At 69.4% G+C, this 44,862-nt stretch carries 45 protein-coding genes, 7 pseudogenes and 1 riboswitch (1 of these 53 cut by a window edge); of the genes and pseudogenes, 25 read left to right on the top strand and 27 right to left on the bottom strand.

Annotation, left to right across the window (positions count from 1 at the left end):
* Positions 1-59: 59 nt before the first annotated feature.
* Positions 60-518 (top strand): annotated as a pseudogene (locus ACH4UM_RS35000) (serine hydroxymethyltransferase); the annotation flags it as partial.
* 397 nt (positions 519-915) lie between these two features.
* Here ACH4UM_RS35000 and ACH4UM_RS34995 read toward each other — a convergent pair.
* The 3 genes from ACH4UM_RS34995 to ACH4UM_RS34985 all read right to left on the bottom strand — a co-directional run bounded on the left by ACH4UM_RS34995 (position 916) and on the right by ACH4UM_RS34985 (position 5,230).
* On the bottom strand, positions 916-2,121 hold the full coding sequence (locus ACH4UM_RS34995; RefSeq protein WP_398188470.1) for a VWA-like domain-containing protein: 1,206 nt from the start codon (positions 2,119-2,121) through the stop codon (positions 916-918).
* A 143-nt stretch (positions 2,122-2,264) separates the two neighbouring features.
* Complete coding sequence (locus tag ACH4UM_RS34990) at positions 2,265-3,572, bottom strand: AAA family ATPase (protein ID WP_398188455.1); 1,308 nt, start codon at positions 3,570-3,572, stop codon at positions 2,265-2,267.
* Between the two features lie 110 nt (positions 3,573-3,682).
* Positions 3,683-5,230, bottom strand: coding sequence for a hypothetical protein (locus ACH4UM_RS34985; RefSeq protein ID WP_398188452.1), 1,548 nt, complete (start codon positions 5,228-5,230; stop codon positions 3,683-3,685).
* A gap of 683 nt (positions 5,231-5,913) precedes the next feature.
* Here ACH4UM_RS34985 and ACH4UM_RS34980 point away from each other — a divergent pair.
* Complete coding sequence (locus tag ACH4UM_RS34980; protein WP_398188449.1) at positions 5,914-6,288, top strand: peptidase inhibitor family I36 protein; 375 nt, start codon at positions 5,914-5,916, stop codon at positions 6,286-6,288.
* Positions 6,289-6,597: 309 nt separating this feature from the next.
* Here ACH4UM_RS34980 and ACH4UM_RS34975 read toward each other — a convergent pair whose 3' ends face one another.
* Entirely contained in the window at positions 6,598-7,278 is a 681-nt protein-coding gene (locus tag ACH4UM_RS34975) for a sigma-70 family RNA polymerase sigma factor (RefSeq protein ID WP_398188448.1), read from the bottom strand.
* On the opposite strand from ACH4UM_RS34975, the gene ACH4UM_RS34970 reads away from it, so the two are divergent.
* The 4 genes and pseudogenes from ACH4UM_RS34970 to ACH4UM_RS34955 all read left to right on the top strand — a co-directional run bounded on the left by ACH4UM_RS34970 (position 7,277) and on the right by ACH4UM_RS34955 (position 9,956).
* Positions 7,277-8,104: an alpha/beta fold hydrolase gene (locus ACH4UM_RS34970; protein ID WP_398188445.1), complete on the top strand. Its 828-nt coding sequence runs from the start codon at positions 7,277-7,279 to the stop codon at positions 8,102-8,104. The genes ACH4UM_RS34975 and ACH4UM_RS34970 overlap by 2 nt on opposite strands.
* Positions 8,105-8,263: 159 nt before the next feature.
* Positions 8,264-8,512 (top strand): annotated as a pseudogene (locus tag ACH4UM_RS34965) (ABC transporter permease); the annotation flags it as partial.
* Between the two features lie 507 nt (positions 8,513-9,019).
* Positions 9,020-9,565, top strand: coding sequence for a S1 RNA-binding domain-containing protein (locus ACH4UM_RS34960; protein WP_398188442.1), 546 nt, complete (start codon positions 9,020-9,022; stop codon positions 9,563-9,565).
* Positions 9,566-9,578: 13 nt separating this feature from the next.
* A complete protein-coding gene (locus ACH4UM_RS34955) occupies positions 9,579-9,956 on the top strand; it encodes a hypothetical protein (protein ID WP_398188439.1) in 378 nt (125 codons plus the stop codon).
* 675 nt (positions 9,957-10,631) lie between these two features.
* Here ACH4UM_RS34955 and ACH4UM_RS34950 read toward each other — a convergent pair.
* Positions 10,632-11,567 carry a LysR family transcriptional regulator gene (locus ACH4UM_RS34950; protein WP_398188436.1) on the bottom strand — a complete coding sequence of 312 codons (936 nt, stop codon included), beginning with the start codon at positions 11,565-11,567 and terminating at the stop codon, positions 10,632-10,634.
* A 134-nt stretch (positions 11,568-11,701) separates the two neighbouring features.
* Between ACH4UM_RS34950 and ACH4UM_RS34945 the strand changes: the two genes are divergently transcribed.
* The 5 genes from ACH4UM_RS34945 (at position 11,702) to ACH4UM_RS34925 (ending at position 18,552) form a co-directional block, all read left to right on the top strand.
* Positions 11,702-12,982: an MFS transporter gene (locus tag ACH4UM_RS34945; protein ID WP_398188433.1), complete on the top strand. Its 1,281-nt coding sequence runs from the start codon at positions 11,702-11,704 to the stop codon at positions 12,980-12,982.
* 1,050 nt (positions 12,983-14,032) lie between these two features.
* Positions 14,033-15,127, top strand: a complete 1,095-nt coding sequence (locus ACH4UM_RS34940) for a sugar ABC transporter substrate-binding protein (RefSeq protein ID WP_398188430.1) — start codon at positions 14,033-14,035, stop codon at positions 15,125-15,127.
* 98 nt (positions 15,128-15,225) lie between these two features.
* On the top strand, positions 15,226-16,002 hold the full coding sequence (locus ACH4UM_RS34935) for an ATP-binding cassette domain-containing protein (protein ID WP_398188428.1): 777 nt from the start codon (positions 15,226-15,228) through the stop codon (positions 16,000-16,002).
* Positions 15,999-17,279 (top strand): sugar ABC transporter permease, encoded by a 1,281-nt coding sequence (locus ACH4UM_RS34930; RefSeq protein ID WP_398188425.1) that lies wholly within the window; start codon positions 15,999-16,001, stop codon positions 17,277-17,279. Before ACH4UM_RS34935 ends, ACH4UM_RS34930 begins: the two co-directional genes overlap by 4 nt.
* A 145-nt stretch (positions 17,280-17,424) precedes the next feature.
* Positions 17,425-18,552 carry an ROK family protein gene (locus ACH4UM_RS34925; RefSeq protein WP_398188423.1) on the top strand — a complete coding sequence of 376 codons (1,128 nt, stop codon included), beginning with the start codon at positions 17,425-17,427 and terminating at the stop codon, positions 18,550-18,552.
* A 388-nt stretch (positions 18,553-18,940) separates the two neighbouring features.
* On the opposite strand, the gene ACH4UM_RS34920 is transcribed toward ACH4UM_RS34925, so the two are convergent.
* Positions 18,941-19,192: a hypothetical protein gene (locus ACH4UM_RS34920; protein WP_398188420.1), complete on the bottom strand. Its 252-nt coding sequence runs from the start codon at positions 19,190-19,192 to the stop codon at positions 18,941-18,943.
* Positions 19,193-19,417: 225 nt separating this feature from the next.
* Between ACH4UM_RS34920 and ACH4UM_RS34915 the strand changes: the two genes are divergently transcribed.
* Positions 19,418-19,720 carry a DUF5959 family protein gene (locus ACH4UM_RS34915; protein ID WP_398188417.1) on the top strand — a complete coding sequence of 101 codons (303 nt, stop codon included), beginning with the start codon at positions 19,418-19,420 and terminating at the stop codon, positions 19,718-19,720.
* 88 nt (positions 19,721-19,808) lie between these two features.
* Positions 19,809-20,561: a hypothetical protein gene (locus ACH4UM_RS34910; RefSeq protein WP_398188414.1), complete on the top strand. Its 753-nt coding sequence runs from the start codon at positions 19,809-19,811 to the stop codon at positions 20,559-20,561.
* A gap of 254 nt (positions 20,562-20,815) precedes the next feature.
* Here ACH4UM_RS34910 and ACH4UM_RS34905 read toward each other — a convergent pair whose 3' ends face one another.
* Both ACH4UM_RS34905 and ACH4UM_RS34900 read right to left on the bottom strand, forming a co-directional pair.
* Positions 20,816-20,947 (bottom strand): hypothetical protein, encoded by a 132-nt coding sequence (locus ACH4UM_RS34905; protein WP_398188412.1) that lies wholly within the window; start codon positions 20,945-20,947, stop codon positions 20,816-20,818.
* A 308-nt stretch (positions 20,948-21,255) separates the two neighbouring features.
* Positions 21,256-21,594, bottom strand: coding sequence for a hypothetical protein (locus ACH4UM_RS34900; RefSeq protein WP_398188409.1), 339 nt, complete (start codon positions 21,592-21,594; stop codon positions 21,256-21,258).
* Positions 21,595-21,682: 88 nt separating this feature from the next.
* A riboswitch (cyclic di-AMP (ydaO/yuaA leader) is annotated at positions 21,683-21,853 on the top strand.
* Between the two features lie 8 nt (positions 21,854-21,861).
* Between ACH4UM_RS34900 and ACH4UM_RS34895 the strand changes: the two genes are divergently transcribed.
* A complete protein-coding gene (locus ACH4UM_RS34895; RefSeq protein WP_398188406.1) occupies positions 21,862-23,064 on the top strand; it encodes an NlpC/P60 family protein in 1,203 nt (400 codons plus the stop codon).
* Here the strand turns inward: ACH4UM_RS34895 and ACH4UM_RS34890 are convergent.
* Positions 23,019-23,399, bottom strand: coding sequence for a hypothetical protein (locus ACH4UM_RS34890; protein WP_398188404.1), 381 nt, complete (start codon positions 23,397-23,399; stop codon positions 23,019-23,021). The genes ACH4UM_RS34895 and ACH4UM_RS34890 overlap by 46 nt on opposite strands.
* Before the next feature lie 382 nt (positions 23,400-23,781).
* Between ACH4UM_RS34890 and ACH4UM_RS34885 the strand changes: the two genes are divergently transcribed.
* A complete protein-coding gene (locus ACH4UM_RS34885; RefSeq protein WP_398188401.1) occupies positions 23,782-24,303 on the top strand; it encodes a DinB family protein in 522 nt (173 codons plus the stop codon).
* Positions 24,304-24,411: 108 nt separating this feature from the next.
* Here ACH4UM_RS34885 and ACH4UM_RS34880 read toward each other — a convergent pair whose 3' ends face one another.
* The gene (locus ACH4UM_RS34880; RefSeq protein ID WP_398188398.1) at positions 24,412-24,882 is read right to left on the bottom strand and encodes a DUF5990 family protein; all 471 of its coding nucleotides are present in this window, start codon (positions 24,880-24,882) and stop codon (positions 24,412-24,414) included.
* Positions 24,883-25,058: 176 nt separating this feature from the next.
* Entirely contained in the window at positions 25,059-25,379 is a 321-nt protein-coding gene (locus tag ACH4UM_RS34875) for a hypothetical protein (RefSeq protein ID WP_398188395.1), read from the bottom strand.
* Positions 25,380-25,533: 154 nt separating this feature from the next.
* On the opposite strand from ACH4UM_RS34875, the pseudogene ACH4UM_RS34870 reads away from it, so the two are divergent.
* Positions 25,534-25,698: pseudogene (locus ACH4UM_RS34870) on the top strand (MerR family DNA-binding protein); the annotation flags it as partial.
* Positions 25,699-25,926: 228 nt separating this feature from the next.
* Here the strand turns inward: ACH4UM_RS34870 and ACH4UM_RS34865 are convergent.
* Together ACH4UM_RS34865 and ACH4UM_RS34860 are read right to left on the bottom strand one after the other, a co-directional pair.
* Positions 25,927-26,157 (bottom strand): hypothetical protein, encoded by a 231-nt coding sequence (locus tag ACH4UM_RS34865; protein WP_398188392.1) that lies wholly within the window; start codon positions 26,155-26,157, stop codon positions 25,927-25,929.
* Positions 26,158-26,409: 252 nt separating this feature from the next.
* Positions 26,410-27,345, bottom strand: coding sequence for an RNA polymerase sigma-70 factor (locus ACH4UM_RS34860; RefSeq protein WP_398188389.1), 936 nt, complete (start codon positions 27,343-27,345; stop codon positions 26,410-26,412).
* 197 nt (positions 27,346-27,542) lie between these two features.
* Here ACH4UM_RS34860 and ACH4UM_RS34855 point away from each other — a divergent pair, with 197 nt between their 5' ends.
* Positions 27,543-28,022, top strand: coding sequence for a carboxymuconolactone decarboxylase family protein (locus ACH4UM_RS34855; protein ID WP_398188387.1), 480 nt, complete (start codon positions 27,543-27,545; stop codon positions 28,020-28,022).
* 180 nt (positions 28,023-28,202) lie between these two features.
* On the opposite strand, the gene ACH4UM_RS34850 is transcribed toward ACH4UM_RS34855, so the two are convergent.
* The 5 genes from ACH4UM_RS34850 to ACH4UM_RS34830 all read right to left on the bottom strand — a co-directional run bounded on the left by ACH4UM_RS34850 (position 28,203) and on the right by ACH4UM_RS34830 (position 32,038).
* Complete coding sequence (locus ACH4UM_RS34850) at positions 28,203-28,694, bottom strand: hypothetical protein (protein ID WP_398188384.1); 492 nt, start codon at positions 28,692-28,694, stop codon at positions 28,203-28,205.
* A 63-nt stretch (positions 28,695-28,757) separates the two neighbouring features.
* Complete coding sequence (locus tag ACH4UM_RS34845) at positions 28,758-29,270, bottom strand: hypothetical protein (RefSeq protein WP_398188382.1); 513 nt, start codon at positions 29,268-29,270, stop codon at positions 28,758-28,760.
* A gap of 35 nt (positions 29,271-29,305) precedes the next feature.
* Positions 29,306-30,382, bottom strand: coding sequence for a hypothetical protein (locus tag ACH4UM_RS34840; protein WP_398188379.1), 1,077 nt, complete (start codon positions 30,380-30,382; stop codon positions 29,306-29,308).
* On the bottom strand, positions 30,379-31,584 hold the full coding sequence (locus ACH4UM_RS34835; RefSeq protein ID WP_398188376.1) for a hypothetical protein: 1,206 nt from the start codon (positions 31,582-31,584) through the stop codon (positions 30,379-30,381). Before ACH4UM_RS34835 ends, ACH4UM_RS34840 begins: the two co-directional genes overlap by 4 nt.
* 310 nt (positions 31,585-31,894) lie before the next feature.
* Positions 31,895-32,038: a hypothetical protein gene (locus ACH4UM_RS34830; RefSeq protein ID WP_398188373.1), complete on the bottom strand. Its 144-nt coding sequence runs from the start codon at positions 32,036-32,038 to the stop codon at positions 31,895-31,897.
* A gap of 445 nt (positions 32,039-32,483) precedes the next feature.
* Here ACH4UM_RS34830 and ACH4UM_RS34825 point away from each other — a divergent pair.
* Positions 32,484-33,102 (top strand): annotated as a pseudogene (locus tag ACH4UM_RS34825) (IS5 family transposase).
* A 65-nt stretch (positions 33,103-33,167) separates the two neighbouring features.
* On the opposite strand, the gene ACH4UM_RS34820 reads toward ACH4UM_RS34825, so the two are convergent.
* Positions 33,168-33,380, bottom strand: a complete 213-nt coding sequence (locus ACH4UM_RS34820; RefSeq protein ID WP_398188467.1) for a winged helix-turn-helix transcriptional regulator — start codon at positions 33,378-33,380, stop codon at positions 33,168-33,170.
* Between ACH4UM_RS34820 and ACH4UM_RS34815 the strand changes: the two genes are divergently transcribed.
* Positions 33,348-33,881, top strand: a complete 534-nt coding sequence (locus ACH4UM_RS34815) for an NADPH-dependent F420 reductase (RefSeq protein WP_398188464.1) — start codon at positions 33,348-33,350, stop codon at positions 33,879-33,881. The two genes, ACH4UM_RS34820 and ACH4UM_RS34815, sit on opposite strands and share 33 nt — an antisense overlap.
* Before the next feature lie 27 nt (positions 33,882-33,908).
* Here the strand turns inward: ACH4UM_RS34815 and ACH4UM_RS34810 are convergent, their stop codons facing one another.
* Positions 33,909-34,472: an SgcJ/EcaC family oxidoreductase gene (locus ACH4UM_RS34810; RefSeq protein WP_398188370.1), complete on the bottom strand. Its 564-nt coding sequence runs from the start codon at positions 34,470-34,472 to the stop codon at positions 33,909-33,911.
* On the opposite strand from ACH4UM_RS34810, the gene ACH4UM_RS34805 reads away from it, so the two are divergent.
* Together ACH4UM_RS34805 and ACH4UM_RS34800 are read left to right on the top strand one after the other, a co-directional pair.
* Positions 34,471-34,902, top strand: coding sequence for an alpha/beta hydrolase family esterase (locus ACH4UM_RS34805; RefSeq protein ID WP_398188367.1), 432 nt, complete (start codon positions 34,471-34,473; stop codon positions 34,900-34,902). The genes ACH4UM_RS34810 and ACH4UM_RS34805 overlap by 2 nt on opposite strands.
* Before the next feature lie 66 nt (positions 34,903-34,968).
* A pseudogene (locus ACH4UM_RS34800) lies at positions 34,969-35,423 on the top strand (transposase); the annotation flags it as partial.
* Positions 35,424-35,538: 115 nt separating this feature from the next.
* Here the strand turns inward: ACH4UM_RS34800 and ACH4UM_RS34795 are convergent.
* The 3 genes from ACH4UM_RS34795 to ACH4UM_RS34785 all read right to left on the bottom strand — a co-directional run bounded on the left by ACH4UM_RS34795 (position 35,539) and on the right by ACH4UM_RS34785 (position 37,679).
* Positions 35,539-35,916, bottom strand: coding sequence for a toxin Doc (locus ACH4UM_RS34795; protein WP_398188364.1), 378 nt, complete (start codon positions 35,914-35,916; stop codon positions 35,539-35,541).
* Entirely contained in the window at positions 35,916-36,155 is a 240-nt protein-coding gene (locus tag ACH4UM_RS34790; RefSeq protein WP_398188361.1) for a hypothetical protein, read from the bottom strand. Before ACH4UM_RS34790 ends, ACH4UM_RS34795 begins: the two co-directional genes overlap by 1 nt.
* Positions 36,156-36,437: 282 nt before the next feature.
* The gene (locus tag ACH4UM_RS34785; protein WP_398188358.1) at positions 36,438-37,679 is read right to left on the bottom strand and encodes an ROK family protein; all 1,242 of its coding nucleotides are present in this window, start codon (positions 37,677-37,679) and stop codon (positions 36,438-36,440) included.
* Positions 37,680-37,912: 233 nt separating this feature from the next.
* On the opposite strand from ACH4UM_RS34785, the gene mmsA reads away from it, so the two are divergent.
* The 3 genes from mmsA (at position 37,913) to ACH4UM_RS34770 (ending at position 41,948) form a co-directional block, all read left to right on the top strand.
* Positions 37,913-39,433 carry a multiple monosaccharide ABC transporter ATP-binding protein gene (gene mmsA, locus ACH4UM_RS34780; protein WP_398188461.1) on the top strand — a complete coding sequence of 507 codons (1,521 nt, stop codon included), beginning with the start codon at positions 37,913-37,915 and terminating at the stop codon, positions 39,431-39,433.
* Positions 39,430-40,725: a multiple monosaccharide ABC transporter permease gene (gene mmsB, locus ACH4UM_RS34775; protein ID WP_398188355.1), complete on the top strand. Its 1,296-nt coding sequence runs from the start codon at positions 39,430-39,432 to the stop codon at positions 40,723-40,725. The genes mmsA and mmsB overlap by 4 nt, the downstream gene beginning before the upstream one ends.
* A 110-nt stretch (positions 40,726-40,835) precedes the next feature.
* On the top strand, positions 40,836-41,948 hold the full coding sequence (locus ACH4UM_RS34770; protein ID WP_398188352.1) for a substrate-binding domain-containing protein: 1,113 nt from the start codon (positions 40,836-40,838) through the stop codon (positions 41,946-41,948).
* A 470-nt stretch (positions 41,949-42,418) separates the two neighbouring features.
* Here ACH4UM_RS34770 and tnpA read toward each other — a convergent pair.
* Positions 42,419-42,612 (bottom strand): annotated as a pseudogene (tnpA, locus tag ACH4UM_RS34765) (IS200/IS605 family transposase); the annotation flags it as partial.
* 26 nt (positions 42,613-42,638) lie between these two features.
* On the opposite strand from tnpA, the pseudogene ACH4UM_RS34760 reads away from it, so the two are divergent.
* A pseudogene (locus tag ACH4UM_RS34760) lies at positions 42,639-42,815 on the top strand (helix-turn-helix domain-containing protein); the annotation flags it as partial.
* Here the strand turns inward: ACH4UM_RS34760 and ACH4UM_RS34755 are convergent.
* The 3 genes in view from ACH4UM_RS34755 to ACH4UM_RS34745 are tightly spaced (at most 29 nt apart) and all read right to left on the bottom strand, a layout consistent with a single transcriptional unit that may run on beyond the window.
* Positions 42,811-43,278 (bottom strand): ATP-binding protein, encoded by a 468-nt coding sequence (locus tag ACH4UM_RS34755; protein ID WP_398188349.1) that lies wholly within the window; start codon positions 43,276-43,278, stop codon positions 42,811-42,813. The pseudogene ACH4UM_RS34760 and the gene ACH4UM_RS34755 sit on opposite strands and share 5 nt — an antisense overlap.
* A 29-nt stretch (positions 43,279-43,307) precedes the next feature.
* Positions 43,308-43,952, bottom strand: a complete 645-nt coding sequence (locus ACH4UM_RS34750; RefSeq protein WP_398188346.1) for a lactate utilization protein C — start codon at positions 43,950-43,952, stop codon at positions 43,308-43,310.
* Positions 43,949-44,862, bottom strand: partial view of a LutB/LldF family L-lactate oxidation iron-sulfur protein gene (locus ACH4UM_RS34745; protein WP_398188343.1) — the 3' portion only. The gene runs 532 nt beyond the window's last position; the window shows 914 of its 1,446 coding nt (coding positions 533-1,446); its start codon lies off the right edge, out of view — the gene reads right to left on this strand; it ends in the stop codon at positions 43,949-43,951. The genes ACH4UM_RS34750 and ACH4UM_RS34745 overlap by 4 nt, the downstream gene beginning before the upstream one ends.

Raw genomic sequence — 44,862 nt, 5'->3', positions numbered from 1 at the left:
GGCTCACCCTCGGCGTCGGCGCCCCGCTGCCCTGCACCCCGCGCGGCATCGTCGAACTCCTGCGCCGCCACGACGTACCGCTCGCCGGAGCGTGCACCCCGCTGGCGGAGTTGGACCCCCAGGTCCACGCCGCCCTCCGCGCCGAACTGCACCGCCAGCAGTCCACCCTGGAGATGATCGCCTCCGAGAACTTCGCGCCCTTGGCCGTGATGGAGGCCCAGGGATCGGTCCTGACCAACAAGTACGCGGAGGGCTACCCCGGCCGTCGCTACTACGGCGGCTGCGAACACGTCGACGTCACCGAGCGCCTGGCCATCCAGCGCGTCAAGGACCTGTTCGGCGCGGGATACGCCAACGTCCAGTCGCACTCCGGAGCCCAGGCGAACACCGCCGTCTTCTTCGCCCTCCTCAAGCCCGGCGACACCGTCCTCGGCCACGACCTCGCCCACGGCGGACACCTCACCCACGGCATGCGCACCAACTACAGCGGCAGGATGCTCAGCGTCGTGCCGTACCACCGTGGCCGAGGCGGACAGCCTGTACACCGGTCGTCGCCGCGAGCCGGAGCGCGGTGGCGTGGAGCGCGGCGCGGTGGCCGCGACCGTGGTCGGGCCGGACACCACCGCGACGCCTCCAGTCATCGGCTGCGAGGGGTTCCTCGCCGTGGACGGTGTCGACGGAGAAGGCCGAGCGTCGCAGGAGGAACCCGAGCGGATCCCATGTCGTGCGGGGTGCCGGCCGCCGGTTCTCCGAGCCGGTGGTCGGCCGGGACCTGGGCGGGAAGGTTCCGGTGCACAGGCCGGGAAGCCGGCCTTCGCACACGGGTTGTTGAACCCCCTGCGAACCCGGGTGGGCGTGAGCTTGATCGGCTCCGTGCGCTCGAGCACCGTGGCGATGCCGTGCCACTGCGCCCTCTCAGCTGATGGCGACGACACGCGCCCAGGGCGGCGGGGTGTCCGGGACGTAGTCGGGGTCCTCCTCGTTCACGGCGCGGGCGGGACGGGGGAAGAGGCCGACGACGGTGCGGCAGGGCGGCTGCGCGGAGGGCCATGGCGTCTGACCGTCCGTCAGGGCGACGATCACGTCCGGGCGGGGCCGGGAGCGGAGCGCCCGGGCGAAACCCGAGCGCAGATCCGTTCCCCCGCCGCCGACCAGTGCGATGTCCTCGGCGCGGCAGAGCGGGACGGCGACCCCGGCCGCCGCGTCGCAGGAGATCACCGAGACCAGGTCGCGCCGGCCGCCCACCGCCCGTGAGATCGCCGCCACTTCCAGCAGCGCGCTGCCCAGCTCGGCGTCGCTCACCGACCCGGAGGTGTCGATCACGACGCAGACCCGGGGCGGCGTACGGCGCAGGCTCGGCAGCAGCACCCCGGGGACGCCGGCCGAGCGCCGGGACGGACGCCGGTAGCTGTGGTCCTCGCCCACCCCCGGCGCACCCGCCGCCGAGCGGACCGCCGCCCCCAGCAGCTGCCGCCACGGCTGCGGCGGATGGAACGCCTCGTCCGCCCACCGGCGCCACCCCTCCGGCGCGTCGCCCGGGCGGCCCTTGATCCCCTCCGCGACCCGGAAGCGGACCGCGTCCCGCTGCTGCCTGCTCAGAGAGTGTGCCCCGTCGGGCCCCAGCTCCCACGGCCGGTCCTCCCCGTCGGCACCGCTGCCGCAGTCCAGCCAGGCCAGGTCGGTGGCGAGCCCGGACATCGACGCCGTCCGCAGGTACTCCTCCATCAGCAGCCCGTCGGGCAGCCGCAGCAGCGACGGCAGCACCGCCCCGACGGGCAGGGGCAGCCCGTCACCGTAGATGTCGTCGTTGATCTCGAAGTCGGCGGCGATGTTCCGCCGCAGCCGCTCGCCCGGCCCCTGTTCCTCGTGCTCCCGGGCATACCGCTCGCCCCGCCCGTGGTGGTCCCGGAGCAGATGGGAGACCTCGTGCACCCAGACGCCCGCCAGGTCCTCCACCGGGGTGCGCGCCACGAAGCCGGGGGAGACGTAGCAGCGCCAGTGCGCGTCCACCGCCATCGTCGGCACCGACCCGTCCTCCACCACGTGCAGCGCGAAGAGCGCGCCGGCCAGGTAGGGACGGACCTTCACCGCATGCAGCCGGGCGGCCAGCAACTTCTCCATGTCCAGCGGGAGTCCGGGCCGGCCGACCGGCCCGCCGGAGCCGGCCGGCGGCCTCGGCACGGTGGCCCGCACCGGGCGTGGCGGCGCGGGCGGGGACATCGGGCGCGGCAGCGGGCGCGGCCCCGGGCGCTTCGCGGCGCTCGTCATCGGTGCGCCCCCGTCGCACGCCCGGCGTCGGCCGACGCCGCGACCCGCCCCACCGACCGATCCGCCCGCCGGGCGAGACCGACCACCCCGGCCAGCCGCTCCACCGCCTCCGGCACCTCCCAGTCCTCGCGCCGCAGCGCGGCGAGCGCCGTCGCCGGGGCGACCAGCAGGTCCGGGGCGCCGGTCTCCAGCGCCCGCACCAGCACCGCCCAGCCCGCGTCCCACCGCTCCCGCTCCGGCCGCGCCCCGATGGCGGCCACCACCGCCTCCAGCGCCGCCTGCCGCAGATCGCCCCGCACCGGCAGCTCGGCGGAGCCCGGATCGGCCAGCAGCGACTCCGGGTCCGGCAGATCCATCCGGTCCAGATGAGCAAGGAGTTCGAGCCCCGGCCCGTCCCCCACCGCGCCCCGCACCAGCAGCGCCAGCACCTGCCGGGAGACGGAGGCCGCCGTGCCGAAGGCGAGCAGGGTCAACGCGGTCTCCCAGCTCCGGGGTGAGGGCCAGGCACCGCCGCGCCGCGTCTCGGTGCTCGGCAGCCGGTGGATCATCGTCGGCCGGACTTCCAGGAAGCCGCAGACCGCGCGCCGGGCGAAGGCCACCGCCTCCGGCAGCCGCTCCGGCACCAGCCGGGGCAACTCCGCCCGGGGCCAGACCCCGCCCAGCCCGCGCACCACCACCTCCCGGTCGTGTACCCAGTACAGATGCACGAACCGGTTGGCCAGCGGCGGGCTCAGCTCCCACCCGTCCGCCGCCGACGCGCGCGGATTGGCGGCGGCCACGATCCGCACTCCCGGCGGCAGTTGCAGCGCACCGACCCTCCGCTCCAGGACGACCCGGAGCAGTGCGGCCTGGACGGCCGGGGTGGCGGTGGAGAGTTCGTCCAGGAAGAGCAGCCCCCGCCCGGCCCGCACGAGCTCCACGGCCCACTGCGGCGGCGCCATGGGCACTCCCTGCACCGCCGGGTCGTCGCCCACGATGGGCAGCCCGGAGAAGTCGGACGGCTCATGGACGCTGGCGATCACGGTCGTCAGCGGCAGGTCGAGGGTGGTGGCGAGCTGCGTCAGGGCCGCGGTCTTGCCGATGCCCGGCTCGCCCCAGAGCAGCACGGGCAGGTCGGCCGCGACGGCCAGGGTGAGCGCTTCGAGCTGCTCGTCGGGGCGCGGTTCGGTGGTGGTCGTCCGCAGGAGGGTCAGGAGGCTGTCGGCAACGGTGAGCTGGGTGCCGGTTCCGGATGTGTCGGCGGGGGTGGGTGCGGTCGTGCCGGCAGCCGGGGCGGTGGCGGGCAGGAGGGTGCTGGAGGTCATGGGCATCACCTGGGGTGGGGTGAGGGAACGGGAGGGCCCGTCCCGGATGTCGTGGAAGCGTGCGGCGCGGGATGCGCAGTGTGGGAAGGGGACTTCGGTGGGGCAGCCGGTCAGCGGCTCAGCCCGGTGCGGGGCCGGGCCCGGCTGCTCCGCTTGCGGCGCATTTCGTGAGGCGTACGACGGTCGAGCCGGGGACGGTGGGCCGCCTGCGCATGCCGCGCGCCCGAGGCGCTCCCGTCCCCGACCGCACCGGCAGCGGGGTGCTCGGCGACCAGCCCCGCGCGGAAGAGCCCGTGGTCGATGCGGCGAGCCGCGGCCGCCTCCAGTTCCTCCCGGAGCGGCCCGTCGCGCAGGACCGCAGCGGGACCGAGCAGCCCCTCGACCACGGCCAGCGCCCCGGCGACGTCACCGTGACCGAGCCGCTCCCGGACCGCGGGCAGTGCCTCCGGGTTGCGGTGGGCCGCGTCGATTGCCCGCAGACAGGGCAGCGGCGGCCCGCCGAGCGCCACCAGCAGCTCCTCCCGGCGCAGCTGGGCCGGGTCGTGATCGATCGCCGTCAGCACCCCGTCCCGCAGCGCGATCCGGTGGACCTCGCCCCGGCACTCCACCCGGTGCGGATCGCCGGGCTCGGGGGCGGGGCCGGCCGCCGGTGCCGAGCCGGACGCTGCCACCGAGCCGGAAGCGGTCAGCGCCGCGGCGACGAGCGGATGCAGCCGCTCGGCCGCGACCAGCCCTGCCCGCAGCAGTTCCAGATCCGGAAGGACCCGGGCCGCCGCCTCCGGCAGCACCGGAAGCGCCGCGACCTCCTGTGGCGGCAGCGCCTCGCGCAGCGGCCGGAGCGTCGGGGCATGGCTGTCGTCGGGGGCGACGAGCTCGAGCACGATGCGGCTCCCCGTACCGAGCCGCACGGCGAAGGCTCCGCAAGGACGCCCCTCGGCCCGCAACAGCAACTCCGCCTCGGCGGCCCAACTTGCCACCGCCCACGGGGAATCGTGGGCGACGGGCCGGTCGAGCCGATCTGGCAGGACTGGGCGATCCGGCAGGACTGGGCGATCCGGCAGGACTGGCCGGCCGGGTGCGTGGGTCCGGTCGGGCGGCGCCATGGACGGTGCCCCGCCCGCACCGCACCGCCGCCCCAGTTCACCGCTCCGCCCGGAGTCCCAGAGATGCCGGTGCAGGTCGAGCCGGAAACGCCGGTCGGGATGCGGGTGCGGATGGTGCCCGGGGACGCCGTTCCCGGACCCCTCCCACAGGGCCAGGGACATCCGCTGCCCCGCGTCCGCCCAGGCCGGCGGTGTCCGCACCACCAGCTGCAGCGGCGCGGCGCCGGAACTCCGGTAGTGGGCCAGGGCGATGGTGAGGCTGGGCCGGAGCCGCCCGTCGGGGGCGATCCGGGGCATGTGCCAGCGGAGCAGATCCGGCGCCAGCCGGCGCAGATCTGCACGGAGGTGGGTGACGAGATCGGTGCCGTGGCGGTCGCGCACGGCGCGCAGATCGAGATCGACGTTGATCCGGGCGGCGGCGCAGGCCCCCGCCCAGTCACCGACCGCACGCCGTGCGGTCGCTGTCTCGATCATGGACGGTGGCACAGCGTATTCACGCACACGCTGCCACATCAACAGGCGGGCCGGAACCTGGTTCGCGACGTGATGTGCCATCAGCACTCACCTTGCGCGAACGATTCCCCCAACCCATACGAGGAGAAGTTTTTCATCTCCAGCATCATATGCATCCCGATGACGTTCTGTCAGTCTCCTTTGAACCGCCCATCGATCTTCCTGGAGCGATACGGCATGGTGTCCCGGCTCCAGCTCTCCAGCGCTGACTACTACAAGTTGCACAAGAGTGGCCAGAACCATACGAATTGACCACCTGCTTCTGGCAAGTGTCCGCGCAAGGGGCGCCGCTTCGGAGCGCCCGCCGACTGGCCATGGCCTGGCGCGAAGGTCAACGTCGCTGTGGACAAGGGGGGCACTCATCGGACCCGGACTGGTTGCCGGGCCCACTGCCGTCATTGTCGGGCGCGACTACCACGTCGGCGGTCAGGGGGGCGGACGATGCCGAATACGCCGTCTGTCCGCGGTGCGCGACGTGCTGTCACAAGGAGCTGCGCGCTAGGTGCTCCCTCCTTGCGGGAGATCTCCGGCCGGTTGCCGGGGTTGCCGTCCCGCCCTCCCGTCACACGGGACTGCGTCTCAGCAGGTCAGCGCGTGGGACGTCCCGGAAGTGCGTCATTTCTGCGGCAACTGTGGCGGCCGTTGCTCCCCGCCCCGCAGTCTCGTTGGCGAGCCGGCCGGTGAGGTCGGCCCATTCACGTCTCACAGGGGGTAACAGCATGCGCATGACCAGGAAGTTCGCAGCCGTGGCCGGCGGCATCGTGCTGACCGGGGGTCTGCTGGCCGGAAGCGCGGGCGCTGCCAGTGCGGCACAGTTCACTCCGCAGGCGGCGTCGGACTGCCCGTCGGGCTATTTCTGCGTCTGGTCCGGGCAGAACTACACCGGCCACAGGCAGCAGGTCGCGGGGAGCAATGCGGACCTGACCAAGTACTCGGTCTTCCAGTCCTTCAAGTCGTGGTACAACCACGGCGCTTCCTGTGACTTCAAGTGGTATTCGGCGAAGAACTACGGCGGATCCAGCGGAATCATCCCGAGGGGATTCAAGACGTCCGACAGCGCGTCCCACTACATCAAGTCCAACACCTGGGTCAACTGCTGACCAGCGGCCTGCCAAACGCAAGAGGGCGGCGCCCCGTCAGGGGCGCCGCCCTCGCGCCGTCAGGTCGCCGGTGGGGCACGAAGCAACGGGGGGCAGAGCGCCGACGGCGAGTACGGGCCACATGTTCCCGCCGTGGTCGTGGCGCAGGTCCACGACCCGGCCACAAGCCCCCGGGCGGTCAGTCTTCACCATCGCCTCGCGACCTTGCCGCACACACCGTTCATACGCCGCGTCAGATCCCTGCACTGCGGAAGGTGACACGTACCCGACGTGATCTCCCAGCCACGAGGATCATTTCGTCAGGAGTTCTCACGCGTCGTCTCTGAGCTGATTGCGCTGGATCTCATAGGCAAGGGCGCGACGCACGGAGGCTGATCCGATGCCGGTGACCTTCGCCGGGATGTCGAGACAGCGGCTGATCTCGTCGTACGTGTCCCGGTAGCTGCCAGGCAGCTGTGCTTGATGCTGTCTCAGGTCCTCTTCGAGCAGACGCCGCAGCTCGTCAACGTTCTGGGGCGTGAAGCGCTTCTTTCCCCGGACGAGGGCGTTGACGTAGCGGGTGCAGTGGGCAGTGTCGTCCAGGGTCCCGGAGACCTCCTCGGCAAGGCCCCACAGACGTCCTTCGAGCCATGGGACGTCTCGCTGGTCGAGGTGGAGCTCCATCGGCGGCAGCCGCTCGCCCGTCCTGTACTTCGTCACCTGCTTGGACACGGCGGGCTGACTCATGTCCGCGAGCTCGGCAATCTTGTCCTGCGTCCAGCCGAAGCCGGCGAATACCTTGATCATTTCCGCGCGCAGCTTCCGCATCTCCTCGCCCGCACGGATGACCTCGTTCATGCCGGCGAGTATCCGCTCGGCCTGTCCCTCGGTCAGCGTCCCAGAGTTCTGATGAGTGTCCTCTTCACCTGCCACAGCTCGGTTATACACCAAACGACCCATCGTCATAACCGAGTTGTACAACTGGGTTATGGCTGTCAGGATCCACGCCATGCCTACCTACTCGGCGTCTGACGGAACCCAACTCGCCTACCACGTGTACGGAGACGGCGACCCAGTCGTGTGCATCCCTGGCGGTCCCACGGACTCCCGCTACCTCGGCGACCTCGGTGGCCTGTCCGCGCACCGTCAGCTGATCGTCCTGGACATTCGCGGCACCGGCCAGTCCGCGATTCCCGACGACCCCGCCTCCTACCGGTGCGACCGCCTCGTCGACGACGTCGAGGCCCTGCGCGACCACCTCGGACTCCACCGGACGGACCTGCTCGGCCACTCCGCCGGTGCGAACATCGCGACGCAATACGCGGCCCGTTACCCACAGAACGTCGGCAAGCTCGCCCTGATCGGCCCCAGTACCCGAGCTGTCGGTATAGCGATCACTGGTGAGATGCGACGTGAGCTCGCGCAACTCCGGAAGACCGAGCCGTGGTTCCCGCCGGCGTTCGCCGCCCTGGAGGCGATAACCGAGGGCACCGGTACGGGCTGGGAGGCCATCAGCCCCTTCCTCTACGGCCGGTGGGACACTGCTGCACAGCACCACTGTGCAGCCAGTCAGCCGAGCAACAGGGAAGCTGTCGCTGGCTTCGCGGCGGAGGGCGCCTTCGACGCGGAGACCACTCGTGCGGGGCTCGCCCGCTGTGAGACACCCGTCCTGCTGCTCACCGGAGAGTTCGACCTGAACAGCCCCCCTCGGTCGGTGGCCGAGTTCGCCGCGCTGTTCCGCGATGCGACTTTCGTGGTGCAGTCGGCAGCGGGTCACTACCCGTGGCTGGACGGCGCCGAACAGTTCGTGGCGACCACTGCGGCATTCCTTGGATAGCGGCCTCCTTCCGTCGGCCGGCATCGGGCTCTCCGTGGCGTGCCGGCCGTCAGCCGGCTTCGGCTCGCTCAGCCTGTGCTTCGGTGCGGGCGCGGAAGGTTTCCAGGACGGCGTGGTGCGGCAGCACCGTGTCTTCGAGGATGCAGGGACAGCAGTGGGGGAGCTTGCAGCCCGAACGCCGAGGCGGCCGGCAACGGCGCAATGCCGCTGATCGTCCTGCTGCTCATCTCGAGCGACTTCGTCCCGGCCGACGCGATGCCGGGCTGCGTCCAGCCGATCGCCGAGTACCAGCCGTTCGTGCTCGCCATCGAGACCCTGCGCGGGCTGCTGCCGGGGAGCGAGATCGGCAGCAACGGGTGGCTCGCGGTCACCTGGAGCCTGGTTCTTTCCATGCTCGGCTACTTCTGGCCGAATCCTGGTCGAAGCGGATTTCAACCGCGATCCGAAGTAGCCGAGACGACCCGCGCGGGCGCCTCCCGCAACGCGTCCCGCCCGAGAGCGGCGTACTCCGACACCGCGTCCGATTACGCCGCCCCGTCCGCGTACTCGGCCGCCCTCCGGGCCCAGGGGCGCGGACATCGTCGGCTGGAACTCGCGCCGCATCCAGATCCGTTCGGCCAGCGCGATCAGCCGTACACCATGGCCAAGGCGCCGGATGCGTACGCGCAGGCATCCCCACCTTCAGTCTGTCCGAAGACGCGGCCATCGCCGCTGCGGCCGCGGTGACCGAGATGGCCGCCGGCCCGGGGGTGACGGTGACGACCGAGATCGTCATCATCGCGGGTGCCACGCTTGCGGGCGGCGTCGAATCAGGACTGCCCCAAACGGACAACTCCGGCCCCAGGCAACGTCATCCGACGACCGTCGACGGACGAACCCACCCCGAATCGGGCCCGAGCCTGCCATGATCCGGCCATGACCGAATACTCATGGCCCGATTGGGGGAGCGACAAGGACTACGGAACCCGCGTCGTAGCTGCCTGGCCCCACACCGTCCGCAACCTCCCCCTCGGTGCCCCGGTCACCGGCGAGGTCGTCGGCCGTCGGCCGTTCGGCGTCTTCCTCGCCATAGACCACCACCCCGAAGCCATCGGCCTGGCCGAGATCACCGCCATGCCCCGATGCATGGAACTTCCGCGCGTTGGAGAGCGCGTCACCGGACTCGTCCTGTGGCATGCCGACCACAACCACCAAGTGAAGATCAAGCTCACCGAGTGGGACGAACACGCAGATCTGCTGGCGCCGTTCGCCGACGTGATCGGCCAGACCGTCAGCGGTCAAGTCACCAAGATCGCGCCGATCGGCGCTTTCGTCCGGGTCGCCGACTGCGTGGAAGGACTCGTCCGGCCAGAAGAACTCCCTGAGATGCCTGCCATGGAAGGGCAGGAGTTGATGGTCACGATCCTTGGCGTCGACCTCGAGCGACGTCGGATCTTCCTGGGTGCAGCACGTGGACGTTGAGCGGAGGCATCACATGGATCAGCCGAATCTCAACCCCAGTTCCTGGAGCATCGAGAGCCTTGAGACCCACATGGCCGGGCTTGGGCGTGGGCAGGTGCTGGAGCGGATCCGCACGGTGGCGCAGTCCCACGTATACCGGTCTGTACAGTCGCGCGATGCCGGCCTCCGCTGGGCCCGACTGTCCCTGGCGGCGAACAGGCGGTCGTGCGGCGACGGCGTGTGGGAACAAGCCCTCATGCGCAGCCAGGAATTCGCGCTTCGGACCTGGGTCATTGAACACCTCGGCACCGATGCCGACCCGGACTGGAACCCCGAAGCGCGAACCGGCCCAGTCCCTCGGTGGCTCTTCCCGGGCATGTTCCCGGGAAGCCGATCTCGACGCACGGCATGACCCAGAAACCGGGCCGCCACGGCATCCCGGTTCGCACCGCCCGCAATGCGGCGCTCGCCGCCCTCGCTGCTGATCTCCCCACCCCGGTCCTCGCCGACGTGACCGGGATGCTCCGCCACACGGCGCTCCGCTGGGTCGCCGACGCCAGACGTGACTGGACCGAGTACCTCGCGGCCCGGGCCGAGGACCTGAAGCAACCACCCGGGGGTGGCGGCTGCCGGGTGACGGCCACGATTCGTGCAGCGGCTGAGTTGATCGATAAGGTGCCAGGTCACGACCGCACCCCGTTCGATCCACGGACCGGTCAGGGCTCTGCCGCAGTTGGTGGCACCTCCACGGCTGCCTTGCTGATCCCTGCCTGCCCGGGCCCTGGGATACGGGGGCGATCCTCACGGCGGGACCTCGCCTCACCCGGTCCCCTTCTCCACGAAGTGGGGATGTCCGGCGAGCGGCTGTCGTCGATGAGCCGGGGCCGCCCGCTGTTCAGCGTCCGGACCGAGCCGGCCCGTCCGAATCCATCCAGGGTTCCTGAGCTGAATCGGCAGTTCACAGCCTTGATCATCGTCGGGGCACATGAGGCGTACGGAGGGGGAGAGCCTCAGTGTGCCGATGGCCACGCCTGCCCCCGAGTCACCCTCCGTCGATCCGGCCACGATGGTCGTGGACGCGCTGCGTTCAGCGCGGAATCACCCAGCCCGGCGCCCAGGTCCCGGCGGCGTCGTGGCCCGCCGGTGTGGCGGCGAGGTGGGCGCGGAGGGTGGCCAGCGCTGGGTGGGGGTTGTCGCGGTGCCAGAGGAGCGAGTGCGGGTAGACGGGCGTGGGGTCGGTCACCGGGATGCGGCGCAGGCCGTGGTCGGCGGGCCAGACGAGGCGGGTGTGCTCGCCCATGAAGGTGGCCAGGGCCGGGGTGTCGGCGACGGTGTCGAGGAGCGAGTCGGAGCCGAAGTTGGGGCCGGTCGCCTCGATGGTGAGGCCGAACTCGGCGACGAGGTCTTCGTAGTAGGCGGCCCACTCGGTACCGGGGACGATGCCGGGCATCCAGATCCGGTGCCCGGCGAGCTGGGCGACGGTCACCGACCGGGCGCCCGCCAGCGCGTGGGCGGGGCCGGTGAGGAGCTGGAGCGGCTCGTCGAGCACCCGGACGGACTCGATGTCCTCGGGAAGGAGCCGGCCGGGCGCGGCGACGGCGCGGAAGGACGCGTCGATCGCACCGGACCGGATGGCGGCGACGGCCGTCTCGATTTCGAACAACATCACCACATCGAGGTCGATCTCGGGGTGCGCGCGGTGGAAGCCGCGCATCAGGCCCGACGGCGCGACGCGTGAGGCGATCACGTCGACGCGCAGCGGACGGCGGCCCGGGCGCACGGACGCGATCGCGCGCTCGGCGACGCGCAGCAACTCGCGCGCGTGGGGCAGGAACGCCTGCCCGTCGATGGTGAGCTCGGCGCCGCGCGCGGTGCGGGTGAACAGCCGCACGCCGAGGCTGCGCTCCAGCGCGGCGATGCGCTTGGAGACGGCCTGCTGGGTGACCGCCAGCTCGGCGGCGGCCTCCTGGAACTGACCCGCGTCGGCGGCGGCGACGAAGGTCCGGACGGTATCGAGATCCATGCCGATACCCTATGGCCACAACCGTTGGTTGTGGCCGAGTGTTCGTGTGGTTGTTTGATGCCCGGGTGTGGTGCTCGCTTTGATGGTGCCGGTCGCGGATTGGTTGTGCGGGTGAGTGGCGAGGGGCGTCGGGCATGAGGAGCGGGCAGCGGCTGGGACATCTGCTCGGACATCGGCTGGGGCGGCGGTTCGGGTGGCTGTGGGGAGCGTACGGGACCAGCGCGCTCGGCACGTGGCTGGCCTTCGGAGCGTTCCCGCTGATCGCCATCCGGGTGCTGCACGCCGGTCCGGCCGAGGTCGCCGCGCTCTCCTCCGTGGGGGCTGCGGTGGGCGCGGTCGTGGCGGTGCCGCTAGGCCCGTGGGTGGAGTTCCGCCGCAAGCGGCCGGTGCTGATCGCGATGGACCTGGTGCGGTTCGCGGCGCTGCTGACGATCCCCACCGCGTTCGCGCTCGGCGTGCTCACCTTCCTTCAGCTCCTGCTGGTCTCGGTCGTCGTCGCGGCGGCCGACATCACCTTTCGCGCCGCCTCCGGCGCGTACCTGAAGACACTGCTGCCGGCCGAGCACCTGCTCGTCGCCAACGCCCGTTTCGAGTCCACGGCATGGACGACCACGATCATCGGACCGCCGCTGGGCGGCGCGGCGATCGGGCTCCTCGGTCCGGTGGCGACGGTGGTGGCCGATGCGGTCAGCTACCTGCTCTCGGCCCTGGGCATCCGCGCAATGGGCGGGCACGAGCCGCGGCCCGAGCGCCGGGAGGCCGCGCGCATGCGGGCCGGGGACCTGCTCGACGGTTGGCGGTACATCCTCGCCGACGCGACGCTGCGTCCGCTGTTCTTCAACACCTCCTTGTTCAACGGCCTGGTGATGGCGGCCCAGCCGCTGCTTGCCGTCCTGATGCTCGGCCGACTCGGGTTCGCACCGTGGCAGTACGGCCTCGCCTTCGCCGCGCCCTCGATCGGCGGACTGCTCGGTTCACGGCTGGCCCGACCGCTGGTCACCCGGTTCGGACAGCACCAGGTCCTGGTCGTGACCGGGGCGCTGCGCGCGCTCTGGCCCGTCGGCCTGGCCTTCCTGGGGCCGGGCACCGGCGGGCTGCTGCTGGTGATGGGTGTCGAGCTCGGGCTCATCTTCTGCTGCGGGGTCTTCAACCCCGTCTGCACCACCTACCGCCTCGAACGCACCGCAACCGACCGGGTCGCCCGCACACTGTCCGCCTGGGCGGTGACGACCAAGGCCACGACCGCGCTCCTGACAGCCGTCTGGGGCATGCTGGGCAGCCTGCTCGGCCCGCGTACGGCCATCGGCCTGGCCGGCGTGCTCCTGCTGGCGACCCCGCTGCTGGTCCCCCGTCGCGCGGCAGCGCTTCTCTCCGAGCCGGAGCCGGAGCCGGAGCCGGCACCGAACTGCACCTGACGGGCCGCCACGGCCGTCACCGCGACCGGGCTGCATCGCCAGCACAAGTGTCTGGAGGCCCTGCACGACGCATGCTGAACGTTCCTCCGAAGGGACGTCTTGAACGGGACTCGTGCCTTCAGTGCCCCTCCGCCATCCGTCGGGATATGCCTCAACCAGGCATTCTTAGCGCGAAGTTGGACCACGCTCGGTCAGTGGCGGAGGGCTTGTTGTCACGGTGCGCCAGGTGGGCGGGGACGGGGCAGGCAAGGTCGTGCAGCACGTAGGCGGCGCAATCGTCGAGGAGCCTGAGGGCCCAGGTGAGGGCGTCGCGCTCGCTCTGGCCGGACCGCAGCCTCCAGGTGCGGTGGCCTGTCAGGCACAAGTCCCGGTCGGCGTACTCGGCGAACGCTGCAGCGATTTCGGTCAGCAGATCCCATGGGGTCCGGATCCGTGCGCGGCGTCCGAGTCGGTGTTCCGGTCGTTGCCTAGCGGGTTCACCACGGCAGCTGTGGCCTGAAGCGCCGCACGGTGAGTGATTGCGTATTGCTGGAGTGGGTCGTCCAGGCCGTGCGCTGTCTCCGGGGTGTGGCACGCCAGGGCAAGCGGGTCCGCAGCTGATCGCGAGGTGGAGGCATCCTGCCGAGGCGTATTCGTCTTGGGGGAGGGGGCCTTGGGGCGTGCCGGGCGGGCGTCATGGCCGCTCGGCCGGTGCCTGTCATGGCCGTTGACCAATGCTGCCCAAATCTGGAGGGCGGTTCGGACCCCTGTCAAGACCCTGGAGCGCTTCGCGTTTGCTTCCGCTGGTTGGCGCGGTCGGAGCCTGTGCGGGCTTTCGAGGTTTCGGCAATGTGACCGATTCGTTACCGCTTTTGGTCGATTCCAGGGTTGCGCGGGGCTGGCCGAGGGAGGGAGAAGGGTCGTATGTTCTTGCCCACAACATTCAGTGGGGTGGATACGTCGATATCCCGCCGAAGCCGGTCAAGCGTGCGCTTCTGTCTCCCCCATCCCTGTGTGAACCACCCGTGGGCCGGTGCACACCCGGCCGCACTCCCAGAAAGGACCCTGCCCATGCGCAAGGGGCTCCTCCTCACCACCGCCTCCGTGGCGCTGCTGATGACTCTCACCGCCTGCGGGAACTCTTCGTCGGGCAGCGCCTCGTCAGGTTCCGGTGGCAAGAAGCCGAAGATCGGCGTGATCCTCCCGGACAGCAAGTCGTCCGCCCGCTGGGAGACGGCCGACCGCCCGTATCTCACCAAGGCGTTCAAAGCGGCGGGTGTGGACTACGACATCCAGAATGCACAGGGCGACAAGCAGGCGTTCCAGACGATCGCGGACCAGATGATCAGCAGCGGCGTGAACGTTCTGGTGATCGTCAACCTCGACAGCGGCACCGGCAAGGCCGTCTTGGACAAGGCCAAGGCCCAGGGCGTGGCCACCATCGACTACGACCGGCTGACGCTCGGCGGCTCCGCTCAGTACTACGTAAGCTTCGACAACACGGCGGTCGGCAAGCTGCAGGGCGAGGGCCTGGGTAAGTGCCTGGCGGATATGAAGGTGAAGAAGCCGGTCGTCGCCGAGCTGAACGGCTCGCCCACCGACAACAACGCCACGCTCTTCGCCAAGGGCTACAACAGCGTCCTCGACCCCAAGTACGCCTCCGGCGAGTACGTCAAGGGTCCCAATCAGTCTGTGCCCGACTGGGACAACGCTCAGGCAGGCACCATCTTCGAGCAGATGCTCACCAGCCAGCCCGAGATCGGCGGCGTGCTGGCCGCCAACGACGGTCTCGGTAACGCGGCCATCGCGGTGCTGCGCAAGAGCCACCGCAACGGCCAGGTACCGGTGACCGGACAGGACGCCACCGTGCAGGGTTTGCAGAACATCCTGGCCGGCGACCAGTGCATGACCGTCTACAAGGCGGTCAAGAAGGAGGCCGACGCGACCGCCGAGCTGGCCGTCGCCCTGGCCAAGGGCCAGAAGGGGCAGACCAACGCGAGCATCCAGGACCCCGAGGGCAAGCGTGATGTGCCATCTGTGCTGCTCACCCCGGTCGCCATCTACAAGGACAACGTCAAGGACGTCGTGAACGACGGATTCGTGACCAAGGCCGAGCTGTGCACCGGCCAGTACACCGCCCTATGCGCCAAGGCAGGCATCCAGTAACCCCCTCCAACCGGACCCCACCGGCCAGCCGCGGGTCCCGGGACCCATGCACCCAACGCCCGGGACCCGCGGTCCCACGACCTCAGGAGCCGTCCTCCATGACAGCGACCCCCATCCTCCAACTGCGTGGAATCGACAAGAGTTTCGGCCCGGTGCAGGTGCTGCACGACGTGGCCTTCAGCGCCTGCCCAGGCGAAGTGACCGCCCTCGTCGGCGACAACGGCGCCGGCAAGTCCACCCTGGTGAAATGCATCGGGGGGATCCACTCCATCGACGCCGGCGAGTACTGGTTCGACGGCGAGCAGGTACAGATGCACAGCCCACGGGACGCCGCCGCGCTTGGCGTGGAGATCGTGTACCAGGACCTGGCCCTGTGCGACAACCTCGACATCGTCCAGAACATGTTCCTCGGCCGGGAGCAGCGCAGCGGCCTGGTCCTCGACGACGCAACCATGGAGGAGATGGCCGCCAAGACGCTCACCGGGCTCTCGGTCAGGACCGTCAAGTCCCTCAGGCAACGGGTCTCCAGCCTCTCCGGCGGCCAGCGCCAGACCGTCGCCATCGCCAAGGCCGTGCTGTGGAACAGCAAGCTCGTCATCCTCGACGAGCCGACAGCCGCACTGGGCGTCGCCCAGACCGCCCAGGTCCTGGAACTGGTGCGGCGGCTGGCCGACAACGGGCTGGCCGTGGTGCTCATCTCGCACAACATGAACGACGTCTTCGCGGTGTCCGACCGGATCGCCGCCCTCTACCTGGGCCGGACGGCCGCCCAGGTCAGGACATCGGACGTGACACACGCCCAGCTCGTCGAACTGATCACCTCGGGCCGCAGCGGGAACCTGGGCCTCGCCGAAACCAACGGAGCCGCCGCATGACCACAGCCGTCGCCCCCGAGAAGCCGGAGCAGCCCGAAGGCCCTGCCACATCCGGCAAGCAGACCGGCGCCACCGCCCCCGATCTTCGTTCCCTGGCCCGCGGCTACCTCGACCGGCTGCGCGGCGGCGAACTCGGGGCCCTGCCCGCAGTCCTCGGCCTGGCCGCACTGTGCGCTTTCTTCGCGATCCTGCGCCCGGTCTTCTTCTCCAACCTCAACTTCGCCAACCTGCTCACCCAGGGAGCAGGCAGCATCGTGATTGCCATAGGGCTGGTCTTCGTTCTCCTCATCGGGGAGATCGACCTGTCCGCCGGATACGCCAGCGGCGTCTGCGCCGCCGTCCTGGCCATCCTCCTCACCAACCACGGATGGCCGTGGTACAGCGCGGTCGTCGCGGCCATGCTGACCGGCGTGGTCATCGGCCTCCTTCTGGGCACGCTGGTCGCGAAGATAGGCATTCCGTCGTTTGTGGTCACTCTGGCCGCATTCCTGGGCTTCCAGGGCATCGTGCTGATCCTGCTGAAGGAAGGCACGAACGTCTCCATCGAGGACAAGACCGTCCTCGCCATTGCCAACAACAACCTCTCGCCCACGGCCGGATGGCTTGTGCTGGCCTGCGGCGTCGCGGTGTACGCGGCGATCCTGCTCCGCCGTAACCACAACCGCCGTCGCCGGGGACTGGCGACAACCCCGCCGATGCTGATCGTCGTCCGCCTCGGCGTGCCGACGGTGCTGGGCGCCCTGGCCGTGCACCTGCTCAACCAGGAACGCAGCCGCAATGCCGTGGTCGTCTCTCTGCAGGGCGTACCCATCGTGGTGCCGCTCATCGGCGTCCTGCTCGTGCTCGGCACGTTCGTCCTCCAGCGCACGGCGTTCGGTCTCCACATCTACTGCGTCGGCGGCAACGCCGAGGCGGCCCGACGGGCCGGCATCAACGTCGCGTTCATACGGATCGCCGCATTCGTCATCTGCTCGGCCATGGCGGCGGTCGGCGGCATCATCGCGGCCTCCCGGGGCAACTCCGTCGACCCCAACACTGGCGGCAGCAACGTCCTGCTGCTCGCCGTCGGCAGCGCCGTGATCGGCGGCACCAGTCTTTTCGGCGGGCGGGGCCGGGTCATCGACGCCGTCCTGGGCGGAATGGTGGTGGCCGTCATCCAAAACGGCATGGGACTCATGGGGTACAGCTCAGGTGTCAAGTACGCTGTCACGGGTTCGGTCCTGCTGGTGGCCGCGGGCGTGGACGCGCTGTCCCGACGCCGAGCCGTACAGCGATGAACGCTCCGTCCCCCCGCGACAATGAGGTCCCCGTGCCATGAAAGCAGGTCCTTCCCAGGAGGAGATCCGACGGCACAACCTCAGTACCCTTCTACGTCACGTACATATAGGAGGACCCGTCTCCCGGGCCGTCCTCGCCGACCGCATGGGGCTTAACCGCAGCACCATCCTGGGACTCGTCACCGATCTGACCACAGCCGGGCTCGTCCTTGAGGAACTTCCGCGCGACACCGGCCGGGCGGGACGGCCCTCACTGGTCGTACGGCCCGAGTCGTCACAGGTGTACGTGCTCGCGTACGACGTCGGAGTGGACCGCCTCGCGGCCGCCCGCATAGGACTCGGCGGCATCTTCCTCGACCGCCGTGAAAGCGCCTGGCCCCTGGACGAACCAAACGATCCCGGAAAGGTCGCCGATGCTCTCACCGGGTTCGCCCGGCAGATGCTGGCGACCGCAGAGCCCGGCAGCCGCTGCGTCGGCGTCGGTGTGGCAGTACGGGGAATAGTCCGTCACCCCGACGGCCTGGTGCGGCACGCCCCGAACATGGGCTGGACCGATCAGGACTTCTGCACGGAACTAGCCCGTCGACTCAACCTCGGCGTCCCCGTCGAGGTGGACAACGAAGCAAACCTCGGCGCCCTCGCCGAACACCTGCGGGGCGCCGGAGTCGGCAGTGACAACGTCGTCTACCTCCACGGGGACATCGGCATCGGCGGCGGCCTCATCACTGACGGCCGCCTGCTGCGAGGCACGGACGGTTACGGTGGCGAGGTCGGCCACATGATCGTCAACCCGCGGGACGGCAGCCTCTGCGGATGCGGCGCCCGCGGCTGCCTGGAAGCCGAGGCCGGTGAACGAGCGCTGCTCGCCGCCGCCGGCCGCGACCCGCAGGCAACCGGCCAGGAGGTGGTGCACGCCGTCGTCTCCGCCGCCGACCGCGGAGACATCGTCGCGCGCGGCGCGCTGCACCAGGTCGGCGACTGGCTCGGCGTCGGTGTCGCCAACCTGGTCAACCTCCTGAACCCCAGCGTCGTCATCTTCGGAGGCATGCTTCACGACGTGTTCCTCGGTGCGGCCGCACAAATCCGCAGCCGCATCAACATCAGCGCACTCGCCGCCTCCCGCGAGAACCTCCGCCTGCGCGTCAGCGCACTCGGCGACGACACCGTCCTCGTGGGCGCCGCCGAACTGGCCTTCTCCGCCTTGCTTGCCGATCCCTTGGCGATCCTGGCCGACGCTCCTGAAGATCAACCGGTCCCACCGTCGCCCAGGTGACGCCGATTCCCACCCGCCCGGCGATCGCCGCTCGTCCCGGACCCGGATCGCCGGACGGCCCTTGGGCAATGCGGCCCTTACCATCCGCAGCATCACCACCGGCAGAGGGCCCCTCGGTGGCTCGGGGATGCGAATCGAACCGTGCACGTCTGCTTGATCAGCTTCCGGCCCTTGCGAACGATGGGCTCCCATTGGGCCCTCGTGCAGCCGGTGGGAAGTGTCATGGTTGCCACGCGGAGCCGCCTCTTCATCCGTGTCCCGAACACCTTGAGCCGACATCCACCGACTGCCCCGCCCACCGAGCTGTAGGGAGTAACAGGGCCGAAGACAGCCGTGCACGCCGTCTACGAACCCATCTACCGCCAGCCCGGTGCTCGGGACTGGACCATCAGGGTGAGCGAATATGGCTGTCCGATGCGTTCGAATCTGCGCTTCCGGAAAGCAGTCCGGGAGTGGGGGACGTCCCGCTTCGGGCGGCGGGCGGGCGGCGGACGTTGCCGTCTGCGGCGGCCTGTTCCCTCAGTCGTTCGGCCTCCTCGTGCTGGGCCGTGAGCCGGGAGAGGGCGAGGGTCTTGAACGCGGTGAGCTCGGCCAGGGCTTCGTTCCGTTTGGCGAGTCGGTCCACTTGCGTGGTTTCCAAGGCGTCACCTTGCTGTTCGTCGGCGATCCGGCCCAGGCACGGACTGCTTCGCCTGCTGGGGTGCCGCGGTGAATGCACCGCGCGAGCGGGCGCAGAGGGCGATCGTCTCCACCGACCAGGCCTCGCCCGGATCTGCCTCAACGCCCCTCAAGCGTCGGCCGAGCTGTTGCACGAGTGCGTTGACGATGCCTGCGCGATCGGCGGTCGCGTCGTTGAGGTCCGGCCGTGACCGACGCACTGGCCGGGCAGTTTCTGGTAGACGGTCCGTTCGCGCGCGGATGTCTCAAGACCTGGGTGGTGCCGGACGATCTGCGGCACCGGCAGGAGGCCATGGACGTGCTCGATGCCGGGCAGGACATCGCGTGGCGTCAGGGCACACGCGTGCCTGAGGTGTTCGTAGCGCGTGACGTGCAGGAGGAGCGGGCTCGTGCCACGATCAGCGCCGGTTCGTGGTCCCGGTGCCCGATCGGCAGGGGCGCTCGCCCTGGCCCGGTGGCCGGCCCGCGCGATGCGTATCGGACTGCGTAGTTCCACGGATGCCGACGGCGCCTGTATGGCTGACACTGACACCTGTCCCACGTCATTTGGTACCCCTCATTGATCGGCAGCCCCTCACGTGAGCAACGACGGTTCCGGTTCACGGCCTGCGTACGTATGGTCGTCCGCCACGGTTGGCTCCGAAGGCGGACCACTGCTCGTCTGCGCGGCCGACGCCTTCTCGAACTGGGGCGGTGCAGTGCACGGCACTGACTACGAGCTGGATCCAGCCTGTGACTATGCCCGTGCCTGGTCGGCGGTCCACCCGTGCGACGATGACGATGAACTCGAAGCCGCATTCGTGCGTTTCGGTGACCGCAGGGAACATGGCGGCCTCATATGGGAAATGGACGGCGAGGGCAGCGCCGAGATTGCGCTCGCCGGTGACGACGGCTTTCTCCTCATGCGTTCTTGGGTCCCACGCGACAGGACGAACGCGCCGCATCGGCGCGCAGCCGGGGCGTCCGCGGCTGAAGAAGAGGAAGTCGGAGTGCTCGAGCTCCGCAGCGGCCAGGTTGTTGTCGTCTGGGCGGCAGTGGGCGCGAACGAGATCGGCTCGTTCGTGACGCCGCAGGAAAATGACTCATCACTGAGCGCCCTGACCCGGTTGAACCCCCCGGTCCAACTCAACCTGGACCATCGTCTCGGCGTCGGTACGGTGCTGTGGGTCAAGCCGGGCACGTATCGCGTCACCTGTGGGTGGCACGAAGGAACTCGGGGACGGTACATGCCCGAAGAAGAGTGGTATGGATCACCACAGCCATCGGCAGACGACGACTGGAGCTGTCGCTGGGTCCGCTTCACCCCGTCCGACGACTTCACAAAGGCGTGAGCCCACCCACGGACGGTGGGCTTTGGAGCGCTGGGGAAGCCGTTCGTAGTCTCTGACGTTGCTGAGGGCTCGCGTGATCCATGACAGGGACCGCTCCCCGATCCAGCGTCGGGGCAGCACGATGAACCGGGCTGTCCGAGCGGGTGGGATACGAGGTTGATCGTCAGCTTCAGGGTCTTCCTTGCCCACTCGATCGGTTGGCCGGCGCAGGCGGAGTCGGCCCAGACCACGGTGATTTCCGGGGTGCATGGGCCTCAGGCGGAAGAGGACCTCCTTGGCCAGGGGAGCCACACCGCCGCGGTGATCAGGCCGATGGCGGTGGGGCCGGCGTCCAGCACCACGACCGCGATCAGCGGCAACGCCATCACGGTGATGCTGTTGCCCAACCCCCTAACGGTCTCGCCCACCCAGAGCAGGCGGAAATCCTGGTGGGCGAGAACTCCCCAGCGTGTTCGGGGCCGGTCCGGTGTGCCATCACCGGGTCCACCCGTGGCGCCGTTGTGGATGGCGTCGACGATCTCCCGCCGTGGGTGGACCTCCGGCCCGCCTCCTGATCGGTCTGGCAGTCCGAGACCGGCAGCCGGCGCTCGATCACCGCCCACTCTGCGCCGGGTCCGGCGAGGGTCGGGTCACGGCGTCAGTGCCGGTCCGGGCTCGTCGGGCGCGGACCGGCACACGCGGGTCGATCGGTCCGTCAGTGGCCGTGGCCGCTATCGCCGTGGCGGCCATCGCCGTGGCCGCCGTGGCCGACGATCGTCCACGGGCGCATCAGGTCGTCGTCTTCGTGTTCGAGGAGGTGGCAATGGTGGATGTACGTCGCCGGGAGCTCGGCGCCGCTGCCCGGAATCGATGCGATCGTATCCGTCGGCGGGATGAAGTCCTGAATGATGATTCTGGTCACCATCTGCGCAGGGGTCTTGACCGTGTCCTTGTAGGACAGCGCTTCGTCCGGGTCCGGTGGAATCGGTGGGCCGGTGAATTGACTGCATTCAGCGCTGCCGTCGAGCAAAGATAACGAAAATGTATCGGGCATATCGCCCACCAGCCTTCACAGGGGCCACACGAGTTGGCTAGCGTTCCCGCCGGGCCGCCCGACCCCCTCCGGCGAACGTCGCCGGGCCGTGCGGCCTCCGCCGAGTCCGGCGCGCCCGCGCGGCAACCGGAGCCGGGGACCCACCGACCTTGGGGTGAATCGGCCCAACTCCCTTCCGGGGAAAGGGCCGTAGGGCAACCCTTCCGAACCACCCGCCCGAACCCGACAGCTAACTCGGTAGGCGGAACATGGAAGGAGTCGCCTCCCTTGGCGTCGCACCGCAAGTCGCGCCCCACGGGTACGCGCGTAGCCGGCATACGTACCCCCGTCCTCGCCACGGCCGCTCTCACCTCCGTGGCCCTGCTGTCCCAGACCGCCAACGCCGCCCCCTCCGCCGACGGCAAGCCGAGCCTCGAAGAGATCCAGAAGACGGTCAACGACCTGTACCGCCAGGCCGAGTCGGCGACCGAGAAGTACGACGCGGCCAAGGAGAAGACCGCGCAGGAGCGCAAGCGCGTCGACACCCTGCTCGACGACGTGGCCAAGAGCACGGCCAAGCTCAACAAGGCGCGTGAGGAACTGGGTTCGTTCGCCGCGGCCCAGTACCGGACCGGGGCCGCCGCCCCCGACACCGCGACCTTCCTGCTCGCGGACTCCCCGCAGGACTACTTCGACCAGACGCAGCTGATGAGCCAGCTGACCTCGCGCCAGAAGGGCGCGGTCGACGACTACGTCACCGAGCAGTCCGCGACCATGAAGAAACGGCAGGAGGCCGGCAAGAGCCTCGAAACGCTGACTCGGTCGCAGAACGACCTCCAGACGGCCAAGTCCACCGTCCAGAAGAAGCTGTCCACCGCGCGGGAGCTGCTGTCCAAGCTGACGGCGGAGGAGAAGGCACGCCTCGCGGCGATCGAGAAGCAGAAGCAGGAGGAGGCGGCGCGGAAGGCGGCGGAGCTCGCCAAGCAGCAGGCCGCGGCCGCGCAGGCGGCGAAGCAGCAGAGCGCGTCTTCGGGTTCGACCTCGAGTTCCGGCTCGGCCTCGGGCTCGTCCTCGGGATCCGGCTCGACCTCGGGTTCGGGCAGCTCCACCTCCTCGTCGGGCTCCACGTACGCCGCCAAGGCCGCGGAAGCGCTCGCCTTCGCCCACGCGCAGATCGGCAAGCCGTACGTCTGGGGTGCGACCGGGCCCGGCTCCTACGACTGCTCCGGCCTCACCCAGGCCGCCTGGAAGGCCGCGGGCGTCTCCCTGCCGCGCACCACCTACGACCAGGTGGACGTTGGAACGACGGTGTCCCTGACCGACGCCCAGCCCGGCGACCTCGTCTTCTTCTACGACGACATCAGCCACGTCGGTATCTACATCGGCAACGGCATGATGATCCACGCCCCGAAGCCCGGCGCCTACGTACGCGAGGAATCCATCTACTACGGCGGCGACTCGATCATCCACAGCGTGGTCCGCCCGGCCTGACGGCCAGTGGCGGCGAACGGCCGGACGCGCAGGCGTGGCGAATGATCCGCCGGCGCGCGCGTGAACCTGTTCGCGACCGCTCGTACTGCGATCGCCCGGCGCGAAAGCGCGTGCACGCCGCCCCACTCACGCGCGCGCCGGGCTCGCAGGCTGTCGCGCTCCCTCTGCAGTACCCACCGCCCGGGTGCGCGCGTCGAGGTGAGCAGCGAGGTGGCCAGCAGGCCGGCCATCAGCAGCGCCGCCGGGAGCAGCCCGCCGGGTTCCAGATCCGGCACGGTGATGAGGTAGCCGGGCGATCCCGCGGAGTTGTGCAGGGCGGCCAGCAGAGCCGGCACACGGCTGTACGCGGCTGTACGCGGCCGTACCCACCAGTCCCGCCACGACCGGCCAGCCGATCCGCCCGGCCGGTCGCGTGGTACGCGCCGGCCGGGTCCCGTGCCTGCTCCGCCTTGAAGGCCAGCACAGCGCAGACCGCGGTCAACGCCATGAGCACGCCCCCGGCCAGGGCGCCCCGCCCACCGGAAACGGCCACATACCCGCCCCTCGTCTCGTCATCCAGGCCACGCGTTGTGGCCTGGAGATCATGCTGGGAGGGGGCCGGCAAGCGCCATGGGCCGAAACCTGCTTCTGAGGATCGTCCCTTCCAGCCCGGTACTGGATGGCACAGCGAGCGTCATCATGAAGCGGCGGCTCCACAGACTGTTGCCAGGAGGACGTATGAACAGAGAACTTGTCCACGCAGAACTGCAGCAGGCCAGTGCGACGTTCCACCAGCTTCTGGAATCGGCCACTGCCGAGGACTTGAGTCGCCGGAGCAGGGGAACCCGTTGGACCAACGAGCAGCTGCTCTACCACATGCTGTTCGGCTACATCGTCGTGCGGGCCTTGCTTCCGTTGGTGCGCCTCTTCGGTCGCCTTCCTCCGGGAGCAAGCAGCGCGTGGGCGCGATTGCTGAACGCCGCCACCCGCCCCTTCGATGCGATCAACTACCTTGGAGCTGTGGGCGGCGCCCGGATCTACAACCACCGGCGTATGGGAGCGAAGCTCGATCGGACGCTTGCGGCCCTTCATCGCCATCTGGATGCCGAGCCGGACACGACGTTGGCACGGACCATGGGCTTTCCGACACGGTGGGATCCGTTCTTCAAGGACGTGATGACCCTCGAAGAGGTGTACCGCTACCCGACCCAGCACTTCGACTTCCACCGCGCCCAGCTCACCTTGGGGGCTGAGGCGTGACGTGCCCGTCCTGTCCCCGGTCGACGCAGCTGTGTCCGACGGCTCCGCGCAGGCGATGGCCATGCGGTCCGTGAGCGGACAGCCTTGGTCATCTGGAGTATCCGCTTGCTAATCGACCATTGCGGCGGTCCAAGTGATGGCCGGGGCACAACCCGTGCACACTGGACCACCTCGCGCGTCGGTGAGGCCGAGGCGTCCGACCAGCAGCCCGCTGCGTGCAGCGGCGTCAAGGACGTCGGCGGGGACGGCATCGAGCATGAGCTTGGCCCGGCGGAACATCGTGAAGGCGTCCGCTTCGTCGACGGTGCCCCACGACAGGTACAGGAACCGTTCGCCCGGGCGGCCCTGCACGTACGGGCCCCTCACGTCCGCGCCGGTCGACGACGGCGTCGTGGTGCACTCCAGGGTCCATGTCGCGAAGGCGGCGTCGCCGGGCTGCGGGTCGAGGAGTTCGGTGCGGCGGCCGCGACGTTGTACGGCGACGTGGATGTTGCGGTACACCGGGTCGCCGCCGTCGGCGGGCGCCCCGGGTGGGCAGGTGAGGCCGGGCAGGCCGTCGGCGCCGATGCGAATGCGCATGCGTTCATCATCCTCGCCCCTCGACCAGCTGCGCTGCCGTGAGCAGGGGCCGAAGAGGGGCCGTCCCAGGGCTTCGGCGCGCGCCCGGTCGACGGCCTGACCGGGAAGTCGTCGGCCGCCAGCTACGCCACGGCCTCGGAGGCGGTACCGCCGGGGCCGGCAGCATCCATCGGCGGTCAGTCGCAGTCCCCGGCGGCGTCCGCATCGGCCAGTGCGCGCCGCAGGTCGGCGACGCTCGGCGCTCCCTCGGCGCGGCCGTCCGGCCCCCGGTACAGGCGGCAGGACAGCGAGGCGGGCGCGCCCGGCACGGCGAAGGGATCCAGCCCGTCGATCAGCACGGTCGGTGATCCGGTCATCCCGAGCCGGGCAGCCTGCTCGGGATCGCCGACCTCGACCCGTTGCACGTCCACCTCACGGCCATCGAGCGCCCGGGCGAGCCGTTCCTCGACCATTGGCGCGTTGGGGCAGTCCGGCACGGTCAGCAGGGTGATGCGCATGATGTCGTCCTCCCGGCTCACAGCCTCTGCACCGACGGTAGACCTTCCAGTGCACTGGAAGGTCAAGGCGTAGCCTCGGAAACATGCGCCGGAGAATTGGCCGCCGGCGGGCTGACGGCCAAGACCATCCACTTTCTACGAGCAGGCCGGACTACTGCCCGAACCGCCGCGCACGTCCGGCGGCTGTCGCGACTACCCGCCGCAGGTCGCGCACCGGCTCGCCTTCATCCGCGAGGCCCAGGCGGCCGGGCTCACGCTCGACGAGATCCGCTCCGTCCTGGCCGTGCGCGACTCCGGCGAGGAGCCCTGCGTCCACCTCACTGCCCTGATCGAGCAGCGTCTCGCGGACATCGAGCGGCGCATGGCCGAACAGCGCGCCACCGGCCCCCCCGCACGCTGGCCCAGCGCGCGGCCACCGCCGAGCCGAGCACCTGCTCGGAGGTGGACATCGGCGTTCAAGCTCGTCCGCGGTTTTCGTCCGGACGAGGGGTTCGAATCTTGTGTTCCAGGTCCTGATCCGGCTGCGGATGTCCTTCTGCAGATCTCGTCAAGAGGTCCTGCGCATGGCCTGGCGGGTCAACGTTGCACGCTCGCCATCGGTCAGTGCCAGCCTCGCGGCGGCCAGTCCGGCCCCCAGGTCAGGGCCGTGGATCAATCCGATGGCCGCGGACGTGTGGGCGACGCGGTCGGCGTACCGCCGGCGGGAGGCCTGGCGGGAGACGCCGAGGCGTTCACCGATCACCGTCCAGGAGTAGCCGGCGTCGGGGGCCTGCCGCACGACCTGGTCGACGGCAGCGTCGGCCGGCCGGACACGGCACGGGTCAGGGCCAGGGGGGCGTCGAGCAGGTCGAGTGGGTCGTCGCTGGTGGCATGGGCATGGGCCGCTTGGATGAGCTGCTCCACGGTGGGCTCTGGGCTCATGCTGTCAACGGTGGGTTGTCGTTTTCGCGCTGACAATCTCTTGTCGTCACTCGGCGGGGGCGTGCTGATGATGCGGCGGATACCTGAAGCGAATTCCCGACTCGGAACACTAGCGGCGCAAGATGGTCGCCCGCTCGACACGTGTCAGCTTCACGGGATTGCGCACGGAGTAGAGCCCGCTGATGAGGCCGTCCTCGACCCGCACCGCCATGACGGTGTCGATCTCGCCGTTGAGCCGGAGAATCAGCGCCGGGTAGCCATTGACCTGTGCCGGCTGCAGCGATGCCGCGGCGCCGAACCTGCCCAGCCTGGTGGCCAGCTCAGCCACTGTGCCGACCCCGACGACGGGCTCCAGCGCGGCCTGCACGACTCCACCGCCGTCACCCAGGAGTACGACATCCGGCGCGAGGACGTCGAGCAGGCTCTGCAGATCGCCCTTCTCGACCGCCCGTTGGAACGCCTCGAGCGCTTTCCTGGTCTCAGCCGGAGAGACGACCCCGCGCGGCCGGCGCGCCGCGACGTGTGCCCGCGCCCGGTGCGCGATCTGGCGGACCGCGGCCGGGCTCTTGTCGACGGCTTCCGCGATCTCGTCGTAGTGCAGATCGAAGACCTCGCGCAGCACGAACACCGCCCGCTCGGTTGGCACCAGCGTCTCCAGAACCAGCAGCATCGCCATCGAGACGCTGTCGGCCAGTTCGAGGTCCTCTGCCACGTCGGGCGTGGTGAGCAGCGGCTCGGGCAGCCAGGGGCCGACGTAGGACTCCTTGCGCCGGTGGAGTGTGCGCAACCGGCCCAGCGCCTGGCGGGTGGTGATCCGGACCAGGTAGGCGCGCCGATCCTGCACGGTGTCGAGAGCGACGCCCGCCCATCGCATCCAGGTCTCCTGCAGGACGTCCTCCGCGTCGGCGGCCGAGCCGAGCATCTCGTAGGCGACGGTGAACAGCAGGTTGCGATGGGCGACGAACGTCTCGGTGGCGGAGTCCAGGCAGCCGCCTCGGGCCGACGGCTCGGCCGTGTCCCTCGCTTGCTGGCTGCGTTCGTCCATGGCTGGCTCCTGCCTGTTCGCCGTCGACCGTGCCGCACACAAGACGCCGGTGCCCACCGCTTTGTGACACCCAAGACCGGTGGCGCACGTCACACGACCTCGCTGTCACAGGGATCCGGGCGGCGGTATCTCCATGTCGTCACGACGCCGCGCGACCGATCCGCGCGGCACGCAACCCCACGAGTGAGGACGACGTCATGGAACCCCGTTTCAACCTGTTCGACAGCCCGACCGCCGCGAAGGTCGCCAAGCGGTTCTACAACGTCTCATCGGTCCTGGAGCAGTCGACGCTGCCGAAGACGCTGCGGGAACTGGTGGAGCTGCGCGTCGGCCAGATCAACGGCTGCGGTTTCTGCGTCGACATCCACACCAAGGAGGCCTCGGCCGCCGGTGAAACCGCGCTCCGGCTCAACCTGGTCGCCGCCTGGCGCCACAGCACCGTGTTCACCGAGGCCGAGCGGGCCGCGCTGGCACTCGCCGAGGAGGGCACCCGGCTCGGCGACCACGGCGTGATCGACGAGACCTGGGCCGAGGTGCGCAAGCACTACGACGACGACCAGATCGGTGCGCTGGTCTGCCTGGTCTCCCTGATCAACGCAGCCACCCGGATGAACGTGATCGTGCACAACCCGGGGGGTTCGTACGAGCCCGGCATGTTCGCCAGTATGTCGGTCTGATCGGCGGACAAATCCTCGCCCGGCCCAGGATCATCCGATCCGGGCCGGGCCGGGCCCGCCATGTCCGGGCTCACGCGTGGAGCAACTCGCGATTCGTTCCGGGACGCCGCGCGCCCCCGCCACGCCTCCCGTCGGGTACCGCCGCGTCCGCGCCGGAAAACGTCGCCCGGGCCCCCGCGGTCAGCCGGCCCGGCGGGCTTCCTCCGGCCACACCACGTCCACGGGAATCCCCTTCGCCCGTGCCTGAAGGACCACGTCCGCCGTGCCACCGCCCTTGCCGCTCGGCGGCTCCCCGTTCCAGACGGCCACGAGTCGATCGGCGCGTTCCAGAAGGACGTTGTTGGCGGCGTCGTAGGCCGCACGGTCCGCCGTCTCGTGCGGTATGACCAGAACCTCGCCGGCGGCTTCGACCAAGTGGTCGAAGAGGGGCGCGTGGTCCGGACCGACCACGGTGCGGCGGTAGTCGAGGGAGGGGATGACCACGACCAGCCGTCCGCCGTTGGCCAGCACGGACTCCGCGAACACCGAGTCGGAACCCTCGGCGATGCACGAGACGCCGACGAGAGTGCCGCCGTGGGCGTACGGCCGGAGCAACCCGTCCAGAGCGGCACGGACCAGGGGGACGCTGTCCACGGCCAGATCCATGTGCCCGGTCACCGCGATGGTTGTCATGGGCCGTCCCCTTCACCTCGACGGCGGAATCCTATCCATCGCGATCCCCGCACGGCGTCGGGCTCACCTGTTCGCCACGGCCCCGAAGGCGACGAGGTACGACAGCCCGAAGATGACCGGCACCCACTGCTCCACGTGCGTCAGCGGCATGTACCTGCGCCAGTCGCGTCCCTCGCCGAGTGCGCCCCACTCGGCCCGCGAGTACGCGTAGGCCGGGAGTCTGTCCTCGAAGGCACCGATCACCGCGTACTTGGCGGCGTTGAGCTGCCTGTACGAGCGCACCATCACGTACCAGGCCAGGCACTGGGTCAGCAGGATCACCAGCCCTGCCACCAGGACCCAGGCGGAGGAGTTCCGCCAGACGCCTCCGGACACGGCGGCGAGGGCGCCGACGACCGCGGTGTTGAGGGTGAGGAAGAAGGTGTTGGTGAGATTGCGTCGGGAACTGACGCGGTCGGCCATCTCGACGCACAGCTTGTACTGATCCAGTATCGCGGCCTGGTACCTTTCGGTGCCGTCGCGGTAGTCCGACGGGCTGACGCCCTCGTTCCAGAGCCTGTCGTCGATGCCGGCCATGTGCTCATGATGACCGACCACCCGCTGCGGTGGGATCAATTCCGCAGGTTCAGCGCCGTCAACTGCTCCATGACAGGCTGGAGTTCACGCTTGACCAGGCGATGCAGCGTCCAAATGCTCACCAAGGGCAGGGTCGTCGGATCGAACCGTACGAACGTCGCCTTCCAGTCCGGTCCGAAAGCGACCAGTCCCTTCAGCGCGAAGTCCCAACGCAGCCGCTTGCGGCCGCCGTTCAGCGCCACCTGCCAGCGGGGCCGCTCCGGGCGTGCGGGCAGCGGGAAGTCGGGCAGGTCGGGCAGTGGCGGCCACAACCCCGTCTGTGGTGCCCCCGGCTCCGTACGTGACCGCCGGACGTACTCCTCGGCGACGGCCTCGCGGAAAAGGTCGTAGGCTGCGGCGTCGCAGTAGGCCAGTAGCAACAGCCGGGTGGGCGGCAGAAGGCGCACTGCCTCGGTGAACTCCCATACCGTCCCCGGGCCGGGACCCGCCGACAACAGCACCACGTGGGCGCCGGCGATCAGGCCGCTCACGCTGTCCTGCCAGTCGTCCAAGGGCAGGTACGCCCGTGCCGCGCCGGGCAGTGGCAGCTCCTCCCCGGGCCTGCCGATCGCGACGACGCGCCCGAAATGCCGGAAACGGCGGACCAGGGCCTCCTCCTGGGTCAGGCCGGAGATGAAGAAGAGGGTCTCAAGATTCGCCCCGCCGCCCTGGATGTCGTTGTTCAGCGAGGCCATGTCCGGGTAGTCGTTCGCGAACGGGCGCAGGTACAGGAGGTAGGTGCTCCCGGCCAGTCGGTCTACGGACTCGACGATGCCGGCGGTGTGCTGCTTGCCGCGTACCACGACGAACCGACCGGTGACGAAGGCCGCCACTCCGACCGCGAAGGCCACCACCGCGCCCAGCAGACGCAACCACCACGGCATGCTGCCGATGGAGTTCCAGTGATCGCTCTCGAAGCTGGATTTGAAGACCACGAAGCCCAGCAGGCCCAGCATTGTGCCGGTGATCCGCAGGGTCCACCCGGCGTAGATCAGAACCCGCCCCTTGGCCCGCCGCTGCGCACGATGCGGTGACAGTTCCCTGTCCCGCAGGAAGTACGGGTTCCCGCTCATGCCCTGCGCCCCCGTCCACCGGACGGTGAACTGTCTGCGCGGCACCCGGGCTCCCACGCCGGAAGCCGGCCGAAAACCGGCCCCAGCCCCTTTCCCACCGACACCAGCACCCGGTCGCGGTGTCCGCCCCGGTCCTTGCCGCTGCCGAAGAGGACGAAGTGCGGGCTCCCGTCGTCGAAGTAGACCGCGCCCTTCAACGAGAGGCTGCCGGCCGGCTCTCCTTCCGGATAGGGGGGCAGCGCCGGAGGTGACCATACGTCACCGGCCTCGCCCCCTGCGAGATTCCCGGCCTCTTCGCTGAGGACGGCGGCGGCAGCGGCGCGAAATCGCTCGTACGCCTCCCGGCCCGGGACGAGAAGTACGAGGCGCTGCGCGGGAAGCAGCCGCAGCGCCTCCATGAGTTCCCACAGCAGTCCGGGACCCGGGCCGACCGCGACGACCACCAACCGGGCCCGCAGCATGAGGTCGCGCACGGTGTCCTGCCAGTCGTCGATCGGCAGGTACAGCCGCCGCGCCCCGACCAGGGGGAGCCTTTCTCCGGGTCGGCCCACGGCAACCATCGGTGCCACGGGCCTCAGCGCCTCGGCGAGTTGCTCCTCTTCCGTGCTGCCGGACAGGCGCAAGTCCGGCAGCACGGCACCCGGTCCCGGGGCCCTGGATTCGGCCTCCTCAAGCGCGGTGCGCCGCAGGTCGTCCTCGAAGGATCTCAAGTAGAGGGAGTACGAGCCGCTTTGCAGATCCCCGGACGACCGGATGATGTCGCACAGGTGCTGTCGCCCAAGCACGGCGAGCTGCCGCGCGCCGTACAGCAATGTGTACCCGGACGCCGAGACCAGCGGGACCAGGAGGTCGAAGTCCCACCAGGGCAGCGAGGAGCCGCCCGTCGGGCTCCTGCTGATCGAATCGAGGGCGGCGATCGCCAGGAACAGCCGCGCGGGGACCAGCGCCCTCCGGTCCGGCGTCCTGCGCAGAATGACTGCCCGGCAGATGAGGACCAGGATTGCTCCGGCGACGACCACGCCGGCCAGGGCCGCGGTCAGGTACCACCACTTGGGGCGGCCATCGGCAAGGACGCCCCCTTCCGGCAGCCTCGTTTCCTGCCAGCGGTGCACGGCGGCGAGTGCCAGGATCGCGCCGGCGGCACCAGTCGGCCATGCGGTGACGGTGAGGAACCCGCCCCATGCCGGCGATTGCCGGGGCACCGCCGTCCGTGACGCGCCAGCCGGTGCGTCTGGTGCGCGTGGCGGTTGTGCCGAACGGTCGCCGTCGCACCCGTCGGTGTTCTCCTCGTGCCCGCTTTGCTCCTTCTGCATGCCGCCCCCGTCCCAGGCGGCTCTCGACCGGCCCGGCCGACCGCCACCGCTCCTCGACCAGCATGGCAGACAGGGTAAGAAGTCACAGCCCCAGCAGTCCTGTTGGGCACTTGCCGCATGGCGGGAGCCCTCGCTCGCGGACGCGCGGGCGGGGGCTCCTCGATGCTGTGCGCCCCTTGCCGTCCGCAGGGTCCGGGTCCTACGCGGGCCTTTCCCAGCCGTACACGGAGAACGGCTTGCCCTTGAGGTGGTGGCTGGTGCCCTGCGTGTTGTACGGGGCGGTGCTGTAGGGGAGTTGGTTGCCGGGGTGCCAGGAAAGGCCGGCGCACCTGCGCGGTTCCATCAGAGTGGTCGCGAGACCGGCGACCAGGTGCTCGTGCGGGGCCGAATACCGCCGGCTGGTCGCGCAGTACGGCCGGGTCGATGATGGCCTGGCCGCCGTCGGCGAGCATCACTGCCAGGTCAACCGCGATCCGGCCGGGAGCGTGTCCGGCGCTGCGTGGCCGCAGGCGGCGCGGGGCATCGGTGAAGGCGGCGGTCAGGCCAGTGGCATCGGCCAGATCGGCCAGCAGGCGGGATCCGGATGGCTGACCACCACTTGGCCGTCGGCTGGGATGACGAGCTTGGGGCGTCAGGCGGAGTTGCGCACGCAGGAAGTGCCTTCCCGCTGGAACGACAGAAGCCTTCGACAAGCCCTATCGCCCCGGTTCAGAAGGCACTTTCGCGTGCCCGTCCAAGATCTGGACACCGCTGAGAACTCCTAACGAAATGATCTCCGAGGTGGTTGGATCACTCCGGGACTGACGATCCGGGGGTGTGGGGTGGCTCGGCCGAAGCCGTGGCATGTCGATGACGAGCTGTGGGCGGTGATCGAACCGCCGCCACCGAGGGTGGAGCGAGCGGACGCATCATCCCGGGCGTAGGCGCCATCCGGACCGATTGGTGTTCCAAGGCATCCTGTTCGTGCTGCATGGAGACGGGACGAAGTCCTGTAGGCCGGGGCAGGACGGGCAGCAGGCACCACCTGGTCACCGACGCCCCCGGCAGCCCGCTCGCGTTCACGCTGACTGGCGGCAACCCAACGACGTCACCCAGCTCATCCCGCTCCTCGAAGCCGTTCCACCCGTGCGGGGCAAGCGCGGCCGACCACGGCGCCGATCGGACGTCGTTCTGGCTGACCGCGGGTACGACCACGACAAGTACCGTCGTCTGGTGTGGAAGCTCGGCGTGAAGCCGCTGGCCGCCCGGCGAGGCACCGAGCACGGCTCCGGGCTGGGCACTCAACGCCGGGTTGTCGAGCGCGTGTTCGCCCACCTGCACTGGTTCCGCCGCCTGCGGATCCGCTGGGAGGTCTGCGACGACATCCACGAAGCGTTCCTCACTCTGGGATGCGCGCTGATCTGCTGACGGCGCTTGACCTCATCCCGATGAAAGTGCATCGACGCGTGCAGGGGAGGTCACGGGCCGGGAGCTCACCCACCCATTCGTTCCTGGGCGGCCATGACCTCATCGCCGTGCTCGAAGGCCCACGCGCCAAGTGCGTCGATCGGGCCGAGCAACGTCCGCCCCAGAGCGGTGAGTTCGTACTCCACACGAGGCGGCGCCTCGTCGGAGGCCGGGACGAGCACAAGGCCCGGCGGCTCGCGACGCGCATTGGGGGCGGTGCGGGGCACGGGAGTCTGCATGCGGCGGTCGGCTTCGGTGAGGTGGTGCTGGCCGCGCTGCCGTACGGCGCGGGAGCGGACATCGTCAGGGAGCATCGGTCGGCGCTGAGGGGGAAGGTCCTGCTCGACTGCGCCAATCCGGTCGGGCCCGGCTTCCGGCTGCTGACAGAGGGCGGCCCCTCGGCGGCGCGCCGACTGGCTGCGGCGGCACCGGGCGTGCACGTCGTCAAAGCGTTCAACCTCTGCCACGAGGACGTGTGGCGGATGACTCCGCCGGTCTTCGACGGTCAGCCCCTGATCGTTCCGATCTGCGGGGACGACGAGGCGGCGCTGGCACTGGCACGCAAGCTGGTGCGGGACATGGGCTGTGAGCCGGTGGCCGGGGGCGGGCTGGACCGCGCCGGACTGCTGGAGGCGACCGCGGCGCTGTTCATCGGACTGTGGGTGGCGGAGCAGGCGGACGTACGGGCGATCGCGCCCCCGCTGGCCTATGCGACAGGTCCACGAGCCGAGAGTGCGTGAAGCGTCCAGGGCATTTCGTCAGGAGTTCTAAGACGAAACGGACAGGCTAGCCCGGCCGGGCGCACGGAGAAGCTCCTGATGGCGACGGTTGATCTTGGTTGACGCCCCACCTACCAGGAGCTTCGTCGTTCTGTGACCCCAACTCCAAGTTTCACTCATTGAGGCTTGGCCGCGGGCCAGAGCGAGTGGATCGAGCCTGGTGGTCGTGGAGGGAAGGGGAGACTCGCCCCTGGTCGGCCCGACCTGAAAGCGCCCCTCCACCGCCGCGATGGTCGAGGGGCGCCCGGTCGGCAGCAGCCTCAGCCCTGGTTCATGACCGCCGGGGAGTTGGTAGGCCGCAAGCAGCCACTTGCCGTCCTGCCGGGTGAGCATCCAGCTCGCGACCACAAGGCGGTCTTCCGGCACCTCGGTTTCGCCCGGGAAGAGGATGGCCGTCTCGCTGACGACCACGGCGGCGTCGTCGTTGAGGAAACGGATGTTCAGTACCTTATCGGTAGTGGTCGAGCCCTTCAGAACCGAGACGCTCGGCTGCGAACTTGCCGACCGGCTGGCCGGGATCGCCGTGGTCGCGGGGACGATGCCGGTCGCCATGGCGCCCTCCTGCCATCCTCGTCGCCCGCTGCCCGTGATGGTGGTCAACGGCACCGAGGACCCTCTCGTCCCCTACGACGGAGGCCCTTCCGGAGTGGGTGGCAGCCAGGCAGCCCTGCTGTCCGTGGCGGACACTGTCACAAAGTGGCGCACGATCGACGGCTGTACCGGCGATCGAGTGCGGTCGCTGCCACCGGTGGCAGGCGACCGCACGGCCACCAGCGTCGCGGACGCGGTGTCCTGCCGCGGAGAGACGCAGGTCGAGGTCTACATGGTGACCCATGGCGGGCACACATGGCCCGGCGGGAACCAGTACCTGCCTGTCTCCCTGGTGGGACGGACAACGAGCCAGTTCGACGCCTCGGAAGCGGAGTGGACCTTCTTCCATAGGCACACCGCTGGTTCGCCTGATGCGGCCATCGCGAGCTGATCGTGTGCGTCGACGTCCAACTCAGTGCCGTGCCCAAGTCCTGATCGCTGCGATGCGGAGCAATCGTCCCCGGGCGATTTCGTCCCGGCACCGGAGCAGTTCCCCTGCAGTACGGCCGGGCTCTCCCCGGCCACCATCAACCGCCTCACCCAGCAGTGGCAGGCCGACCACACCGCCTTCATGGACCGCGACCTGTCCGAGGTCGACTACGTGTACGAGTGGGCCGACGGCATCCACCTCAACGTCCGCCTGGAGGAAGCCAAAGCCTGCGTCCTGGTGCTCATCGGGGTCCGCGCGGACGGCTCCAAGGAACTGGTCGCGCTCAAGGACGGCTACCGCGAATCCGCCGAGTCCTGGGCCGGTCTGCTGCGCGACTGCGCATGCCGGGGCACGCGCGCCCAGGTCCTGAAGACGGCGCCCTGGGCTTCTGGAAGGCCCTGACCGAGGTGTTCCCCGCCACCCGCGAGCAAAGGCGCCGGGTTCACCAGACCGCAAATGTGCTCGACTGCCTGCCGAAGTCTGGGCGGCGTTGTCCTCTTCCTCGCCCTGCAGTAGCGCCCGCCCGGGCCGTTTGCGGTGCGGGACGATCAGGCCGGGACTACTGCGGATTGCGTAATTCGGTCAGCAGACAGGACTCTACAGCTTCCAGGCACGCAGCTGGTCGGCGACGTCCTGCACCCCGATGCGGGTGTCGCGGAGCTTGCGCACGAGGTCGGAGAGGGCGCCGTAGGGAGGGTCGATGCCTTCGCCGGACTGGTCCATGTACTGGGCGGCGATGAACGCGGCGTACAGGCTGTTGCGGTGCGGGAGCGGCTCCAGGCGCACGATGGTGTGCATCAGGGCAGCCGCACGCCACGCCGCGTCCGGGTCGGCCGCAGCGAGAGAGGGAAGCCGGGTCCGGTGGCGGGCGACGGCGGCCACCAACGCGGAGTAGTCCGAGACAGTGAGGTCGTCGTGACCGAGCGCGATCTCCTGGACATCGAGCAGCCAGGAGACGTCGATGTAGAGGTGCATCAGGCGGCAGCGGCTCCGTTGCCACGCGGGGCGGGCGGTACCTCGTCGGGGAAGGCCTGGTCGAACTCGTCGCGCAGCCTGTCGGCCCATCCGGCGGCGCCGGCGATGAACTGCTTGCGCTGCATCTCGCGGACGCCGAGATCGTGGAGGTACTGCTTGAGGCTCTTGCCCTCGGCAGCGGCCGCGGCCCGTACGCCCTCGAGTTCCTCGTCGGTGAAAGACACGTTCAGTGATGGCATACACCCGATGGTACCTAGTAGGTGCCTGCCGCGCGAACGTCAGCGTCTCCCAAGCCCGACTGATCTGACAGGGGGCTGTCGCTGATGGTCGTGCTGCCCTTGGCGTCGAGCTTGAAGAAGGCGCTCGGTGCCCCTGCCCGGACCGTCGTCGCCGAACGACTTCAGGTGCCCACACACAGCTGTGGCGCCCCCCACGGGCGGCTCTGCCTGCCGGGCGCCACGTTCGTGATCGTTCGCGGTGCAGACGCGGCACCCGACTTCGTACTGGTCTTCCAGTGAGGTTCAGTCTGCGAGAAGCGCCGACAGTTGCGGGGAGTACGTGGCGTGCAGCACCAGAGCCGCGCCGCCCACCACCGCGGCATCCGTCCCGAGCGGAGACGCCTCGACCTGGACGACGCGGATGGCCCGGGACAACGGTCGGGTGGCCAGAGCGGAGGCGACGGCGTCGACGTACCGGGACTCCACGTGCTGGATGCCGTGACCGCCGAGGACGATGAGGTCGACGTCGATGAAGTTCACGATGCTGACCGCCAGCGAGGCGACGTGTTCCGCAGCCTCGTCGATGACCGCGGCGGCCACGGGGTCGCCGGCCGCGGCGGCCAGCAGGATCGCGCGATGATCCACAGATGCCGGGTCCTGTTCGAACGCTTGCGACAGCACGCTGCCGCCGGGCCCTGCAGCGAGCCTGTGGTGTACCTCGGCCGCAATGGCGGAAGGATTGACGAGCCTCTCCAGACAGCCACGGTTGCCGCAGTAGCACTCCGGGCCGTCGGGCAGCACCGACGTGTGGCCGAACTCCCCAGCGTTGAAAGAACCGCCTCTGTAGACCTGGTGGTTGAGGACCAGGCCGCCACCGATGCCGGTACCGAAGAACAAGTAGGCGAAGTTCGCCACCCCCTTGCCCGCGCCGGACCAGCGCTCGCCGACAGCGGCAGCGGTGGCGTCGTTGTCCAGGGTCACCGGCAGGCCTGTGGCGTCGCTGAGCATCCTTTGCAGCGGCACCCGAGTCCAGTGCGCGAGCTGGGGCGGAGCAACGACCATGCCGTGTTCCTGGTCGATGGGCCCCGGTGTGGCGAGGCCGAGACCGAGCACCTCGCCACGCGGGACGTTGGCTTCGGCCAGCACGTCGGCGACCAGCTCGGCCATGGTCTTGACGACCTGGGGCGGGTCGGCCCCCAGGGGTGTGGGCTGCCTCTTGACGACCAGCGGCCGGCCCAGGAGATCGACCACGGTGCAGGTGAGTTCGACGGGGTCGAAATGCAGTCCGACCGCGCTGCCCGCGTCCGCGTTGAGCCTGAGGATGGTGCGGGGTTTGCCTCCGCTGGAGACCCGGCTGGCACCGTCCTCCCGGACGATGCCCTCGTCGAGCAGGCGGCGCACGATGCCGGAGACCGTCTGCGGGGTCAGGCCGGTGAGCTGCGCGATCTCCACTCGGCTGATGCCGTCGGCAAGCTGGATCTGGTCCAGTACAACAGCTTGGTTGTAGCGACCGACCTTGGGGAGATTCGTTCCTGCCTGCCGCACACCGGCCCTCTCTTCCTGCCCGGATAACCATACTGTCACAGCCGTTGACTCAGTAAAACAAATAGATTTACATTCCCCGCCTAACAGCCCGGACGCGAAGCATCGCGCAGCGCCATCGGAGGCAAGCTGATGTCAACGAACCGCCGCATCTCCCAAGCCCCGGAGCCCAGCAGTGGCTACAGCCTTCGCGGTGCGGGGCTCCGCCGGTGAGGCAGGTCGCGCCCCTGCTGGAGATGCGCTCGATCACCAAGACCTTCCCCGGCGTCAAAGCACTCACCGACGTCAACCTCGTGGTGGGGGAGGGCGAGATCCACGCGATCTGTGGAGAGAACGGCGCGGGCAAGTCCACCCTCATGAAGGTGCTGAGCGGCGTGCACCCGCACGGGAGCTACTCGGGCGACATCGTCTACCGGGGCGAACAGGTGCGGTTCGGTGACATCCGGGCCAGTGAACAGGCCGGCATCGTCATCATCCACCAGGAGCTCGCCCTCGTGCCCGGTATGTCGATCACCGAGAACATCTTCCTCGGCAACGAACCGCGCAGGCGCGGCGCCATCGACTGGAAGGCCGCCCAGCGCCGGGCCCTGGAGCTGATGCAGCGTGTCGGCCTCCAGGAGGACCCCGACACGCTGATCAAGGACATCGGTGTTGGCAAACAACAACTCGTGGAGATCGCCAAGGCCTTCGCGAAGGATGTGAAGCTGCTCATCCTCGACGAGCCGACCGCGGCCCTCAACGAGGACGACTCCCGGCACCTGCTCGACCTGCTGCGCGGCTTCCGGGAACGGGGCATCACCTCGATCATCATCTCGCACAAGCTCAACGAGATCGAGGCAGTCGCCGACACCATCACGATCCTGCGCGACGGCCGCACCATCGAGAGCCTCGACGTGAAAGCCGACGGCGTCAACGAGGACCGCATCGTGCGCGGCATGGTCGGCCGCGAGCTCAGCAGCCGGTTCCCCGAGCACACGCCCGCCATCGGGGAGGCCTTCTTCGAGGTCCGTGACTGGACGGTGCGGCACCCGAGTTCTGACGAACGGCTCGTGTGCAAGGGCGCGAACCTCCACGTGCGCCGCGGCGAGATCGTCGGCTTCGCCGGTCTCATGGGCGCGGGGCGCACCGAGCTTGCGATGAGCCTGTTCGGCCGCTCTTACGGCACCTATCTGTCCGGCCGGGTCTTCAAGGACGGCCAGGAGATCCAGCTGAAGTCGGTGGCGGACGCCATCCGGCACGGCCTCGCCTACGTCAGTGAGGACCGCAAGTCGATCGGCCTCAATCTGCTGGACGACATCAAGACGTCCATGGTGGCCGCCAAACTGTCGAAGATCTCCAGGCGCGGCGTGATCGATCCGGTGCGCGAACACCGCGCCGCCGAGGACTACCGCAAGAACCTGAGGATCAAGACTCCCAGCGTCGACGAGGGGGTCGTGAAACTCTCGGGCGGAAACCAGCAGAAGGTCGTCCTGGCGAAGTGGATGTTCACCGACCCGGACCTGCTGATCCTCGACGAGCCGACCCGCGGCATCGACGTGGGCGCCAAGTACGAGATCTACGGGATCATCCAGCGGCTCGTCGACCAGGGCAAGGGCGTCATCGTCATCTCCTCGGAGCTGCCCGAGCTCATCGGGCTGTGCGACCGCATCTACACGGTGTTCGAAGGCTCCATCACCGGCGAGGTGACACGCCGCGACGCTGATCCGGAACTGCTGATGAAGAAGATGACCGCCAGGAAGAAGAGCCCGACCTCATGAGCCGCCTACAAGACCTGCAGAAGAACCTTTTCGGAGGCACCACCTCCAACGCCCGCCAGTTCGGGATGATCTTCACGCTCGTGGCGATCGTCCTGCTGTTCCAGGCGTGGACCAGTGGCCTCACCCTCACCTCCGGCAACCTCATCGCGGTGGTCAGCCAGTACTCCTACATCCTGATCCTCGCCATCGGCATGCTGATGGTGATCGTCGCGGGACACATCGACCTCTCGGTCGGCTCGGTCGCGGCGTTCACCGGCATCGTGGTCGCCAAGGTGATGCAGGAGCACTCGCTCCCGTGGCCCCTGGGCATCGCGCTCGGCCTGCTCGTCGGCGCGGTGATCGGCGCATGGCAGGGTTTCTGGGTCGCGTACGTCGGAGTGCCCGCGTTCATCGTCACTCTCGCCGGGATGATGCTCTTCCGCGGCGGCAACCAGTACATCGGCAACGCCGACACGGTGCCGGTCCCCGAGGGCTTTCGCACGATCGGCGCAGGCTACCTGCCCGAGGTCGGGCCGGACACCGGATACAACAACCTGACCCTGCTGCTCGGTCTGGCCGCCTGCGCGGGCATGGTGTGGCGGGAGTGGAGAGCACGGCAGACCCGGCGTGAGATGAACGCGGATGTGGCGCCGACGTGGGTCACGATGATCCGTCTGGCGGTGATGCTGGGCGTCATCATCTTCGCGACGCTCCGCTTCGCCGGCGGCCGCATCGGCACCAGCCTGCCCATCTCCGGCATCATCCTGATCGCCCTGGTGCTCGCATACTCGTACTACACCCGCAACACCATCGGCGGTCGCCACATCTACGCCGTCGGCGGCAACGCCCGCGCGGCCGAGCTGTCGGGTGTGAAGCTCAAGCGGGTCAACTTCTTCGTCATGATGAACATGTCGGTACTGGCCGCTCTGGCCGGCATGATCTTCGTTGCGCGGTCCGCGGCTTCCGGACCACAGGACGGCCTGAGCTGGGAGCTCGACGCCATCGCCGCAGTCTTCATCGGCGGCGCAGCCGTCTCCGGCGGCCTCGGCACCATCAGCGGCTCGATCGTCGGTGGCCTCGTCATGGCACTCCTCAACAACGGCCTGCAACTGGAGGGTGTCGGCTCCGACATGGTCCAGGTCATCAAGGGCCTGGTCCTCCTCCTCGCTGTCGCGTTCGACGTCTACAGCAAGAGCCAGGGCCGCTTCTCGATCATCGGAACGCTGATGCGTCCGTTCCGGGAGCAACCGGACACACCGGCGGCCCCGTCGAGCGCGGCGTCCGATTCCGGCAAGGCCTCGGTCGCAGGCTGACCGCGAGTTCTTGCTCGTAGTCCGGCTGTCGGGCCACCACCCACCACCCTCAGCGCCGACTCCACGGCGCACCACTCTCCGGCACCATCGAAAGAAGGGCACGACTCACCATGCGCAGACTCATCACCAGAGGCATCGCCGCAGCGGGCACCGTCGCACTGCTCGCCACCCTGGGCACGGCATGCTCCAACGACCGCGACGGCTCGACCGGCAAGGGCGGCGCCGGCGCCAAGGGCTTCGCACAGGATTCTCTGATCGGTGTCGCTCTGCCTGCGAAGACCTCGGAGAACTGGGTGCTCGCCGGCGACCTGTTCACCAACGACCTCAAGCAGGCGGGCTTCAAGGCGGACGTGCAGTACGCCGGTGCCTCGACCACCGTCGCGGACCAGCAGGCGCAGATCTCTTCAATGGTCACCAAGGGCGCGAAGGTGATCGTCGTTGGCGCGACCGACGCCTCGCAGCTCTCCACCCAGGTGGCGCAGGCCAAGCAGGCGGGCGCCACCGTCATCGCCTACGACCGGCTCCTCACCAACACGCCCGACGTCGACTACTACGTCGCGTTCGACAACTTCAAGGTCGGCCAGCTGCAGGGACAGGCCCTCGTCGACGGCATGAAGGCGAAGAAGCCGAAGGGGCCGTGGACGATCGAGCTGTTCTCCGGATCACCGGACGACAACAACTCCAAGGTCTTCTTCGACGGTGCGATGAGCGTGCTCAAGCCACTTATCGACAAGGGTGACATCGTTGTCGGGTCTGGGCAGAAGGACATCAAGCAGACCGCGATCCAGGGCTGGAAGGCCGAGAACGCGCAGCAGCGGATGGACTCGCTGCTGACCTCCACCTACGGCGGCGGCAAGAAGCTCGACGGCGTCCTGTCGCCGAATGACACTCTCGCCCGCGCGATCATCACCTCGGTGAAGGGCGCCGGCAAGCCGGTCCCCGTCGTCACCGGTCAGGACTCCGAGGCCGAGTCGGTGAAGTCGATCATGGCCGGTGAGCAGTACTCGACCATCAACAAGGACACACGCAAGCTCGTCGCCGAGACCGTCGACATGGTCAAGGCCCTCCAGAAGGGCGACAAGCCGAAGATCAACGACACCAAGTCCTACAACAACGGCTCCAAGGTTGTCCCGGCCTACCTCCTCCCGCCGGTCATCGTGACCAAGAAGAACGCGGCCGAGGCCTACGCCAACGACCCCAAGCTTGCGCCTCTGACGAAGTAAGTAGTTCTGGCCCGTGCCTGCACGTGCGCCGGGCGGCCCTTCGGGGCACGTGCAGGTACCCCGGCCGCAGCCACCGACCGATCAGCCAACCACCGGACCACGCAGGGAAGAAGGCACCTTCGGTCCAACGGACGCCACGCGTCAACAGGTCTACGACACCTCCGAGGGACAGTCAGGTTGCGTCGGCGGCCGCTCGGGTGCCGTCTACACCTGCAACGTGGCGGCGCACCCGGACCTCAGAGAGAAGCGCTAGTCGCCCTCCGCAACGTCGACGGCACAGCATCGACGAACTCTTCTGCGACATCAGCAACAACCAGGCACACGTCCTGGAGTTCCGATTCCAGTCGCAGGGCCGATGCCGTCAGGCGCCGAAGATCGGCAAGTGGGCTCCGCCGGCGCGACGCGATCCGGACCTGACACCGGGGAGCATCCGCGCCGGCGGTCACTTCGCCGCGGGACCGGCGTGGAGTGACGTGATCGCGTTGGCCGGTGAACTCCTTCAGCTCCGCCCCGAAGTCCTCGCACACCTTGCGCATGATCTCTTCGCAGCGTGTCAGCATCTCGTCGTCAAAGACTCCGCGTCGGTGCTTCGTCACAAGACCAAGTGCACATGCATCGCCGAAACAACGTGTCTGCCACGCCTGTAGTCGTTCTGCCCATTCATGAGGCCAGTCGTCGTAGGACTTGGTGATGCAGCTCCGCTACAACCACCGGGCCCACCCGGACGCCTCCCAGCGCCGTGCGCTGGCGAGTGCGTTCGGGTGCGCCCGCGTGGTGTGGAACGACTGCCTGCGCGACCGGAAGCAAGCGCACGCGGCAGGACTGCCGTACGTGACGTCGGCCGAGCTGTCCCGGCTTCGCATCACCCCGGACGCTCCGACAAGGTTGCCCAGGCGCAGGTGCCGTACGCCGAGCGGTGCACACCGCACTGCCGGCTCAACGACTCCACCAGGAGCAGGCCCCGGCCGCCTTCCGTAAGGTCGCCGTAAGTGGGGAGGGTGGCCGGAGCCTGCCACACGCCGTTGTCGAACACCTCGATCCACACGTCCGGCCGGGAACGCGTGAGCCGGAGGCTGACATCTGTGGAGCTGCTGTGCCGGACCGTGTTGGTGACGAATTCCGACACGACGATGCGGGCGGCGTCGGCCACCTCCTCGCCGATACACCATGCCTTCAGCTGTGTCCGGGTGAAGGCTCTGGCCTGCGACACCGCCGGCTCTTCGGCCGGCAGCACGCAGACGGCGAGTGCGCCGGGGTCCGGGGGCCGGGGCTCCGGGGCCTCGTGCGCCGTTGCCCCGTAGCGGCGCGGTTCTCGGTCTGGGGCAGGCATGGCGACTCCCATCACCAGAGACGTAAGGGTCACGGGACGATGAGGACGTGGAGTGTGCGTGGTCCGTGCACACCTTCCACCCTGTCCAGTTCGATGTCGCTGGTAGCCGAGGGGCCGGAGACGAACGTCAGGGGCCGGGCGGGTTCCAGGCGGACCAGGGCCTCGGGGACGGAGGCCACGACCTGTTCGGCCCGCAGTACGCACAGGTGGTGGTCGGGCACCAGGGTCAGAGCGCGTCTGCCCTGTCCCGGACCTCCGTCCAGGACGAGGGTGCCGGTCTCGGCGATCGCGACGGCGACGGTAGTGACCACGCTGTCGGTCCGGTCCAGTGCGCCGACGGTCACCTCCGGACGGTCGTCCAGGACCCGGACCGCGTCCAGTTCGGCCTGCCAGGCAGACGGGAAGCCCCGCGGTACCACGACGCACGCGGCACCGCGGGCGGCCAGGGTCAGCGCGATGGCCGTGGGGACCGCCTCGTCGGCCACCAGCCGCACCGAGGCGCCGTAGTCGGCAAGCCGTTTGGTGAGCAGTTGCACCGCCTTGGCGGAACCGGCAGCCGGCGTACCCTCCCGCGAGTAGTTCCGGGTGACCGGGACGTCCTCGGGGCGTTCCCCTCCGGGGACGTCCGTGAGCGCCCGCCGGATGCGGCTGAGCACTTCTGTCCGTGCGTTCACTGGTGTGTCCTCCTCCACCAGGCCCGGAAGGTCTCCTGGGCAGGGGCCGGTATGTCACGTGCCTCAGTCCACGCCGAGGGTGGGCCGGGCAGCCGGCTGATCAGTCCGTCGCGGCCGACGAGCCGCCCGGCCGCGGCCGCCGCGCGCTGCGCAGCCGCCAGCCGGGAGGGGCTGGAGAGCACCGAGCGGGCCGCCGCCATGGCCAGTTGCTCGGGGCTGGGCACGCGGCGGGTGCGGGCCTCGTCCACCACCCGGGCCCGCAGATGGACCAGGACCTCCGGAATGTTGATCTTGACAGGGCAGACCTCGTAGCAGGCTCCGCACAGGGTCGAGGCGTACGGCAGCGAGCGATCGGCTTTGGCCGCGGTTCCGCGCAGTTGCGGGGTGAGGATGGCGCCGATCGGGCCCGGGTAGACCGAGCCGTAGGCGTGTCCGCCTACGCGCTCGTAGACCGGGCAGACGTTCAGGCAGGCCGAGCAGCGGATGCAGCCCAGCGCCTGGCGTCCGACGGGGTCGGCGAGCGTGTCGGTGCGGCCGCCGTCCAGGAGTACCAGATGGAAGGTGCGCGGTCCGTCGTCGGTGGTGGTGCCGGTCCAGGTGGAGGTGTAGGGGTTCATCCGCTCGCCGGTGGAGGAGCGGGGCAGCAGTTGCAGGAAGACCTCCAGGTCCTGCCAGGTGGGGACCACCTTCTCGATTCCGACGACGGAGATGAGGGTCTCGGGCAGGGTGAGACACATCCGCCCGTTGCCCTCCGACTCCGCGACCACCGCGGTGCCGGTCTCGGCGACCAGGAAGTTCGCTCCGGAGATCCCGACCTTCGCCCGCAGGAACTTCTCCCGCAGATGCAGGCGGGCCGCCTCGGCCAGCTCCCGCGGATCATCGCCCAGATCGGCCGGCGCCGCAGTGCCGT

The sequence above is a fragment of the Streptomyces sp. NPDC020801 genome (assembly GCF_044334385.1).
Taxonomy (GTDB): Bacteria; Actinomycetota; Actinomycetes; order Streptomycetales; family Streptomycetaceae; genus Streptomyces.
Note: the sequence above shows the minus strand (reverse complement) of the source record. Positions and strands in the feature narration are given on the sequence as shown.

Coding starts and splice junctions, on each gene's coding strand:
- ACH4UM_RS34995 (WP_398188470.1), bottom strand. CDS start 2,121: ATGGAGAAGTTGCTGGCCGCCCGGCTGCATGCGGTGAAGGTCCGTCCC.
- ACH4UM_RS34990 (WP_398188455.1), bottom strand. CDS start 3,572: ATGACCTCCAGCACCCTCCTGCCCGCCACCGCCCCGGCTGCCGGCACG.
- ACH4UM_RS34985 (WP_398188452.1), bottom strand. CDS start 5,230: ATGGCACATCACGTCGCGAACCAGGTTCCGGCCCGCCTGTTGATGTGG.
- ACH4UM_RS34980 (WP_398188449.1), top strand. CDS start 5,914: ATGACCAGGAAGTTCGCAGCCGTGGCCGGCGGCATCGTGCTGACCGGG.
- ACH4UM_RS34970 (WP_398188445.1), top strand. CDS start 7,277: ATGCCTACCTACTCGGCGTCTGACGGAACCCAACTCGCCTACCACGTG.
- ACH4UM_RS34975 (WP_398188448.1), bottom strand. CDS start 7,278: ATGGCGTGGATCCTGACAGCCATAACCCAGTTGTACAACTCGGTTATG.
- ACH4UM_RS34960 (WP_398188442.1), top strand. CDS start 9,020: ATGACCGAATACTCATGGCCCGATTGGGGGAGCGACAAGGACTACGGA.
- ACH4UM_RS34955 (WP_398188439.1), top strand. CDS start 9,579: ATGGATCAGCCGAATCTCAACCCCAGTTCCTGGAGCATCGAGAGCCTT.
- ACH4UM_RS34950 (WP_398188436.1), bottom strand. CDS start 11,567: ATGGATCTCGATACCGTCCGGACCTTCGTCGCCGCCGCCGACGCGGGT.
- ACH4UM_RS34945 (WP_398188433.1), top strand. CDS start 11,702: ATGAGGAGCGGGCAGCGGCTGGGACATCTGCTCGGACATCGGCTGGGG.
- ACH4UM_RS34940 (WP_398188430.1), top strand. CDS start 14,033: ATGCGCAAGGGGCTCCTCCTCACCACCGCCTCCGTGGCGCTGCTGATG.
- ACH4UM_RS34935 (WP_398188428.1), top strand. CDS start 15,226: ATGACAGCGACCCCCATCCTCCAACTGCGTGGAATCGACAAGAGTTTC.
- ACH4UM_RS34930 (WP_398188425.1), top strand. CDS start 15,999: ATGACCACAGCCGTCGCCCCCGAGAAGCCGGAGCAGCCCGAAGGCCCT.
- ACH4UM_RS34925 (WP_398188423.1), top strand. CDS start 17,425: ATGGGGCTTAACCGCAGCACCATCCTGGGACTCGTCACCGATCTGACC.
- ACH4UM_RS34900 (WP_398188409.1), bottom strand. CDS start 21,594: ATGCCCGATACATTTTCGTTATCTTTGCTCGACGGCAGCGCTGAATGC.
- ACH4UM_RS34885 (WP_398188401.1), top strand. CDS start 23,782: ATGAACAGAGAACTTGTCCACGCAGAACTGCAGCAGGCCAGTGCGACG.
- ACH4UM_RS34880 (WP_398188398.1), bottom strand. CDS start 24,882: ATGCGCATTCGCATCGGCGCCGACGGCCTGCCCGGCCTCACCTGCCCA.
- ACH4UM_RS34875 (WP_398188395.1), bottom strand. CDS start 25,379: ATGCGCATCACCCTGCTGACCGTGCCGGACTGCCCCAACGCGCCAATG.
- ACH4UM_RS34860 (WP_398188389.1), bottom strand. CDS start 27,345: ATGGACGAACGCAGCCAGCAAGCGAGGGACACGGCCGAGCCGTCGGCC.
- ACH4UM_RS34855 (WP_398188387.1), top strand. CDS start 27,543: ATGGAACCCCGTTTCAACCTGTTCGACAGCCCGACCGCCGCGAAGGTC.
- ACH4UM_RS34850 (WP_398188384.1), bottom strand. CDS start 28,694: ATGACAACCATCGCGGTGACCGGGCACATGGATCTGGCCGTGGACAGC.
- ACH4UM_RS34845 (WP_398188382.1), bottom strand. CDS start 29,270: ATGGCCGGCATCGACGACAGGCTCTGGAACGAGGGCGTCAGCCCGTCG.
- ACH4UM_RS34840 (WP_398188379.1), bottom strand. CDS start 30,382: ATGAGCGGGAACCCGTACTTCCTGCGGGACAGGGAACTGTCACCGCAT.
- ACH4UM_RS34830 (WP_398188373.1), bottom strand. CDS start 32,038: ATGGAACCGCGCAGGTGCGCCGGCCTTTCCTGGCACCCCGGCAACCAA.
- ACH4UM_RS34820 (WP_398188467.1), bottom strand. CDS start 33,380: ATGCAGACTCCCGTGCCCCGCACCGCCCCCAATGCGCGTCGCGAGCCG.
- ACH4UM_RS34805 (WP_398188367.1), top strand. CDS start 34,471: ATGGCGCCCTCCTGCCATCCTCGTCGCCCGCTGCCCGTGATGGTGGTC.
- ACH4UM_RS34810 (WP_398188370.1), bottom strand. CDS start 34,472: ATGGCGACCGGCATCGTCCCCGCGACCACGGCGATCCCGGCCAGCCGG.
- ACH4UM_RS34795 (WP_398188364.1), bottom strand. CDS start 35,916: ATGCACCTCTACATCGACGTCTCCTGGCTGCTCGATGTCCAGGAGATC.
- ACH4UM_RS34790 (WP_398188361.1), bottom strand. CDS start 36,155: ATGCCATCACTGAACGTGTCTTTCACCGACGAGGAACTCGAGGGCGTA.
- mmsA (WP_398188461.1), top strand. CDS start 37,913: ATGCGCTCGATCACCAAGACCTTCCCCGGCGTCAAAGCACTCACCGAC.
- mmsB (WP_398188355.1), top strand. CDS start 39,430: ATGAGCCGCCTACAAGACCTGCAGAAGAACCTTTTCGGAGGCACCACC.
- ACH4UM_RS34770 (WP_398188352.1), top strand. CDS start 40,836: ATGCGCAGACTCATCACCAGAGGCATCGCCGCAGCGGGCACCGTCGCA.
- ACH4UM_RS34755 (WP_398188349.1), bottom strand. CDS start 43,278: ATGCCTGCCCCAGACCGAGAACCGCGCCGCTACGGGGCAACGGCGCAC.